The 57,671-nt window shown below is 37.2% G+C and carries 51 protein-coding genes, 2 pseudogenes and 1 other annotated feature (2 of these 54 cut by a window edge); of the genes and pseudogenes, 5 read left to right on the plus strand and 48 right to left on the minus strand.

Annotation, left to right across the window (positions count from 1 at the left end; genetic code table 11):
* From tuf to rpmG, 13 genes are all read right to left on the minus strand, one after another.
* Positions 1 to 833, minus strand: the 5' portion of a protein-coding gene (gene tuf, locus WMO37_RS04950) for an elongation factor Tu (protein ID WP_227090503.1). Its footprint begins 361 nt before the window's first position; the window shows 833 of its 1,194 coding nt (coding positions 1-833); its start codon is at positions 831 to 833; the stop codon falls past the left edge of the window.
* A gap of 104 nt (positions 834 to 937) precedes the next feature.
* The gene (gene fusA, locus WMO37_RS04955; protein WP_227090502.1) at positions 938 to 3,100 is read right to left on the minus strand and encodes an elongation factor G; all 2,163 of its coding nucleotides are present in this window, start codon (positions 3,098 to 3,100) and stop codon (positions 938 to 940) included.
* A gap of 20 nt (positions 3,101 to 3,120) precedes the next feature.
* Positions 3,121 to 3,591, minus strand: a complete 471-nt coding sequence (rpsG, locus tag WMO37_RS04960; RefSeq protein WP_022432529.1) for a 30S ribosomal protein S7 — start codon at positions 3,589 to 3,591, stop codon at positions 3,121 to 3,123.
* 270 nt (positions 3,592 to 3,861) lie between these two features.
* Positions 3,862 to 4,281 carry a 30S ribosomal protein S12 gene (rpsL, locus tag WMO37_RS04965; RefSeq protein WP_022432528.1) on the minus strand — a complete coding sequence of 140 codons (420 nt, stop codon included), beginning with the start codon at positions 4,279 to 4,281 and terminating at the stop codon, positions 3,862 to 3,864.
* Between the two features lie 260 nt (positions 4,282 to 4,541).
* Positions 4,542 to 8,222 carry a DNA-directed RNA polymerase subunit beta' gene (gene rpoC / locus WMO37_RS04970; protein ID WP_227090500.1) on the minus strand — a complete coding sequence of 1,227 codons (3,681 nt, stop codon included), beginning with the start codon at positions 8,220 to 8,222 and terminating at the stop codon, positions 4,542 to 4,544.
* Positions 8,223 to 8,239: 17 nt separating this feature from the next.
* Positions 8,240 to 12,211 carry a DNA-directed RNA polymerase subunit beta gene (rpoB, locus tag WMO37_RS04975; protein ID WP_349154432.1) on the minus strand — a complete coding sequence of 1,324 codons (3,972 nt, stop codon included), beginning with the start codon at positions 12,209 to 12,211 and terminating at the stop codon, positions 8,240 to 8,242.
* 330 nt (positions 12,212 to 12,541) lie between these two features.
* A complete protein-coding gene (gene rplL, locus WMO37_RS04980; RefSeq protein ID WP_022432525.1) occupies positions 12,542 to 12,907 on the minus strand; it encodes a 50S ribosomal protein L7/L12 in 366 nt (121 codons plus the stop codon).
* 111 nt (positions 12,908 to 13,018) lie between these two features.
* The gene (gene rplJ, locus WMO37_RS04985) at positions 13,019 to 13,513 is read right to left on the minus strand and encodes a 50S ribosomal protein L10 (protein ID WP_227090498.1); all 495 of its coding nucleotides are present in this window, start codon (positions 13,511 to 13,513) and stop codon (positions 13,019 to 13,021) included.
* 53 nt (positions 13,514 to 13,566) lie between these two features.
* Positions 13,567 to 13,731: a sequence feature (ribosomal protein L10 leader region), on the minus strand.
* Positions 13,732 to 13,798: 67 nt separating this feature from the next.
* Positions 13,799 to 14,494: a 50S ribosomal protein L1 gene (rplA, locus tag WMO37_RS04990; protein ID WP_022432523.1), complete on the minus strand. Its 696-nt coding sequence runs from the start codon at positions 14,492 to 14,494 to the stop codon at positions 13,799 to 13,801.
* Between the two features lie 76 nt (positions 14,495 to 14,570).
* Complete coding sequence (gene rplK / locus WMO37_RS04995; protein ID WP_022432522.1) at positions 14,571 to 14,996, minus strand: 50S ribosomal protein L11; 426 nt, start codon at positions 14,994 to 14,996, stop codon at positions 14,571 to 14,573.
* Between the two features lie 127 nt (positions 14,997 to 15,123).
* Entirely contained in the window at positions 15,124 to 15,660 is a 537-nt protein-coding gene (nusG, locus tag WMO37_RS05000; protein WP_022432521.1) for a transcription termination/antitermination protein NusG, read from the minus strand.
* 15 nt (positions 15,661 to 15,675) lie between these two features.
* Positions 15,676 to 15,879, minus strand: coding sequence for a preprotein translocase subunit SecE (gene secE / locus WMO37_RS05005; RefSeq protein WP_022432520.1), 204 nt, complete (start codon positions 15,877 to 15,879; stop codon positions 15,676 to 15,678).
* Between the two features lie 23 nt (positions 15,880 to 15,902).
* Positions 15,903 to 16,052 (minus strand): 50S ribosomal protein L33, encoded by a 150-nt coding sequence (gene rpmG, locus WMO37_RS05010; protein WP_227090497.1) that lies wholly within the window; start codon positions 16,050 to 16,052, stop codon positions 15,903 to 15,905.
* A gap of 405 nt (positions 16,053 to 16,457) precedes the next feature.
* Between rpmG and WMO37_RS05015 the strand changes: the two genes are divergently transcribed.
* Positions 16,458 to 17,753, plus strand: a complete 1,296-nt coding sequence (locus WMO37_RS05015; protein ID WP_349154433.1) for a hypothetical protein — start codon at positions 16,458 to 16,460, stop codon at positions 17,751 to 17,753.
* A gap of 148 nt (positions 17,754 to 17,901) precedes the next feature.
* Here WMO37_RS05015 and WMO37_RS05020 read toward each other — a convergent pair whose 3' ends face one another.
* The 18 genes from WMO37_RS05020 to WMO37_RS05105 all read right to left on the minus strand — a co-directional run bounded on the left by WMO37_RS05020 (position 17,902) and on the right by WMO37_RS05105 (position 37,693).
* Entirely contained in the window at positions 17,902 to 19,293 is a 1,392-nt protein-coding gene (locus WMO37_RS05020; protein WP_349154434.1) for a class I adenylate-forming enzyme family protein, read from the minus strand.
* A gap of 153 nt (positions 19,294 to 19,446) precedes the next feature.
* Positions 19,447 to 20,727, minus strand: a complete 1,281-nt coding sequence (locus WMO37_RS05025) for a glycosyltransferase (protein ID WP_349154435.1) — start codon at positions 20,725 to 20,727, stop codon at positions 19,447 to 19,449.
* The gene (locus tag WMO37_RS05030) at positions 20,705 to 22,084 is read right to left on the minus strand and encodes a site-specific integrase (RefSeq protein ID WP_349154436.1); all 1,380 of its coding nucleotides are present in this window, start codon (positions 22,082 to 22,084) and stop codon (positions 20,705 to 20,707) included. The genes WMO37_RS05025 and WMO37_RS05030 overlap by 23 nt, the downstream gene beginning before the upstream one ends.
* 106 nt (positions 22,085 to 22,190) lie before the next feature.
* On the minus strand, positions 22,191 to 22,763 hold the full coding sequence (locus tag WMO37_RS05035; RefSeq protein WP_349154437.1) for a type III toxin-antitoxin system ToxN/AbiQ family toxin: 573 nt from the start codon (positions 22,761 to 22,763) through the stop codon (positions 22,191 to 22,193).
* A 237-nt stretch (positions 22,764 to 23,000) separates the two neighbouring features.
* Positions 23,001 to 25,508 carry a LicD family protein gene (locus tag WMO37_RS05040; protein ID WP_349154438.1) on the minus strand — a complete coding sequence of 836 codons (2,508 nt, stop codon included), beginning with the start codon at positions 25,506 to 25,508 and terminating at the stop codon, positions 23,001 to 23,003.
* 69 nt (positions 25,509 to 25,577) lie between these two features.
* The gene (locus WMO37_RS05045; RefSeq protein ID WP_349154527.1) at positions 25,578 to 26,627 is read right to left on the minus strand and encodes a galactitol-1-phosphate 5-dehydrogenase; all 1,050 of its coding nucleotides are present in this window, start codon (positions 26,625 to 26,627) and stop codon (positions 25,578 to 25,580) included.
* 18 nt (positions 26,628 to 26,645) lie between these two features.
* A complete protein-coding gene (locus tag WMO37_RS05050; RefSeq protein WP_349154439.1) occupies positions 26,646 to 27,347 on the minus strand; it encodes an IspD/TarI family cytidylyltransferase in 702 nt (233 codons plus the stop codon).
* A complete protein-coding gene (locus WMO37_RS05055; protein ID WP_349154440.1) occupies positions 27,344 to 28,006 on the minus strand; it encodes a ribulose-phosphate 3-epimerase in 663 nt (220 codons plus the stop codon). Before WMO37_RS05055 ends, WMO37_RS05050 begins: the two co-directional genes overlap by 4 nt.
* Before the next feature lie 70 nt (positions 28,007 to 28,076).
* On the minus strand, positions 28,077 to 30,125 hold the full coding sequence (locus tag WMO37_RS05060; RefSeq protein WP_349154441.1) for an HAD-IA family hydrolase: 2,049 nt from the start codon (positions 30,123 to 30,125) through the stop codon (positions 28,077 to 28,079).
* Positions 30,126 to 30,136: 11 nt separating this feature from the next.
* On the minus strand, positions 30,137 to 31,534 hold the full coding sequence (locus WMO37_RS05065) for a glycosyltransferase family 4 protein (protein ID WP_349154442.1): 1,398 nt from the start codon (positions 31,532 to 31,534) through the stop codon (positions 30,137 to 30,139).
* 12 nt (positions 31,535 to 31,546) lie between these two features.
* A complete protein-coding gene (locus WMO37_RS05070; RefSeq protein WP_349154443.1) occupies positions 31,547 to 32,605 on the minus strand; it encodes an FkbM family methyltransferase in 1,059 nt (352 codons plus the stop codon).
* A gap of 297 nt (positions 32,606 to 32,902) precedes the next feature.
* Complete coding sequence (gene tnpA, locus WMO37_RS05075; protein WP_349154444.1) at positions 32,903 to 33,124, minus strand: IS66 family insertion sequence element accessory protein TnpA; 222 nt, start codon at positions 33,122 to 33,124, stop codon at positions 32,903 to 32,905.
* A gap of 286 nt (positions 33,125 to 33,410) precedes the next feature.
* A complete protein-coding gene (locus WMO37_RS05080; RefSeq protein WP_349154445.1) occupies positions 33,411 to 34,559 on the minus strand; it encodes a glycosyltransferase in 1,149 nt (382 codons plus the stop codon).
* Between the two features lie 16 nt (positions 34,560 to 34,575).
* Positions 34,576 to 35,343: a radical SAM protein gene (locus tag WMO37_RS05085; protein WP_349154528.1), complete on the minus strand. Its 768-nt coding sequence runs from the start codon at positions 35,341 to 35,343 to the stop codon at positions 34,576 to 34,578.
* The gene (locus WMO37_RS05090; RefSeq protein ID WP_349154446.1) at positions 35,330 to 35,584 is read right to left on the minus strand and encodes a hypothetical protein; all 255 of its coding nucleotides are present in this window, start codon (positions 35,582 to 35,584) and stop codon (positions 35,330 to 35,332) included. The genes WMO37_RS05085 and WMO37_RS05090 overlap by 14 nt, the downstream gene beginning before the upstream one ends.
* 2 nt (positions 35,585 to 35,586) lie before the next feature.
* Positions 35,587 to 36,813: a glycosyltransferase family 2 protein gene (locus tag WMO37_RS05095; protein ID WP_349154447.1), complete on the minus strand. Its 1,227-nt coding sequence runs from the start codon at positions 36,811 to 36,813 to the stop codon at positions 35,587 to 35,589.
* A gap of 230 nt (positions 36,814 to 37,043) precedes the next feature.
* On the minus strand, positions 37,044 to 37,340 hold the full coding sequence (locus tag WMO37_RS05100; protein ID WP_349154448.1) for a hypothetical protein: 297 nt from the start codon (positions 37,338 to 37,340) through the stop codon (positions 37,044 to 37,046).
* Positions 37,341 to 37,396: 56 nt separating this feature from the next.
* Positions 37,397 to 37,693, minus strand: coding sequence for a hypothetical protein (locus WMO37_RS05105; protein ID WP_436970258.1), 297 nt, complete (start codon positions 37,691 to 37,693; stop codon positions 37,397 to 37,399).
* A gap of 343 nt (positions 37,694 to 38,036) precedes the next feature.
* On the opposite strand from WMO37_RS05105, the pseudogene istA reads away from it, so the two are divergent.
* Positions 38,037 to 39,575, plus strand: a pseudogene (gene istA / locus WMO37_RS05110) (IS21 family transposase).
* A gap of 6 nt (positions 39,576 to 39,581) precedes the next feature.
* Positions 39,582 to 40,097: pseudogene (locus WMO37_RS05115) on the plus strand (ATP-binding protein); the annotation flags it as partial.
* 105 nt (positions 40,098 to 40,202) lie between these two features.
* On the opposite strand, the gene WMO37_RS05120 reads toward WMO37_RS05115, so the two are convergent.
* From WMO37_RS05120 to WMO37_RS05145, 6 genes are all read right to left on the minus strand, one after another.
* Entirely contained in the window at positions 40,203 to 40,847 is a 645-nt protein-coding gene (locus WMO37_RS05120) for a transposase (RefSeq protein WP_349154450.1), read from the minus strand.
* Between the two features lie 159 nt (positions 40,848 to 41,006).
* Entirely contained in the window at positions 41,007 to 42,107 is a 1,101-nt protein-coding gene (locus tag WMO37_RS05125; RefSeq protein ID WP_349154451.1) for a glycosyltransferase, read from the minus strand.
* A 2-nt stretch (positions 42,108 to 42,109) separates the two neighbouring features.
* Positions 42,110 to 43,213, minus strand: coding sequence for a non-hydrolyzing UDP-N-acetylglucosamine 2-epimerase (wecB, locus tag WMO37_RS05130; RefSeq protein ID WP_349154452.1), 1,104 nt, complete (start codon positions 43,211 to 43,213; stop codon positions 42,110 to 42,112).
* Positions 43,214 to 43,302: 89 nt separating this feature from the next.
* Complete coding sequence (locus tag WMO37_RS05135; protein ID WP_349154453.1) at positions 43,303 to 44,343, minus strand: hypothetical protein; 1,041 nt, start codon at positions 44,341 to 44,343, stop codon at positions 43,303 to 43,305.
* 29 nt (positions 44,344 to 44,372) lie between these two features.
* The gene (locus WMO37_RS05140; RefSeq protein ID WP_349154454.1) at positions 44,373 to 45,305 is read right to left on the minus strand and encodes a 4Fe-4S cluster-binding domain-containing protein; all 933 of its coding nucleotides are present in this window, start codon (positions 45,303 to 45,305) and stop codon (positions 44,373 to 44,375) included.
* Positions 45,306 to 45,319: 14 nt separating this feature from the next.
* Positions 45,320 to 46,312: a polysaccharide pyruvyl transferase family protein gene (locus WMO37_RS05145; RefSeq protein WP_349154455.1), complete on the minus strand. Its 993-nt coding sequence runs from the start codon at positions 46,310 to 46,312 to the stop codon at positions 45,320 to 45,322.
* Between the two features lie 340 nt (positions 46,313 to 46,652).
* Here WMO37_RS05145 and WMO37_RS05150 point away from each other — a divergent pair, with 340 nt between their 5' ends.
* Positions 46,653 to 47,720, plus strand: coding sequence for an FkbM family methyltransferase (locus tag WMO37_RS05150; RefSeq protein ID WP_349154456.1), 1,068 nt, complete (start codon positions 46,653 to 46,655; stop codon positions 47,718 to 47,720).
* A gap of 257 nt (positions 47,721 to 47,977) precedes the next feature.
* Here WMO37_RS05150 and WMO37_RS05155 read toward each other — a convergent pair whose 3' ends face one another.
* The 8 genes from WMO37_RS05155 to WMO37_RS05190 form a co-directional block, all read right to left on the minus strand.
* Complete coding sequence (locus tag WMO37_RS05155) at positions 47,978 to 49,195, minus strand: IS256 family transposase (protein WP_349154529.1); 1,218 nt, start codon at positions 49,193 to 49,195, stop codon at positions 47,978 to 47,980.
* Between the two features lie 236 nt (positions 49,196 to 49,431).
* Entirely contained in the window at positions 49,432 to 50,145 is a 714-nt protein-coding gene (locus WMO37_RS05160; RefSeq protein ID WP_349154457.1) for a hypothetical protein, read from the minus strand.
* Positions 50,146 to 50,241: 96 nt separating this feature from the next.
* Positions 50,242 to 50,430: an RluB protein gene (locus WMO37_RS05165; protein WP_349154458.1), complete on the minus strand. Its 189-nt coding sequence runs from the start codon at positions 50,428 to 50,430 to the stop codon at positions 50,242 to 50,244.
* 45 nt (positions 50,431 to 50,475) lie between these two features.
* A complete protein-coding gene (locus WMO37_RS05170) occupies positions 50,476 to 50,670 on the minus strand; it encodes a hypothetical protein (protein WP_349154459.1) in 195 nt (64 codons plus the stop codon).
* Between the two features lie 90 nt (positions 50,671 to 50,760).
* The gene (locus tag WMO37_RS05175) at positions 50,761 to 51,063 is read right to left on the minus strand and encodes a DUF3990 domain-containing protein (RefSeq protein WP_349154460.1); all 303 of its coding nucleotides are present in this window, start codon (positions 51,061 to 51,063) and stop codon (positions 50,761 to 50,763) included.
* Entirely contained in the window at positions 51,060 to 51,278 is a 219-nt protein-coding gene (locus WMO37_RS05180; RefSeq protein ID WP_081019526.1) for a DUF3791 domain-containing protein, read from the minus strand. Before WMO37_RS05180 ends, WMO37_RS05175 begins: the two co-directional genes overlap by 4 nt.
* Positions 51,279 to 51,794: 516 nt before the next feature.
* Positions 51,795 to 52,208 carry a type II toxin-antitoxin system VapC family toxin gene (locus WMO37_RS05185; RefSeq protein WP_349154461.1) on the minus strand — a complete coding sequence of 138 codons (414 nt, stop codon included), beginning with the start codon at positions 52,206 to 52,208 and terminating at the stop codon, positions 51,795 to 51,797.
* The gene (locus WMO37_RS05190; protein WP_186900407.1) at positions 52,198 to 52,422 is read right to left on the minus strand and encodes a UDP-N-acetylenolpyruvoylglucosamine reductase; all 225 of its coding nucleotides are present in this window, start codon (positions 52,420 to 52,422) and stop codon (positions 52,198 to 52,200) included. Before WMO37_RS05190 ends, WMO37_RS05185 begins: the two co-directional genes overlap by 11 nt.
* A gap of 477 nt (positions 52,423 to 52,899) precedes the next feature.
* Here WMO37_RS05190 and WMO37_RS05195 point away from each other — a divergent pair, with 477 nt between their 5' ends.
* The gene (locus WMO37_RS05195; RefSeq protein WP_349154462.1) at positions 52,900 to 54,081 is read left to right on the plus strand and encodes a CgeB family protein; all 1,182 of its coding nucleotides are present in this window, start codon (positions 52,900 to 52,902) and stop codon (positions 54,079 to 54,081) included.
* A 59-nt stretch (positions 54,082 to 54,140) separates the two neighbouring features.
* Here the strand turns inward: WMO37_RS05195 and WMO37_RS05200 are convergent, their stop codons facing one another.
* The 3 genes in view from WMO37_RS05200 to pseG are tightly spaced (at most 37 nt apart) and all read right to left on the minus strand, a layout consistent with a single transcriptional unit that may run on beyond the window.
* Positions 54,141 to 56,186 carry a sulfatase-like hydrolase/transferase gene (locus tag WMO37_RS05200; protein ID WP_349154463.1) on the minus strand — a complete coding sequence of 682 codons (2,046 nt, stop codon included), beginning with the start codon at positions 56,184 to 56,186 and terminating at the stop codon, positions 54,141 to 54,143.
* Between the two features lie 31 nt (positions 56,187 to 56,217).
* Positions 56,218 to 57,393 carry a CgeB family protein gene (locus WMO37_RS05205; protein WP_349154464.1) on the minus strand — a complete coding sequence of 392 codons (1,176 nt, stop codon included), beginning with the start codon at positions 57,391 to 57,393 and terminating at the stop codon, positions 56,218 to 56,220.
* 37 nt (positions 57,394 to 57,430) lie between these two features.
* Positions 57,431 to 57,671: the final stretch of a UDP-2,4-diacetamido-2,4,6-trideoxy-beta-L-altropyranose hydrolase gene (gene pseG, locus WMO37_RS05210; protein WP_349154465.1), read on the minus strand. The gene runs 776 nt beyond the window's last position; the window shows 241 of its 1,017 coding nt (coding positions 777-1,017); the start codon falls outside the window, past its right edge; the stop codon is at positions 57,431 to 57,433.

Raw genomic sequence — 57,671 nt, forward strand, 5'->3', positions numbered from 1 at the left:
ATGTTATCACCTGGCTGTGCTTCATCAAGAAGCTTTCTGAACATTTCGATACCAGTTACAACAACCTTACGAATGTCATCATGGATACCAACGATTTCAACTTCTTCATTTATATGAAGAACACCACGTTCTACTCTACCTGTAGCAACAGTACCACGACCTGTGATAGAGAATACGTCTTCTACTGGCATAAGGAATGGCTTATCTGTATCTCTTTCTGGATCTGGAACATATTCATCGATTGTGTGCATAAGTTCAAGAATCTTATCGCCCCATTCGCTGTTCGGATCTTCAAGAGCCTTAAGAGCTGAACCCTGGATGATTGGTGTGTCATCGCCTGGGAAGCCATACTCGTTAAGGAGTTCTCTGATTTCCATATCTACTAATTCAAGAAGTTCCGGATCATCAACCATATCACACTTGTTCATGAATACAACGATGTAAGGAACACCTACCTGACGAGCAAGAAGGATATGTTCTCTTGTCTGAGCCATAACACCATCTGTAGCAGCTACTACGAGGATACCAGCATCCATCTGAGCAGCACCAGTGATCATGTTCTTAACGTAATCGGCATGACCTGGGCAGTCAACGTGAGCGTAATGTCTCTTTTCTGTTTCATATTCAACGTGAGCTGTAGAGATTGTGATACCTCTTTCTCTTTCTTCTGGAGCCTTATCGATATTTTCGAATGCAACAGCTTCACCTGTACCAAGTCTCTCATGAAGAGTCTTTGTGATAGCAGCTGTAAGTGTAGTCTTACCATGATCTACGTGTCCAATTGTACCAATGTTACAATGTGGTTTAGTTCTTTCAAATTTAGCCTTTGCCATTGTTTAAAATCCTCCTTAAAATGATTCATACCCTTTATGGGGTTTCATAGCTAAAATCTATTATATTGCATTTTTAAATATTTTGCAACTATATTTTTATTAGATTATTTTGCTCTTGAAGCAATAACCTTATCCTGAACGGACTTTGGAGCCTGTTCATACTTATCAAAGAACATAGAGTAGTTACCACGACCCTGTGTCTTAGAACGAAGGTCTGTAGCATATCCGAACATCTCTGAAAGCGGAACGAATGCTTTAATCATCTTACCACCTGAGATATCTTCCATACCTTCGATACGTCCTCTACGAGAGTTGATATCACCGATAACATCACCCATGTATTCTTCCGGCATTGTAACTTCAACCTTCATGATTGGCTCAAGAAGTGCCGGAGCTGCCTTAGCCATAGCATCCTTAAATGCCATAGAACCGGCAATGTGGAATGCCATTTCTGATGAATCGACTTCATGGTAAGATCCATCATAGATATCTGCTCTAAGTCCGAGAACCGGGAATCCAGCTAAAATACCTGAGTTAGCGGCTTCACGGATACCATCTGCAACTGAAGGGATGTATTCCTTAGGAATAGCACCACCAACTACTGATGATTCACAGAAAAGTACCGGAGGCTCATTGATTAATACTGTATTCTTTGTTTCAACATCGAACTTATCAACGTTTGCTTCAAGTGGTGAGAAACGTACTTTACAGTGACCATACTGACCACGACCACCTGACTGCTTAGCATACTTACTATCAACATCAACTGCCTTTGTAAAGCATTCTCTGTAAGCAACCTGTGGAGCACCTACGTTTGCTTCTACCTTGAATTCACGAAGAAGTCTGTCTACGATGATATCAAGATGAAGTTCACCCATACCTGCGATAATTGTCTGACCGGTTTCCTGATCTGTGTGGGCACGGAATGTCGGATCTTCTTCAGCAAGCTTTGCTAAAGCTTCACCCATCTTACCCTGGTCATTCTTAGTCTTTGGTTCGATAGCAAGTTCGATAACCGGCTCTGGGAATTCCATTGACTCTAAGATAACCGGATGCTGTTCGTCACAGATTGTATCACCTGTTACAGTGAACTTCAGACCTACAGCAGCTGCGATATCTCCAGAATAAACCTTATCAATTTCTTTTCTGTTGTTAGCATGCATCTGAAGGATACGGCCAACTCTTTCCTTCTTGTTCTTGTTTGCATTTAATACATATGAACCACCGTTCAATGTACCAGAGTAAACTCTGAAGAATGCCAGCTTACCAACGAATGGGTCTGTCATAATCTTGAATGCAAGAGCTGAGAATGGTTCTTCATCAGATGACTTTCTTGTAACTTCGTTACCGTCTTCATCAACACCTGTGATATCCGGGATATCTGTTGGTGCAGGCATGTATTCGATAACTGCATCAAGAAGCTTCTGAACACCCTTGTTCTTATAAGCTGTACCGCAAAGACAAGGAATTGCTGTACCTTCGATAGTACCCTTTCTTAAAGCTGCCTTTAATTCAGGAATTGTAAGTTCTTCATCATTAAAGAACTTTTCCATAAGGTCTTCATCAAGTTCAGCACACTGTTCAATGAGCTTGTCATGATATTCCTGAGCCTGATCCTTTAAATCATCAGGAATTTCACCTACGGAAATATCATCACCCTTATCTCCGTTAAAGACATAAGCCTTCATTTCAAATAAGTCGATGATACCCTTAAATTCATCTTCCTTACCAATCGGAATCTGTACAAGTACAGGATTCTTACCAAGCTTTGTTATAAGCTGGTTGCATGATCCAAAGAAATCTGCACCCATCTTATCCATCTTGTTCATGAAAGCCATACGTGGTACATTGTATTTATCAGCCTGACGCCATACGTTCTCTGACTGCGGTTCTACACCGTTCTGAGCATCGAACACACCTACAGCACCATCAAGAACTCTAAGTGAACGTTCAACTTCTACTGTGAAGTCAACGTGACCCGGAGTATCAATGATGTTGATACGGTATTCTGGCTGTGTCTTATCTGGCTTACCTTCTTTTTCCGGTGTCCAGTGACATGTTGTAGCAGCTGAAGTAATTGTGATACCTCTTTCCTGCTCCTGGGCCATCCAGTCCATGGTAGCAGTACCTTCATGAGTATCACCAATTTTGTGGTTTACACCAGTATAATAAAGGATACGCTCTGTTAATGTAGTCTTACCTGCATCGATATGAGCCATGATACCAATATTTCTGGTTCTCTCCAATGGATATTCTCTTCCAGCCATCGGTAAATCCTCCTATATTATTAGAATCTGTAATGAGCAAAAGCCTTGTTTGCTTCTGCCATCTTGTGCATATCTTCTTTCTTCTTTACAGAAGATCCTGTATTGTTTGCAGCATCGAGGATTTCATTTGCAAGTCTTTCTTCCATTGTCTTCTCGCCTCTTGCACGAGAATAAGCTGTCATCCAACGAAGAGCTAAAGCCTGTCTTCTGTCCGGCTTAACTTCGATCGGTACCTGATAAGTAGCACCACCGATACGTCTAGCCTTAACTTCAAGAACTGGCATGATATTGTTCATAGCTTCTTCGAAAACTTCGATAGCAGGTCTTTCAGTCTTTGCTGCGACTCTGTCAAATGCTCCGTATACAATCTTCTGGGCAACTCCTCTCTTACCATCAAGCATAATGTTGTTGATAAGCTTTGTCACGACCTTATTATTGTAAATAGGATCTGCTAATACATCTCTTTTCTGAGTATGTCCTTTACGTGGCACGGTTCTTCCCTCCTTAACAATATTCATTAATTCATCGGTACTCACAAATATATATGACCTTTTTCCACCTGCGACATCCAATAAAGGCTGCCGCCATCGGGATAATCGGCTGTGTACGTGCGCGGTATATCTTAAACCTGCAACCTTCGGATTAATCTAACTCCGGCACTTGTTATAAATCATATTGTGAATAAATGCGGACCATTTCCGCGTTTTACTGCATGGTTTTTAGAAAATCTGCCAACCTGCAATTTGCCTTTACGATACTAATTATTTAGCATCCTTAGGTCTCTTGGCACCGTATTTAGAACGTGCCTGTCTTCTCTTAGCGACACCTGCTGTATCAAGTACACCACGAACGATGTGATATCTTGTACCTGGTAAATCCTTAACACGTCCACCTCTGATCAGAACAACGCTGTGTTCCTGAAGATTGTGTCCTTCACCTGGGATATAAGATGTTACTTCAATACCGTTTGAAAGACGAACTCTGGCAATCTTTCTAAGGGCTGAGTTAGGCTTCTTAGGTGTTGCAGTCTTAACAGCTGTACAAACGCCTCTCTTCTGTGGAGCAGCTACGTCTGTTGCTTTCTTCTGAAGTGAGTTGTATCCCTTCTGAAGAGCTGGTGCTGTAGACTTCTTTACTGTTGTTTTTCTTCCCTGTCTTACTAACTGGTTAAATGTAGGCATTCCTTTTTCACCTCCCGGAATTAGAATAATTCATGGTTGCATATTCAGTTCATTTCTGAATAATGTGGCATAGCAGGGCTTTCCTGTTATCACACACTTGTTTAGTATATATTTTATATTTTTATATGTCAAGCACTTTTTAAAATTTTTAGCTCAAAGATATATCTGCTCAAACTTTTTCTGTAAAAACCAAAAATTCCGGTACAGTGCATTACCACTATACCGGAACTTTTTATCCTATGCCTGAAACGGCTTTAGTTTTATTCTGTTACTGTAACTTCTTCTTCCGTCAGTTCCAGTGTTTCGTCATCAGAAATGTCAGATGCAGCTTCCTCTTTTGCTCTTTCGGCTGCTTCTTCTTCAATTTCTTTGCGGACCCTTTCATTAGAATCCAGTTCAACGTTCTGATAACGCTTCATACCTGTACCGGCAGGAATCAGTTTACCAATGATAACGTTTTCCTTCAGACCAATCAGCGGATCGACCTTGCCGTTAATAGCGGCATCTGTCAGAACCTTTGTTGTTTCCTGGAAGGAAGCAGCTGACAGGAATGAATTTGTTGCAAGAGAAGCCTTTGTAATACCCAGAATAATTGAAGTACCTGTTGCAGGAGTCTTGCCTTCCTCTTCCAGCTTTTCGTTTACTTCCGTAAATTCAATTGTATCTACCTGAGAACCTGTCAGGAATTCTGAATCTCCAGGAGATTCAATAACAATCTTCTTTAACATCTGGCGTACAATCAATTCGATATGCTTATCGTTGATTTCTACACCCTGGATACGGTAAACCTTCTGAACTTCACGCAGTACGTAATCCTGTACGGCACGTACGCCGAGGATTCTTACGATATCATGAGGATTTTCAGAACCTTCTGTGATTTCTTCACCCTTTACAACAATCTGACCTTCCTGAACCTTGACTCTTGTATCTCTAGATACAGGATAAGCCTTTGAGTTACCATCATCGTCTGTAATAACAATATCTGTCTTCTTTTCTGTCTTTGCAAAGCTTACGACACCGCCAAACTCTGCCAGTACAGCAAGTGCCTTTGGCTTTCTTGCTTCAAAAAGTTCTTCGACACGAGGAAGACCCTGTGTAATATTATCACCGGCAACACCACCTGTATGGAAAGTACGCATAGTAAGCTGTGTACCCGGTTCACCGATAGACTGGGCAGCGATAATACCAACAGCTTCACCAACCTGTACGGTCTGACCTGTCGCCATGTTAGAACCGTAGCACTTTGCACATACACCAATGTGTGAACGGCAGGTAAGAATTGTTCTGATTTTAACCTTTTCAACACCTGTTGCAACAATCTGTGCTGCTCTCTTTGGTGTTACAAGGTGGTTTGCAGCTAAAATCACTTCACCGGTAGACGGATCAATGATGTCTTCTGCAAGATATCTGCCTGTAATACGTTCTTCTAATGATTCAAGGATATCTGCCTTTGCATCACTGCTTGCAGTTGCCTTATCATTTACGAATTCAGATACATACATACCCGGAATTGCCTTACCGGCGCTGCAGTCTGTTTCTCTGATAATCAAATCCTGTGATACGTCTACAAGACGTCTTGTAAGGTATCCTGAATCGGCTGTACGAAGCGCTGTATCGGACAGACCCTTACGCGCACCATGCGCTGAAATGAAGTATTCCAGTACATCAAGACCTTCACGGAAGTTGGACTTGATTGGGAGTTCGATTGTATTACCGGATGTATCTGCCATCAAACCACGCATACCTGCAAGCTGCTTAATCTGCTGGTTAGAACCACGGGCACCTGAATCGGCCATCATGAAGATGTTGTTGTATTTATCAAGACCTTCAATCAGGGCATCCTTTAATGCCTCATCCGTTTCCTGCCATACGCGGATAACATTCTTATGTCTTTCTTCATCTGTTGAACGACCTCTGTTGTAGTTTACAGTAATCTGTTCAACCTTCTTTTCTGCATCGGAAATCAGTTTCTTCTTAATCGGCGGCACAGTCATTTCTGAAATAGAAACGGTCATGGCTGCTCTTGTAGAATACTTATAACCCATTGCCTTAATATCATCAAGTACTTCGGCTGTTGTCGTTGTACCGTGGGTATTAATAACGTGCTGTAAAATATCCTTTAACTGCTTCTTTCCTACATGGAAATCAACCTCCAGAAGCATCTGGTTTTCTTCCTTGCTTCTGTCTACATATCCTAAATCCTGTGGGAGAATTTCATTGAAAATGAATCTTCCCAGTGTAGATTCTACATTACCTGAAACGGTATTGCCTTCTGCATCGGTCTTTGTCATATGAACTAAAATCTTAGAGTGTAATGTAATAACTCCGTTTTCATATGCAAGAAGTGCTTCGTTTACATTCTTAAAGAACTTACCTTCACCCTTTGCCCCCGGTCTTTCCTGTGTCAGATAGTAAATACCAAGAACCATATCCTGTGAAGGAACAGCTACAGGGCCACCATCAGACGGCTTTAACAGGTTGTTTGGTGAAAGCAGCATGAAGCGGCATTCTGCCTGTGCTTCTACTGAAAGTGGCAGATGGACGGCCATCTGGTCACCATCGAAATCGGCGTTGAACGCTGTACAAACAAGCGGATGCAGCTTAATTGCCTTACCTTCTACAAGGATTGGCTCGAATGCCTGAATACCAAGTCTGTGCAGTGTAGGAGCACGGTTTAACATAACCGGATGCTCTTTGATAACATCTTCCAGCACATCCCATACGCTGTTTTCAAGATGTTCTACGCTCTTTTTCGCTTTCTTAATATTGTCAGCCAGTCCACGTCTTACCAGTTCTCTCATAACAAACGGCTTAAACAGCTCAATTGCCATTTCCTTTGGAAGACCACACTGATAAATCTTTAATTCAGGACCTACAACGATAACAGAACGACCTGAATAGTCAACTCGCTTACCAAGGAGGTTCTGACGGAAACGTCCCTGCTTACCCTTTAACAGGTCTGAAAGTGACTTTAACGCTCTGTTACCAGGACCTGTTACCGGACGTCCGTTTCTACGTCCGTTATCAATCAGGGCATCAACAGCTTCCTGAAGCATTCTCTTTTCATTACGGATAATGATTTCCGGAGCGCCCAGCTCAATCAGACGTGCAAGTCTGTTGTTTCTGTTGATGATTCTTCTATATAAGTCATTTAAATCGGATGTTGCAAAACGTCCACCGTCTAACTGTACCATTGGTCTTAAATCCGGTGGGATTACCGGAATTTCAGTTAAGATCATCCATTCCGGTCTTGTTCCGGCTGTTAAAAACGCTTCCATGACTTCAATTCTCTTAATGAGTCTTGCTGCCTTCTGGGAAGTTGTATTTTCAAGTTCTTCCTTTAACTTTGCAACTTCTGATTCCAAATCTACATTTTTAAGCAGTTCATAAATGGCTTCCGCACCCATGCCGACACGGAATGTATTGCCGTACTGATCGTAGAGTTCACGGTATTCCTGTTCTGTTAAAATCTTCTTGAACGGAATTTCTGTCGTACCCGGATCAATTACAATATAAGCTGCAAAATATAATACTTTTTCAAGGTTCTTCGGTCCGATGTCCAGAATCAGATCCATACGGCTAGGAATTCCCTTAAAATACCAGATATGGGAAACAGGAGCCGCTAAATGGATATGTCCCATACGATCTCTACGGACACTGGCCTTTGTTACTTCGACACCACACTTATCGCAGATAATACCCTTATCTTTGATTTTCTTATATTTACCGCAGTGACACTCCCAGTCCTTACTCGGTCCAAAGATTCTTTCACAATACAAACCATCTTTTTCCGGTTTTAAAGTTCTGTAGTTGATTGTCTCCGGCTTTGTAACCTCACCGTGAGACCACTCTAAAATATCCTCCGGAGAAGCCAGTTTAATCTGAATCTTATCAAACTTCATAGACTGACTGGTCAAATCTCTTTTTGATTCTTCTGCCATGATCGTGCTCCCTTCTATTAATCCATCATATCTGAATTGCCATCGCCATAATCATCTGCATCATCAAATGCATCATCGCCGGCATACTCTACATCCTCTGCATCTTCAAAGCCGTCTTCACCGACTGTCTGAATGGTTGAACCATTCTTAGCATATTCTGCTTCCTCTTCTCTGCTGTCACGTCTGTATCTGCCATCATCAAGAACTTTCTTGAAGTCAGTTACTTCGTATTCAGAGCTTTCAAGCAGTTTCACTTCATTGTTATCCTTATCAAGCACTCTTACGTCTAATGCCAGGGACTGGAGTTCCTTTAAAAGTACCTTGAAGGATTCCGGAATACCCGGTTCAGGGATATTTTCACCCTTGATAATTGCTTCGTAAGTACGAACTCGTCCTACAACATCATCGGACTTCACAGTCAGGATTTCCTGTAATGTATATGATGCACCGTAAGCTTCCAGTGCCCAAACTTCCATTTCACCGAAACGCTGTCCACCGAACTGTGCTTTACCACCGAGCGGCTGCTGTGTTACAAGTGAGTAAGGACCTGTTGAACGTGCATGAATCTTATCATCAACCAGATGATGGAGCTTTAAGTAGTGCATGAAACCGATTGTTACAGGGCTGTCAAAATATTCACCTGTACGTCCGTCACGCAGTCTTACCTTACCGTCACGTCCGATTGGAACACCCTTCCATTCTTCTCTGTGTGCTCTGTTGTCACTCAGATACTGGAATACGTCAGGATTCAGCAGTTCTTTATATTTATCTGTAAATGTTACCATATCTTCCGGATAATCTTCGCCATTTTCCTGTGCAGCTGCCTTTTCACGCTGTAATTCTTCATCATCAAAAGGTGTATTTGCATAGTCATTTGCCATATCCAGTGTATCCATAATATCATTTTCGTCTGCACCGTCGAATACCGGTGTAGAAATGTTAAAGCCAAGCACCTTTGCTGCAAGACTTAAATGGATTTCAAGCACCTGTCCGATATTCATTCGTGAAGGCACACCCAGAGGGTTTAAGACGATATCAAGCGGACGTCCGTTTGGAAGGAATGGCATATCTTCCACAGGGAGAACTCTGGAAACGACACCCTTGTTACCATGACGGCCGGCCATCTTATCACCTACAGAAATCTTTCTCTTCTGTGCAATATAGATGCGGACAGACTTGCTGACACCCGGTGCCAGTTCATCGCTGTTTTCTCTTGTAAATGTCTTCACTGCCACAACGATACCATATTCACCATGAGGTACCTTTAATGAAGTATCTCTTACTTCTCTTGCCTTTTCACCAAAGATTGCACGAAGCAGTCTTTCTTCGGCTGTCAGTTCTGTTTCACCCTTTGGTGTTACTTTACCAACCAGAATATCTCCGGCACGTACTTCTGCACCGATGCGGATCACACCGTTTTCATCCAGATCCTTGATAGAATCACTGCTTGCGGAAGGAATATCTCTTGTGATTTCTTCCGGTCCTAACTTTGTATCACGGGCTTCGATTTCATATTCTTCAATATGGATAGAAGTGTATACATCATCACGCACCAGACGTTCACTTAATAATACAGCATCTTCGTAGTTGTAACCTTCCCATGTCATGAAACCGATTAACGGGTTCTTACCTAATGCAATTTCACCATTCTGTGTAGAAGGACCATCTGCGATAACATCGCCTTCCTTCACCTTGTCACCTTTAAATACGATTGGACGCTGGTTATAGCAGTTGCTCTGGTTACTTCTTGAGAACTTTGTCAGCTTATACTCATGTACCTTGCCGTCATCTTCTCTTACAATAATTTTATCAGATTCAGACAAAAGAACTTCACCGTCTGCTTCTGCTACAACGCAGACACCTGAGTCTCTTGCTGTCTTATTTTCAATACCTGTACCAATAACCGGTGCTTCTGTCATCAGAAGCGGTACGGCCTGACGCTGCATGTTGGAACCCATCAGCGCTCGTGTACAGTCATCGTTCTGAAGGAACGGAATCATGGATGTCGCAACAGAGAATACCATCTTTGGCGATACGTCCATTAATTCAATCTGTGTCTTGTCAAATTCAGAAGTTTCTTCTCTGTAACGGCCGGATACAGTATTCTTAACGAAATGTCCTTCTTCGTCAATTTCCGCATTCGCCTGTGCTACATGATAATCATCTTCTTCATCAGCCGTAAAGTACTGTACTTCATCGGTAACACGCGGATTCTTTGGATCGGTTCTGTCTACCAGACGGTACGGTGCCTCTACAAAACCATATTCGTTAATTCTTGCATAAGATGCAAGTGAGTTAATCAGACCGATGTTCGGACCTTCAGGTGTTTCAATAGGACACATTCTTCCGTAATGTGTATAGTGAACATCTCGAACCTCGAAACCGGCACGATCTCTTGACAGACCACCCGGTCCTAATGCAGAAAGACGTCTTTTATGCGTAATTTCTGACAACGGGTTATTCTGATCCATGAACTGTGACAGCTGGGAACTTCCAAAGAATTCCTTAATCGCTGCCGTAACCGGTTTAATGTTAATCAGTGACTGCGGAGAAATACCGCTTAAGTCCTGTGTGGACATTCTTTCCCTGACAACTCTTTCCATTCTGGAAATACCGATTCTGAACTGGTTCTGTAACAGTTCGCCGACCGCTCTGATACGTCTGTTACCAAGGTGATCAATATCATCCTTTGTACCAACGCCGTATTCAAGGTGCATATTATAATTAATAGAAGCAATAATATCTTCTACAGTAATGTGCTTTGGAATCAGATCGGCAATGTTCTTGCAGATTGCTTCTTTGATTTCTTCAAGTGATTCATTTTCAGCTAAAATCTGGCTGAGTACAGGGAAGAATACAGCTTCTGTAACACCGAGTTCTCTTGCTTCTTCCTTTGAAATATCAACCCATTTTGTAATATCAACTGCCATGTTAGACAGCACTTTTACTCTCTTTGTTGTAATTGTACCGTCACTGTTTCTTAAATCTACATTTAAGAAGACTGCCGGAACCGCTGCATCCTGAATTGCCTGTGCTGTTTCTCTGTCAAGCTTATCGCCTGCCTGTGCAATGACATTGCCCTGTGTATCCACAACATCATCTGCAAGGATATGTCCTGAAAGTCTGCTCTTGAAAGAAAGCTTCTTATTAAACTTATATCTTCCCACCTTTGCAAGGTCATATCTTCTCGGATCAAAGAACATACCTGAAATCAGCGCTTCCGCACTATCTACAGATAACGGTTCACCCGGTCTTAACTTCTTATAAAGCTCTAAAATACCTTCCTGATAGTTTGTAGAAGTATCCTTCTCCATTGTAGCAAGAAGCTTTGGTTCTTCGCCGAAAATATCAATAATTTCAGCATTTGTTCCGAAACCGAGTGCACGAATCAGCACGGTTACAGGAACCTTTTTATTTCTATCTACTTTAACATAGAACACATCGTTGGCATCTGTTTCATACTCTAACCATGCACCACGGTTTGGGATAACCTGTGAGCTGTAAAGGAAAATCTTACCGTACTTATCCTTCTGGATATCGTAATAGATACCTGGTGAACGTACCAGCTGGCTGACGATAACTCGTTCTGCTCCGTTGATAACGAATGTTCCCGTCTTTGTCATAAGTGGAAGGTCGCCCATGAAAATTTCATGTTCGCTGATATCTTCACTTTCCTTATTGTGGAGTCTTACTCTTACCTTCAGAGGTGCTGCATATGTAGCATCTCTTTCCTTACATTCTTCAATAGAATACTTGACATCATCTTCGCATAAAGCAAAGTCAACAAATTCCAGACTCAATCTGCCATTGTAGTCTGCTATTGGAGAGATATCATCAAAAACTTCTTTTAACCCTTCATCCAGGAACCACTGATAAGAGTCCTTCTGAACTTCAATAAGGTTCGGCATTTCAAGAACTTCTTTCTGTCTTGAATAGCTCATTCTCATGCTCTTGCCTGCCTTGACCGGACGCATTCTGTTTTTCTCCATTGACGTTTCACCCCTTGTGTTTATTTTTATATAAAATCTGATATTTTTAATATGCAATGCAATAAAAAAGCATAAGCATACACAATAGTGCATTGTCCATAATAGCATACAGTCACTTGTCTGTCAAGCACTATACATGATAATTTTTACCAGTTTTCCTTTTTATTACATTTGCGCGCATAATTATGAATATTATAACATTTTCAGAATTGAAAGTAAATTCATTTTCACGAATTACACCGCTGCCGTACAGTATTTCTATAACGTAAAAAACCGGACTCCCGCAGGAATCCGGTTCTTAATTTTATATTGATACTGTTGTGGGTAAAATTACTTAAGAGTAACCTTAGCGCCTTCAGCTTCAAGCTTCTTCTGAATTTCTTCAGCTTCTTCCTTAGAAGCGCCTTCCTTAACAACCTTAGGTGCGCCATCAACAACTTCCTTAGCTTCCTTTAAGCCAAGACCTGTGATTTCACGAACAACCTTGATAACCTTAACCTTGTTAGCGCCAGCTTCTGTAAGTTCTACGTCGAATTCTGTCTTTTCTTCACCTGCTGCTGCGCCAGCACCTGCTGCTGCAACAACAACGCCTGCTGCTGCAGATACGCCGAATTCTTCTTCGCAAGCCTTAACTAAATCGTTTAATTCTAATACTGATAATCCCTTAATAACTTCAATGATTTCCTGTGTAGTCATTTATTTACTCTCCTTTTATATTATTGGGCTGCTGCCCGGACCGTCCATACGGTATCCGTACAGACTCTGTTCAACATTTCCATGGATACGTTTTGTATCCGGACACGGAAATTAAGCAACTTCTTCGTTCTTTTCAGCGATCTGCTTAATAACACGTGCAAAGTTTGTAATAGGTGACTGGATGCTTCCAAGGAACTTGCTGAGAAGTTCGTCTCTTGACGGAATAGAAGCAATTGTCTGAATGCCAGCTGCATCGTAGTATGTTCCTTCAACAACACCGCACTTTAATTCAAGAGCTTCGGCTGTCTTAGCGAAGTTGCTAAGGATTCTAGCCGGAGCTGTTGCATCTGTAGTGCAGATAGCAATTGCTGTAGGTCCTTCAAGCATATCTGTCATTGGCTCGAATTCTGTACCTGCGATAGCTCTCTTTACTAAAGTATTCTTATATACCTTGTAAACGACACCGGCTTCTCTTAACTGCTTACGAAGCTGTGTATCCTGCTCTACAGTTAAGCCACGGTAGTCAACTAAAACAACGCCCTGCGCGCCATTTAAGTGTCCTGAAATTTCGTCTACGATAGGTGCTTTAAGTTCTACCTTTGCCATGAATTTGTTACCTCCTGTTAGATTTGTATCCCACCAGAGGGATAAATTCTGCCCAATTCATAAAAAAGTCCTCCAAAGCACAAGACTTCAGAGGACGTAGATTCATGTCTTAATATACCGCAGACTGTCTGTCTGCCGCATTTCATAATCCTCGGTAGGCGAATAACCTTTAACCCCGGATGGGGACCTGCTGTCTTAGGCAAAATATTGCATTGTGTGATGTATCACACAAACAAATGATAGTATACTATCTTCATATATAGGTTGTCAACCGTTTTTTACAAATTAGCCAACATATTTTGCTGTGCTGACCTTAACACCAGGACCCATTGTAGAAGTAAGTACAACACTTCTTAAATACTGACCCTTTAATGTTGAAGGCTTTGCCTTAACGATTGCATCCATAATAGCCTGGAAGTTGTCCGCTAACTGGTCTTCAGTAAATGAAGCCTTACCAATTGGCACGTGAATGATATTTGTCTTATCAAGTCTGTATTCAATCTTACCAGCCTTGATATCATTAACAGCTTTTGTTACATCCATTGTAACTGTACCAGCCTTCGGGTTTGGCATTAAGCCCTTAGGACCGAGTACACGTCCCAGACGACCAACAACGCCCATCATGTCAGGTGTTGCAACAACAACATCAAAATCGAACCAGTTATCATTCTGAATCTTAGGAATCAGTTCCTCACCGCCTACGAAATCAGCGCCTGCTGCTTCAGCTTCTTCAGCCTTAGCACCCTTAGCGAAAACTAAAACCTTAACAGTCTTACCTGTTCCGTGTGGAAGAACAACTGCACCTCTGATCTGCTGATCAGCATGACGTCCATCACAACCTGTTCTGATATGAGCTTCAATTGTTTCGTCAAATTTTGCTACTGCAGACTTCTTTACAAGAGCAACTGCATCTGTAGCTTCATATAATGTTGCGCGGTCGATTAACTTAGCCGCTTCAACGTATTTCTTTCCTCTTTTCATTATCAAAAAACCTCCTAGTGGTAATATCGGAAGGGACTTGCTTTCCTCCCACATATATCAAATTAATATGAATCAATTAATCTTCTACAACGATTCCCATACTCTTTGCTGTTCCTTCTATCATAGACATAGCAGTCTCGATAGATGCAGCATTTAAGTCTGGCATCTTTAATTCAGCAATCTTCTTGATTTCTTCCTTAGAAATCTTTGCAACCTTTGTCTTGTTTGGTGTACCAGAACCTGACTTAATGTTGCAAGCCTTCTTTAAAAGAACTGCTGCCGGCGGAGTCTTTGTAATAAAGCTGAAACTTCTATCAGCATATACTGTGATAACAACCGGGATAATTAAATCTCCCTGATCTGCTGTCTTTGCATTGAACTGCTTTGTAAACTCTACAATGTTTACACCATGCTGACCAAGAGCTGGACCAACTGGTGGAGCCGGTGTAGCTTTGCCGGCAGGAATCTGTAATTTGATATAACCTGTTACTTTCTTTGCCATTTTAGGCACCTCCTAAATATTATGTGGTAATTGGCGAAAGATACGGCTGATTTAAATCTGCCGCTTCAATCTCCCACGCTTATGCCTCACTGCCTATATGCCCATAAGCAGCTGCTTAAGCTTTCTGTTACATAAGTTTTACGTCTGTAAAACCAATCTCAACCGGTGTTTCACGGCCGAACATTTCTACATTAATGGTCAGGCACTGCTTGCCGTCATTAATTGCTGTAATTTCCCCAACTGTATTCTCCCATGCTCCTGAAAGAATCATTACCTGGTCACCAACTTTACCAGCAAACTGGACAACCGGCTTTGGAGCCTCAGTTCCCGGAAGGGTAATTCCAAGTGATTTAATTTCAGCCGGAGTGAGCGGTACCGGTTTGGATCCCGGACCTACAAATCCTGTAACGCCTCGGGTGTTGCGGACAACATACCAGCTGTCATCGTTCATCACCATGTTAATGAGTACGTATCCAGGGAACATCTTCTTCTGGGCAGACTTTGTTGCACCGTTCTTTACTTCAACAACCGTTTCAAGCGGAACGATGACTTCGAGAACCTGGTCCTGAAGATTTCTGTTTTCAACTGTTTTTTCGATGTTTGCCTTTACCTTATTCTCATAACCGGAATAAGTGTGGACAACATACCATTTTGCTTCGTCCATCTAATCACCTTTTCCTTACTTCACCAAGAATTCGATACCAAAGCGGGCAATCAAGTCCACTACTGAAATGATTACACCGACTACAACGGATACAATCACAACCGCAGCAGTTTCCTTTGTAAGTGACTTCTGGTCAGGCCAGACAATTTTCTTGAACTCAGCCTTTAAACCTTTGAACCAGCTTTTTTTCTGTTTTTTTGTTTTAACAGTTTCACCCATAGCTTTTACCTCACTGCTCCAAATTACTTGGTTTCCTTGTGTAATGTGTGTGATTTACAGAACTTACAGTACTTCTTTGTTTCCATTCTGTCCGGATGAGTTTTCTTATCCTTCGTAGTGTTGTAATTACGCTGTTTACACTCTGTACATGCCAATGTTATCTTAACGCGCACAACTTCCACCTCCAATTTTCGTTAAATTTTTGTAGGTGTATGAGATTCTACACCAATTGGTTCTTTTTTAGGCATAAAAAAAAGACCGCTTCCATAGCCGTTCTAGTTTATCATAGTAAACAGGCACTCGTCAATATCTTTTTTGACAAATTTTTTAATCCAAATCTTTAAATTTTCCTTAAAGAAACTGCGTGACATTCCGAATATATTAGTATATAATATTATCCAACCATTTTAGATAATTGCTTTTTTTACAAATGCCCCACATGGAAAACGGATTTTCTAACGGGACATTCAGCTTTTTTACGTAAAGCTGTCTATTATAGTTTTTGTAACTTCACAGCTTACCACTAATAACCACAATACACGAGATATAGATTATTGCAGACAAGGAGGTTCGTGACGATGATCAATTCGGTTTATAACTACTATGCCGCCCAGTACGGTCACAGAGAGTATTCTAAATATGATACCCATTCAAAGGCCCAGCTCAAAAGCACCTTTGGCAGATTACAAAAAATCAACAGTCAGACTCCTTCTTATAAGATTGATTTTTCTGACGCGGCATTAAAATATGCTATTGATTTAAAAGAAAATGCACGGGAATTAAGCCAGATTGCAGATGAGCTTTCCGATGAATCCACAGATTCCATTACATACAAACGTTCTGCAACATCCAGTTCGCCGCAGGTCATCGATGCCGAATATATCGGAGATTCTTGTGTGCAGGATTATGAACCGCTTGAAGTTACCGTTTCACAGCTTGCCTGTCCACAGACAAACACCGGCAACTTCTTACAGCCAAATTCTAAGCCGTTTGCAGCAGGTGAGTACTCATTTGATCTGCAGGTGCAGGATTTGACATATCAGTTTGAGTTCGGCGTAAACGCTACTGACACCGTAACCGATACCCAGCAAAAGATTGCACGTCTGATTAACCAGGCTGATATCGGGTTAAACGCACAGCTTTTAACGGATGGTCTTGGCAACTCTGCTATTTCCATCACATCCGATGCAACAGGCATCAGGGGAATTTCTCCGACGATTTTCCATATCCAGTCCCAGAATTCCTCAGATGCTTCTGATTCCAATACCGAACTGGTATCTACACTGGGTCTGGACCGCGTGACACAGTATCCGGCAAATGCTGTATATTCTGTAAACGGAACAACTGCCACCTCTGTTTCAAATGAGGTGACAATTGATAATAATTATGTACTGACCTTTTTTGATACAACCGGCAAAGCGCCTGTCACCATCAGCATGAATACCGACACCGATGCAATTGCCGACAGTATCGGCGAATTAATCGGCGGCTATAACAACTTGATTTCGGTAACAGCCAATGATGCCAACGAACATTTTGAAGGAAATGAAAAGTTAAAAAAGGATTTTGCAGGCATTGCAAAATCTTACAACCACCTTTTAAATGAAAACGGGTTAAGCGTTACCGATAATGGTACGATTGCCGTTGACCGTGATGCCATTATTTCTGCCGCAGATAACGGCACATTAGGCGACATTTTTTCAGGTCTGAATGCCTTTAAACAGGCTGTTCAGAAAAAAGCGGAAGACATTTCACTCAATCCTATGGATTATGTCAACAATAAGATTATCGCCTATAAAAACCCGCTCCGCCCGACAAATGACCCCTATAATTTATCCGCCTATACCGGCATGATTTTTGATGGTTATCTGTAACCCCGTTACTATCAATTAATGCAGAGGCATAAAGAATAAATTTATTATCATTGTACGGCTTCAATCCGGTATGGTTGATACACCAAAAGGGACAGAAAAGTAAGCTTGTGTCATGTGACCTGCTAATCTTTTCTGTCCCTTTTTATCATTAATATTGTCCCGTTTCTAACATTTCCTGAATTGCTTCACCGTCCACCTGACCATTTTCAAGCTTTGGCAGATTCTGCTTTAATACAATGACTTTCTGGATTTCCCAGCGATATCCTTTCTTTTCATTGTATTTGTCAATCTTTTTCTTCATACGGTCTGCTGTCATCTCTTTATCAATCGGTACGATTACAATGGTGAGCTTGTCCCCGTCCATTGTCAGATAGCTTTCCGCAACACCGTGAATTGCCGTAATTTCCTCATTAATTACCCGGCGGCAGATTTTTTCACCGGTTGGCAGCTGCAGTACGCCCGGATTTCTCTTTGTAATTACCAGTCTGCCATGGCAGTTCATCCTGCCGTAATCACCGGTATGGAACATACCATCTTTTAAAACTTCTTTTGTCGTCTGTTCATCTTTGTCGTACTCTTTCATGACACAGTGCCCGCCGACTAAAATTTCTCCGTCTGCACCTAACTGTACTGCCTCATCATCATATAATTCATATGAGCCGTCCATTTCACGGTTCACCGCAATGCCACCGCTGCACTCTGCCATGCCATATATTGTATACACGTTGTAATTCCGGTCTTTTAAATTTTCAAATAACTTATAGCTGCTCGGTGCGCCGCCGATTACAATGGTACGCAGTTCCGGATTAAATGCCTTGATTCTCTTTAAATATTCAATCATCGACGGTGTACCCGGCAGAATCGTTGTCTTGTAATAATAGGTTTCAGCATCAATATGACGCAGTCCACGTCCGACACATACACACGCGCCGTTTGCCAGCGGCCACAACAGACTGTAAACCAGTCCGAAAATATGAAACAGCATAGTCTGTGCCAGCACTCTGTCATGCTCGCTGCAATAGCAGTGATGATTCATTGCATTCACCGTATACATCAGATTCTGTGTGGTCAGCACAACCGCTTTATCAGATTCTTTATCTGTTGCCGTAAATACCAATACGTTTCCTTCCGGTGTCTGCGGATTATATTCTCCCTCGACATCATCTTTTTCTGCCCCCGGTATCATGATGGCATGACTGTCTGCAAGGATGTACTGATTGGTAGAAGATAAAATGTAATCCACCCCTACTTTTTCCAGCAGGCTTTCCCGTTCCTTATGCGGCAGAAAGGAGTCCACCAGCACAACATCTTTTCCCGCCAGAATAATACCAAATAAATTGACAATCCACCGGTATGATGACGGTCCGTAAAGTGCAACCCGCTTCCCCTCAAAATGCTGCAAATGAATTGCCTTATTGGTCACATCCCGAAACAGCTTTTCATAGCTTCCTGCAAATGTATCATATAAAACGGCTGTTTTCCCGGCATATTTTTCTGCGCTTTCTTTTAACAGCCCGTAAATCGAATTCGTATCCTGCATAATCCGTCCTCCGACAATGTATTTTTATCACATACCTTTATGTGATGTTGGGGGCATAAACCCAAAACTATGAGCAAGCTCATGTGGATTTAGACTTTTTGACCCTGATATCATTTGTGTTTTATTATAACACTTATTAAAGGTTCTTGTAAATTATTCTGTCAAAAGCTTTACAAATCGTTCCGCTACTTTATTCCATGTAAATTCTTTCTGATACATTTCATACGCTTTATCCACAAGGTCTTTACGCCTGCCACGGTTTATCAACAATTCTTCTGCCATATCACATGCCTGTTGTGGATTTGCCGGTGAATACAAAACAACCGGGCAGTCCCTATCAAGGATATGCTGTCCTGTTCCGAAGACTTTTTTTCTGTAAGGACTTTCATCGGTCAGAACTGCTGTGTGATTTGCCATGCCCGCAAACACACGGTCATGGATTCCCATTTTAAAAAACGGGGACGAATCCGCTATCACGGCACTTCCCGCAATTTTATCAAATGAACGGTCAAATGCAACCGGCTGCTCCAATTGCAGATTCGGCGCAGCGGCATATGCGTACCGCTCCCACCAGTCACCTACAATTCTTACCGGAATTTTTGCACGGACGAGTGCCGTCACCAGCTGTTCCCTGTCATAATTGCGCAGATACATTTCCACCGGATAGTATGTATTCATCAGCAATGCAAAATCTTCTTCTGAAATTTTTCTATCCTGTTCTTCCAAAACAGCTCTTAATGCGCGCTCCACGGATAAATCCGGCTCTGCCTGAATCCGCTCAATCATTTGCAGCATTTCTTTCTGCGCCTGTGTATCCTGACTACGAATCTGCTCCAGATATATTTCCGGGCTGCGGTATGTCCCCATAAATAATACATTTTCCTGCTTCTGCTCAAATGCCTTTCCGATAACCGCTTCATTGGCACCAAGCGACAGCATATGCGCACCCTGAATATGCGGATAATGCTTCCGTACATAGGCGGCGTGTTCTTCATCGACCAAAAGCACATGATACCGCTGTAACGGACATTGCAGTGTTGCATGGTGATACAGTGGATTGTCTAAAATGTAGTTAAAAAACGGTGCCTGAATGGTGTCCAGATAATAGGTGTCATCATCGCACATCAGCCGCGGCAGCTTGGAATTAAAGTCAATGACCGCCGCGTATTCCTTTCCGATATAACGCTCCAGCACGGCTGCTGCCTGCGGCGAAATCTCCCCCGCCGTATCTTTTGCCGGTACTGCCTGCTCACGCATTTCTCCCGCGATGCCATCTTCCGGGATTTCGCACATTTCGCAAATATATCCCGCTTTTTCAAGTGCATCTGCCAGCTGCGCCGCAAAAAATCCGGCGCTGTGGTAGCATAACTGTCGGGTTGTAAAAAGTAGGATTTTGTTAGAATTCAATCCATTATAATAATTTTTCAACATCATTCATAAAATCCTCAAGCAGATATTTTTTCCCCTTTGAAAGTTTGTCTGTAGTAAATTCTATCATTTCTTCATCACTGATATAATTAGAAATGTTGCTAATTGGTATATTCATTAGTACTAACACATCCTGTAACGGATTTTCTTTAAGTAAAAATCTAAAAAGCCATTTTCGTATATTCCCCGGCGAAAATTTTTTATAGAACTCATCTTGTGTATCAATATTTTTGATAAATTCCAAAACCCCATTGATTCCACTTTCCGGCAGCGGTTTTTGCCAATTTGTTCTGGAATTGCCAAAGACATATGTTGCATCATCATTTTTCCCTTGTTTTAATTTCTTAAAACTTTGCTGCAATATATGCGGCATTACCATTTCATACTTTCCCATTTTTATCTTTTCACATTTTTTATCTATATCGTCCCACGTTAATGCACATATCTTTCTTCTTTCCATTCCAAAACATAGCAAAATTAGAAATATCGTTTTGTTTCTTTTGCCATTTCTTTGATTTTCTATACATTTTATAATTCCTGCTATTTTTTTTATATCTGTTTCATCTACATTTCCCGCTGGCTTATTCAAAATATTTTTACATCTGCTTATTATTTCATTACTGCTTATATCAAATTCCTTATTATAAGTCTGACTTAATACAAAAGATTTTATATAAAAGAATTGATTTTTTGCTGTATTAGGTGTTTTTATGGTTCTATTGTCTTTTATGTAGGCTTCATAATCAGATAATTTTATATTTCTATAACATTTATCAATATCCTCAATATAATGCCCCTTTTCTGAAATATAATAATCCATAAATCTTTTAATACAGCTGAAATAGGCATTCCAGCTGTCTGATTTAACAGATGAAAATTTTGTATTTTTATATGTAATGACATCCCTAAAAAAATATATATCTTTGTCATACCCAAGCAAATATTCGTGATTAAAATATTTAAAATATTTAGAATCTGTTTTATTTGTAAATAAGATTTTAAATACCGTCCTTTGGGAACTAAATTGTGTATTCGAAACTTTTATATCTCTATTAAGCAGCCAAATCCCTTTATTATGAAATAATATTCCCCATTCATATGTCTTATTTTCCGAATCCATATCTTCTGCCAATAATGATAACGCTTTTGAATAACTTTTATTTTTATAACATCTCATCAAAATCTTTTCTGGTATATAATAATCATATTTTGTTTTTTCAAAATTGTTATATAATTGTTGTATGTCATAGTCAAAAGTATTCTCACAAAATATATTCATAACAGCAATATACTCATCTTCTGTTATCGCGGTATTATCTTTTAAAATTTTCCCTATACGCGCTATCACTTCTTTACTTTCCATTTAATAATCGTCCTTCTTGTTATAAACAAAACTAATATTTTGTAAGTTTCATTCGTAAAATCTTCTTTAAATATAATGCCTATCCGTTGACAGACAGGCTTCCACTTCATTTATAATGATCTGCTACTTTTTCTAATTTTTTAAAATCACAACAGAATTTAGCAATCTTTCCACGCTCCTTTTGTTTATCATAAAGTTTATTTGCTTTATCAATTATTTCATCGATTATTTTTAATATAAAAACGTATTCTTTGTTTAATAAATCCTTATATTTTCTTATCTCGTCTGTATCACTATTATCATCATTAATATTCACTCTGCTATATAAGCCGTCCACTATAGGAATCATCTTCTTAATATCTATAACAGATAATATGTGTTTCACATTATCCGGCTCTGTTTCCACCCAGATTTCATTTTCCCCCATGCAGGATTTTTTTACATACTCATAAATCAAATAACATTCTTTATTAACATTTTTCCATGTTTTATGTTTTTCTTTGGCGGACGATAACGGAATAACATATTTTCTGTCTTCTTTATTTATAAGAATTCCTATATACGGTTTATTTTCATATCCTCTAGGCTTATAATATACTTCTGTACATACGTCATGCAGTCTTTTTAAATAATCCTGGTCAATATTAATAAATGTCAGATTCCCCTCCAGCACAAACATTATAATACTCCTTTGTATTTTAGTAAAAAATATGGGAAGACTATGCTTCCCATTCTTTAATGTTCATCTCTTTACGGACTGATTACCGAAGGTTAATGGAGACCCTCTTTAACGTTCATCTCTTTTATAATTTAAAACTATAAGGTTAATGGAGACCTTTCTATAATTATAATATAACAGTTATTTTATCTATGTCAATTAGATTTCACTATTTTTAATGAAGCAAATCTGCTCTAACTACTGCTCCTCCGACACCATCGCAGGTTTATGCTGCTGTACAAACCGGCAGATGAGCGGGGATGGACTGCCGTAATAAGCTGTCATATCATCTATATCGTTTATATTAAAAACATTTTTTGTTAACAACTCAATTCCTTTATTCTTCTGGTATTCCTTTAATACCTGTACAAGCATATCTTTTTCCTGCCCTGTGCAGATATCCCACGCTGCAATATCATACGGATACAGGCAGACTGCAACTTTTAAAGATTCCGGATATTGTGTCATAACATTCAGACGTTCTTTTACTTTATTGATTGCCATATCCGCATTTTCATAAAATTCATTTTCACCAATGCAGTATAACAGCTTTTTTTTCGGCGGTGTCTGACCGCACTGACCGTTTTGAACAGGCTGTCCGGTCTGCGCACTCTCACCTGAAAATGCAGCAATAGTCATCACTTTATCAGCCCAAACCTCTTTTGTATCTTCGCCCGCAAATGCTGTCAGATGATTTACAAACAGTGCTTTCATCGCAGGCGATTCTATTAAAATCCGGTCAGCATACATTGCCCCAGGCATCATCAGACTGTATTTCAGCCCGTAAACGTCCGTGATATCATTTTCCGTAAAATCATTGACCCCCTGCGGCATCATATAAATCAGACAGTCTGTATACTGCTGAAGCTGTTTTGCATAATACGCCGGCGGAACCGTCAAATACGGATTCTCGGCATCATACGGATTCTGAATCACTATCGCCGCAAATTCATACGACTGCATCTGGACTGTATGCCACGCAATGATATTCAAATCAGCCGGGTATTCGCCCCTCTTATCATTCTTATCGTATTCGTCCTGCCCTGCCACAATCTCTCCATATAGATTTTTGGCAAACAGCGGCAGTGGAATTACGCAGACTTCTGTATTTTCCTGCTGTCTGTAATAATCATATAGCGCCTGCATTTCTTTCCAGCGTTTTGGGTTGTCCGGCAAAAATGCAACCAGCTTTTTATGGATAATTTCATTTTCAACCGTCTGCTTCATCTGAACAAATGCCTGCTGTAATGCTTCGCAGCCATACAAATCTGATTCTGACTGAATCTTGTCTGTCCAAACCGCCTGCGATGTTCCTGCCTGCGTTCCATTATCAATCTGTGGATTTTCTTCCGGCTGCTCATTAATCAAGGACAACTTATTATAAGCATTGAAAATTTTCTCGCAGTATTTCTCCAATGCCGCAACACACACCTTTGCTGACGGATGCTGCTCACCTTTCATCTGCTCAATAAAATTGCCCAAATCAATCGCAACACCCTGACACTGCGCCAGAATATCCAACAGCTGTGCCGTACTGTCTGCTGACAATTTACCCGTTCTCTGCCCTGCATTATCAGTCCATGCTTCACTTCTGCTTTGCTCTGTATCGTCCGCTTCTTCACTGCCTGCAACAACACTTCCTGTTTTCCCCTGCATTTCCGCCATAAACGCTTTATACAGTTTTTCAATATTTAGCAGTGCTTCTGCGGCGATGTTCTGCATGGTATCGGAATTTTTCATTTCTTTGGTGTTTTGGCGCAGCATTGCCTTATCAAATGTAAATTCCGGCAGTTTAAAGTCCGCAACCGCCTGCAGATTTTTTCGCTGTCCTTCAAAATACGGATAATCATGTCCGCTCCAGACCTTGTGGATTTTAAAATAATCATGGTATTTACCGCTTAAAATCCTGTGATAATCGGCAGGCACCGGCATTGTCGTATTTTCAAACGGAAGGCGCACAAATTTCTCATAATACTCTCTATCCTGTCCGCGGTTTCCTAATAAGCCCCACGGAAAAATCTGTGCCATGCGGTCAGATTCTTCTTTTGGCACACGTGCCATCTGTTCCTCTGCCAGACGGTACAATTCAATTCCTATATGACGGTTGTCCAGTTTTCTGTTGAAAGTTTTATGATATTTTTCTTCCAGCTGAATCAGATTGGCTTCTTTTACCGGCTGTGCAATCTCTCCCGCAATAATGCTGTCCGCAACCGCGATAATGTGTTTGACTTCCTCACAGCGCTGTTTTTCCTGCTGTTCATCCTTGTACAGGTAATCCAGTACAAAAATATCAATCCCGGCTATGTACGGAAAGTTGTGAAACTGTTTCATATGCTCTGGCTCAAAATTGATATGGACGCTGTTGGCAACGCGCGACAAAAACAGCCAATGGTCTTCCTGATGTTCATAATCATGAATCCGGAAATCCTTTGGCAGTTCTGTCTTTGCGGCTTCTTTAAACCGCGTGTAATCCTCTCTTTTCATGCAGATATCCATATCATCGTCCCACGGCACATAGCCGCCGTGGCGCACGGTTCCAAGAATCGTCCCCCAGTCCGCAAAATACGTGATGTCATGCTTTCTGCAAATTGTTTCAATTACATCCAACACCTGTAACTGCGCCGCCCACGCCTGTTTTACCGCTGTCGGAATAAAAAATCCGTTTCTTACCTCATCCCTGAAAAAATCCATTGAAATTTCTTTCATCTGCTCTGCCTCTTTCGCCCAATCCGTTTTTACTGTCCGCCTGAAATGTTTCAAATCCACTTTAGCCGCTTATTCCGTAACCGCCATAATTTTAATATAATCTTCTGATTTATCCCGCATGATTTCAAAGCCCCGGTCTAATTCTTCCAGTGTGTAACGGTGTGAAATAAACTGCGCCGGGTCAATCTTTTTTTCTTTTAACAAATGCACGATCATATGCCAGTCATCAGTTACTTCGCCTGTAAAGGAGGAATTCCACGTTCCTGTTACCGTCAGCTGATTTCTTAAAATCTTCCAATAAACCTGCTTATCAAGCAGCATGTCCGAATACGGATTTCCTACTAAGCAGACCTTTCCGCCGGGTGCCGCATGATTTATTACAAGCGAACAGGTTTCATTTTTACCTACACATTCAAAAAAGACGTCCGCTCCGATTCCACCAGTCTTCTTATCCAGCCATACTTCTACATTTTCGCATTTACTGTCACAATACTGTTCTTCTTTGATACCAAGCTTTAAAATTTTTTCTTTTTGAAATGCTTTGTTGCCGATTACCAACAGATTTTTCACATTCCGTTCCAATAAAAGCATGACAATAAACATTCCAATTGTTCCCAGTCCGCACACTGCAACTGTATCGCTTGATGATGCTTTCACCCGGCGCAGTGCGTGGCATGCCACCGCCATGGGTTCAAGCATTGCCGCTTCCTCATATAAAACATTTTCCGGCAGTTCAATGAGGTTGCGCTCCGGTACTGCAACATACTCCGCAAATCCGCCGTCCCGTCTGGAACCGAGATAACTGTAATTCCTGCACAGCTCATACTGCCCTTTTATGCAGGCAATACATTTCCGGCATGGAATTAACGGAAAAATACCCACCCGCTTATTCTGCCATTTTACATCGGCATTCTCACCGGTCTGTACCACCTGACCTGAAAATTCGTGTCCCGGAATCAGCGGCATTTGGTGTGCGCCGGTCTGATAAATCCGCGGAATGTCCGAACCGCAGATACCTGCCGCCTTCACTTGCACTAAAACCTCATTTTCCGATATCTGCGGCTTTAATACTTCTTTATATTTTATATTTCCGATATCTTCAAGCACCCATGCCTTCATTTTCAATGATTCCTCCAATTATAGCCTCTTTTGCGAAATATATTCCCTGAAACGTTCCAAATCCACCTTTGTCGTGATTTTATAATTGCCCTCATCGCCCGGTATCATCGCAATATCCATTCCTGCAAGCACCGCCGGTTCAGTCGAACCGTTGACCTGCAAAATTTTTTGCGGAAGCAGCTGTTCATTGGCTTCATAGTATTTTCCTAAAACAAACAGTTCCGGTGCCTGTCCTGCAAAAATCTCCTGTCTGTTGAGCAAAGACGACACGCATTTTCCGTCACGGCTTAAATAAACCGTATCCTTCATCGGCAGCACCGGAAGTACGCCGTCATGTTCTTCCAATGCGCCAATACATGCCGTAACCAGTGCTTCTGACAGGCACGGACGCGCCGCATCGTGAATCAGCACGGTATCCTGCGCTTTGGCATAAGTTAAAATATCCCGCAGTCCGTTATAAATAGAGAGCTGGCGGTTTTCGCCCGGACTTGAAAAGCCTTTAAATTTTTTGTTTACATCATAAGATTTTAAGCAGTCTGCAATCGGTCCGCGCCATGCTTCCTGTGCCACAATCTGAATTGCATCAATCTGCGGGTGTAAGGACAGGCGTTCCACGCAATATGATAAAATCATTCTGTTTCCAACTTTGATATACTGCTTTGGCATATCCGCGCCGAGCCTGCTGCCGACCCCGCCGGATAAAATCAGTGCTGTGTTCATAGCCGCAAATCCCGGATATCCCGCAAAATTTCACCGTAAGGTCTGTCCTTTCCAAACAGCAGCGTTGTTCCCAGCACAAACCCTTTCATGCCCTTTGGCGCAAATTCTAAGATACGCTCGGCACTGCAGGCACCGTCCCAGTACATTTCAAAATCCATGTCCTCTTTTAATGCCAGAAGCTTTGTAATCTTTTTTCCGACATATGGCAAGTACATCTGTCCGGCATTTCCGGGATTTACAGACATCACCAAAACCTTTTTTACAATACGCAGCATTTCCAATACCGTTTCTACAGACGTCCCCGGATTAATCGCAATGCCCGGCACCATGCCTGCATCAATAATCGTCTGCAAGGTCGTTGACGGGTGATACTCAGCCTCCGGGTGAATATAGACCGTATCACCTTTTCTTAAATTTTTCAAAAATAAATTAATGTGGTTGTTTGGATGTTCAATCATCAAATGCACATCCAACGGTTTTGTTGCCGCACCGGCAATATAGCGCATATCATTTAGCGACATCGCAAAATTCGGAACGTATCTTCCGTCCATAATATCTATATGAAACGAATCAATTCCGCCTTCCTCTAATGCCCTCACTTCCTGCTCAAGATTGCCATAATTGGCACACATCATTGAGGCTGTTAATTCAAAATGCATTGTGCAGTCCTCCCATATCGTATATCATACTTTTATCTTTCCAGAATATCAATATTGATTCCATTCTAAACTAAATCAGACTTGGCATTTCCGTCATTCTATTAAAAAAAGAATCCTCTACTTTCAAATTCAAGAATGTTTTATCTTCTATGCCAACTCTATGAATCAATGCCAGCAAAACTTCGTCTAATTTCTTATTCTCAATCAACTGACTATCCGGACAGATTTTTAAATAAGTTTTAAAATAATCCAAAATACCATTTTGTGCCTTTTGAAAGCACTCAATATCTGCTTTGCTGCGTGTTTCTTCTGCATAAACCGGACTACCATTCTCATCAAAATATATAACCGATGGCTTTGGCGAAGTCAGCATCGTTTCCAGAATATAGTAATCGTCAAATATTACGCTGTTTTCCTTTTCACTGTTTTCATAAAATGAAACAATGTCCAAGTTTTTATCATGCATCTGTTCTTCTTCTAAACGCAAAAAATAAAATCCCTTTAAATGTGCATCAACCATGCGGCTCATAAACATCTGACACGTTCCCTTTGCAACAAAATCGAAAAAAGCAATCTCTCCATTATTCGTCTGAAATTGTGCAATATATTTTTGATATCCATCTCTGCAAACCATGGCATGATTGAATATCTCTTGTTCATAACTTATCAGGTTTTCTTTTTCTTCTTTTACCGTTATTCCTAACCGTTTTTGCAATTGTTCTTTTACCGTTCCGCTAAATCGCATTTCTTCAATATACCCAATATCCTGCCTGCTTTGTATCCCCGCCCGAATCGCTGCTGTACGTGATGTTAGAAAATAAATACTTTGATTTTCCCGTACAAATATATCATACATTTTTTTAATTAAATATCCATCTCTGGCGCAAAACCAAATATTTTTAATATTGTACTTTTGAATCTGCTTTTTGAACCATATCACAAAATCACTAATCATTGGTGCGAAGCAAAGATATCCCAGCCAATATGCATCTTTAATCATGATTTTCTTTTCTTCTGTTTCAAATTGAAATGGTGAATTTAATAATTGTGAAACGAACACACCCACTTTAATTCTATCTGCTAATTTCTTCATAAATTCCGACAATCCCAGATATCCCGCTTTTTCTAACAAATCCAGTCCACTATATATTTTATATGCGGATATTCCTGCACGCTCTGCCGACTGAATATCTGATATATCATCATCTCCGATATGCATACAGGATTTCCCCTGCAATTTTTGTTTTAATATTTTAAAAAGTCTTTGTGTTTTTCCGGTATGATATTCACAGGAAGCTATAACTGCTGTATATTGTGTTATTTTACATTTATCCAACAACCGAACCAGCTGTTGCTGTGTATAATACGTATCTGAAACAATATACACCTCTTTTCCACTGTTATATACGCCCGAAACCCACTGACAGACTTCATTACGTGGAATTACCAGCTCATAATCCACCTGCCACTCAAGCTGTGACAATTCCTGTGCAGTCACTCCAGTTACAGCATACTTTTCAAGCATATATGCATATATCTGCTCTAATACCGGTGCTGTCTGCTGTGATAAATACTTTTCACTTTCCAGCCTTCGACTAAAAAAATTCTCAATATGAATTCCACGTTCTTTTAATTTACATTCAACTATTTCAATAACATCCGTAGGATATAGCGTCTTGCGCATAATTAGTGTATCAAATAAATCAATACTTAAAACATCTTTACCTTTCATCTGCTGAACAAGTTCTGCCTTTGTAATTCCAGTTACATTTTTAAAGTCGTATACAACACTTTTTTTCTCGTATAAATCATTTCCTCTGACATCATATACAGCAATTTCATTTTCTTTACAAAATGCCTCAATTTTTCTTGCAATTGCTTTACAGGAACCCGGTCTTGCCACAACCAGAATCAATTTTACATTTTTTTGAACTGTTTCTATTAAAGGAATGATAGACTTACCGTAAAGTTCTCCCTTATCCCGAAAGCTATCTAACAAACCCACAATATGATACTGCGCATCTAATTCATTCAGCACTTTCTCAGTTTCATTACCCAGACCATATATAGCAATATTGGTTTGTTGATATTGTTGTAATATTTGTTCCAGCTTTGACATTTTACCACCCACTATAATAAATCATTTACTGTACCTATCAGCGCTTCTTCAAAAACTCTCATTGAAAAAATTTTTTCATACACGTTTCTCGCCTTTTTCCCCATTTCGCCCAGTCGCTCCGGCTGTCTGATACACATTTCCAGCTGATGTGACAATCCTTTTATATCTTCGTTTCGGAAAACCATTCCATTTTTACCGTCTGTTAAATAAGCTGCCGTTCCCGTCGCATCTGATATAAGACACGGAACCGAATTCATCATTGCTTCTGCTGCAACTGTCGGCATTGGGTCTTGTCTTGACGGACATACCAGCACATCTGCCTTGTTTAAAATTTCATCTATCTGTCTGCGATTGACCGTACCCGTGATAATGACCTCTGGTATTGTCTGAATTTTGTGTTTTATTTGCTGTGCCATAACCGACGAATCCTGACCCACAAAATAAAATACCGCTTTTTTCCTTATTTCTTCCGGTAATAGCAATATTGCCTGCAATAATAAATCCTGCCCTTTTCTTGATTCAATATATCCTATTGTTACAAAGCAGACTCTATCATCATATTTTATCAGATTCTTATGGACGTCCGCTGTATCTTCTACACCATAGACCAGCCAATTCACTGACAAATCCGGTACAATTGTGTGTATAGCCTGTTCTGGCACCGAACCTACAGATAAAACTGTAAGATTCGTTTTATCCATCTGCCTCAGGCACTGCTTATCCACTCCATCATAAAAGAATAAAGAATCATGCAGCCACCAGACTGCCGGTATTGTGCAATCCCTCTCCGATAAAAACACATAGAAATTAATAGTACTGCAAAAAATAAGTGAAAAATGGTTTATCCATTCATTCTCTTTCATGGTTTCAAGCTGAAGGTTCACATCCACCACTACAGAAATCCCTCTGTCCAATAAAATTTTCTTTAACGGACCATCTAACATTGAACCAAATACAACCTGATAGCCATGCTGTATTAAAATCTCAGCCGCATGATAAAGTGCTATTGCCGGCCCCCCAAGTGTCATATCCTGTGATAAAAGCAGGATTTTTTTCTTTGTTATATCCGGTGCAAATATGATCTGTTTTGCATCACCATAGTACTGTACCGGCTTTTTTAATCGATGAATATCCAATATCTTATGCAAGTCATAGAAATGATATATTTTATTTTCTTCTACTCCAAGTTCCAGCAGTTGCTGTTTCATGGGCTTCACATAAAAGCTCAGAATAATAATCACATCATATTCCAGTTTCACACCTTCCTGCGGTGATAGTACCCGGATATTGTCTAATACTGTGTTTTGTTTTTCAACTGCATTATCCAGTAATGCCACAACATCTGCTGATTCAAACCATTTTTTATATCGGTTGTAGTAATCTCCCGTGCCAAAAAGCAAGTATTTCATATTCGTTCACCTTTATATTACAGCATATAAAACCATTTCATTATCTGCATTGCTATAACTTCTAAGATAAAATTTATATTCCGGTACTAATTCTTTGATATAAACAGGCAACGTTATAACATCTTCAGGCTTATGATAAATACATATTGCCATCTTTGGTTTATCTCTTTGAATAATCTTTTTTGCCCCCTTTAAAGATTCAAGTTCTGCCCCTTCTACATCCATTTTAATAAATGTAATTTTATCATTTTTATCTACAATATCATCAATTGCAGCTGTCTTGATAATCGTTTTACCATTTCCGATATGAGAACAGCCATCCGCCGTTGAATCAAAGCAAAGTTCTGTTGCGCTACTCCATGTTCCATATGGCAATACTACGGTTTTGGGAAGTTTCTCTTTTTCCTTTTCCGATTTTATCAGACACTTCTGATAATTGCTTGCATCGGGTTCAAATGCATATGCTTTTGTCAGCCCTATACATTTTTTCTTAAATTCAATTGTCGTTCCCAAATCAAAACTTCCGGCATCTATAAATATTTCTCTCTCTGAATAATTCAAAAACTCTTCATTAAAATATTCATCACCAGTTCCACATTTAAAATAAGACCTAATATCAATTATTTCATCTTTTCTTATTCCATTATCTAATAAATATTTTTCAACTTCTTGAACATATTTCGTTGTACATATAACAACAGCTTTATCATCACACATATCTATCAGATTTTGCGGGCTAATTACACTGTAACCAAAAAACCCCTCTTGTTGTCTTTCACTATTCATGTCACAAAACACAAAATTTAAAGACGATTCCGCCAAATATGGTAACAGCCTTTCTGCAAAAGTACCCGCTCCATAAAAAACTATTTTCCTATCTCTTGGCAAAATATCAAGGAACTCCTTTTCATCTCTGCTATTCCAAACAGGAAATTCCGGATGCGAAAGTTCTACAATTTTTTCAATATACTCGTGCTTACCTGTCATCAACCAGTTTACACGAAGTCTATAAAGTTCCTTTGACAATTCATCTGAAAACATATTATATATCTGGTTTAATTTATTAATCATACGTTCCTCTTTTCAATACATTTTGAAGTTAATATCACACATATCTTCATTTGACTTCTTAGATAATCATTATATAACTTTATTCCTTTTTCTATACTAATTGGAGTTTTCAGCCATAGTTGTTGTATTCTTTTATTGTTCAGAATTATACTTTTAGTATCAGCCTTTCTTCCTTATATATTATCCGTGGAGTATACCCCATCGATTTTACAATATTAATAATTTGATTTTGTGAAATTCCTCTACCAGAACTCACATTAAAAGTATCCTGCTTTCCTGAATATTGCATTATACATTCTAGCATTTCACATACATCATCTCCACAAATGTAGCTACCTGTCTTTCAAAAGTATCAATACATGTTTCTTTAAGCTTTTTCTGCCAGTAGTAATACTGGTCTTTTGATATGTTGTTTATCTCAAGCCACTGAAGTATCTTCATGCCGCTTGAACGGCATTCTTTTATTATGGCTGCCCACTTTTTAAGATTGTGCTGTGTTTCCAGCTCTTTAGCATTCAATAATTATAACCTCCTGAAAAATTTGTGATAGTTGTACGAATTGTACAATTCGTTAAAATCGTACAACTTGTGCAACTGGATTATTACTGTTATAACAAATTTTTCAGGGTATTTACAGGTACATGGGTTAGAGTGTTTACATTCAAACCATTTTTTATATCGGTTGTAGTAATCTCCTGTGCCAAAAAGCAAGTATTTCATATTCTCATATTCGTTCACCTTTATATTACAGCATATAAAACCATTTCATTGTCTGCATTACTATGTATTTTATAAATATATTTTGTTACAAAAGAACTATCTTATCATTATCTACTCCCCAATTACATAAATCATTTTTAACATTTTCTGATGTTTGTTTTGAATCTATTGCTACAATTACCGCATCATAATCCAAATCTTCTATGTATTCAGGACTATGTATCTTATATTTATCATAAATCTGAGGATTTTTATCAATCCATCCCACGACCTTACAATAGTCCAATTTTTGCAACTGCCTATAAAATGTCTGTCCTACCCTGCCTGCACCATATAATATAATATTGCTTCCCTGTGGTACTCTATTAAAAGGAAACATATAATCTTCTTCAAATGCAAGATCACCATACCTTATTTTACCTAATCGCACAGAAGCAATATAAAAATAATCTAATTGTTTAATAAGTTGTTCCTTATACTGCGATATACTAAAAACATCTCTAAGATATGAATATAACTTATAGACTTTATCATAATAATAACAATCGGAAATATACCCCGGTAAAACATTATTCTTGCGTTGTCTGTGAAAATAGTAGCATCTTCCAATAATAGCAATATTTTGTGCATTCAACACCATTGGATATATCACAGCCGCATCTTCACCATAATGAATCTTTAAATCTTTTATAGCTTTTATCTGTGCAATAAATAATTCTCTTTTAATTATTTTGGAACATATACTTGGATCAAGACCATACGATGATTTATACCATAACATCTTAGGAATTATCTCTTTAATCATCTTATTTTTTTCATATAATCCTGCTTTAAATATCCCATTATCATTACGCATATCATTTTCACTATGATATCTAATAATTCCAAAATCAATAATATCTGCCTTCCCCAGATATCCTGATTTTACAATATCACTATAAAGTTCAGTTTTAATCCAGTCATCACCATCAACAAACGAAATATACTGTGTCCTTAATGCATTTGCTCCATTTAACCTTGCTACTATTGGGCCCTGATTGCTTTGATGTATCACTTTTACTCTTTTATCATACTTTGCAATCCGATCACATATCTCAGGACTGTTATCTGTTGAACCATCATCCACAATAACAATATCCAAATTATCATACTCCTGATTCAGAATACTATTTACACACTCCTCAACATAATCTTGAAGATTGTATACTGTAACAACCACTCCGATCGTATGCATATTATCCTCTTTTCCTTTATAAACTCAGTTGCTCTGCTACCGGAATAATATATTTACGAGCATCTGCCCCATGACAATACTTACACATATCCAAATAACCTTTTTCAGAATATCCATATGTATACTCTAAAATCTGTCTTTTATAATCCTTTTCACTCAGGCTATCAAAGTCAAGATAATCATCTTTTCCGACATTTTTATGTAAATTATCTGCTACTGAACGTGCCATAACACAATAATATAATTTACTGCCTCGTATTTCCCTGCAAGGTGTTTTACAATTATCAAATATACTTATCAACTGTTCTGGATTATCGCCATTATCCACATATTCAAAACCATAAACCATCCAATGCCCGTGTTCTGGTGTGATATCGTATTCCACACCAAAATCCTCAAGTGTTTTAATTAGAACTTCATATTGTTTTTTTAATCTTTTTATTTGTTCAGAATAATTCGATATTCTTATCAAAACATGATATTTTTTACACATTTCCAACACATCACGCTTTGGTGTTATTGTTCCATTTGTTGTTATACTAAAAATATTGATTTGATTTCTGTATTTTTTCCCAATATATTCGATTATATCCGGTAACTTCTTATATAAAAAAGGTTCCCCTCCTATCAATACAAACTCATTGATTAAATCGACTTTTTCAAAAAAACTATCTGCACTTTTATATGCCATTTCTATACTCATATCTTCAAGCATATTATCCGCAGCATAACATGCATGTGCACATTTTTTACATCTTAGTGTACATCTTTCAGTTAGAACAATTTGACATAACTTTCAGATATTCTTTAAATGTTATAACTTTCTGACTGCAAAATCCATCTCTTTGTTTTCTATTATCATTATCTATAAATGCCGAAAACTGATTCTTACATTTAAGTTTTTCATAAAGCAATTTTCCAAGTTTTCCAGCTCCATAAATATAAAATTTACTTCTTCCATTAAACTCTAATAGTAATTTATTTGCTATCTCATCTAATTCATGTTCCTTATTTATTAACTTCATTTTCAACCTCTTTTCTGACATATTGAAGGCTTTATAATATTTTTATATCCTCTATTTCGCAATTCTATTTCTATTTCAGATTGAAATTTTGTATCTGTTCCAATTATAAATATGGCATCATTATTTTCATTGAGTTCATTTATCTCATCAACTCTTATACCTGCTAACGTTTGATGATTTCTTTTTTTATTTGTAACAACAATATTATGAATTTTCACATTATTCTGATGTAAATAATCATATAAAATAGTTGCCATTTTACCAGCCCCATATATAATATTTTTTTCATTATATCGCAATTTATCTATAATGTCTTTTGATAGATAAATAACTTCATCACATTTACCTAAGAAAATTTTTTGTATTATTTTTTCTTTACGATTGCCAAACATATTGCATTCATTTATTTCATTTTCATAATGTTCATACTGTTTGTATATATCATATATTCTTTTGATATATTTCCCTATTATTTCATTTTCATCATCCGAAAAACTCTCATCATTTAGCCAGTAAGCACACATATTCATAATACATACTTTTAACGAACCCGATGTCTTATCTCTTTGTGACCACATAATTGAATCTTCTCTCTGTCGATATATATATAGTGAAGTGTTAATATCTATCACTGTATTCGCTTTCATCGCAGCAAGAAAATAAAACAAGACATCCTCATGAATAATTCCTTCATGAAATTGTAAATGATTATTTATAACAAATTCTCTCTTTATAAACTGTCTTACCGATTCCGTTTTATGATTATTGTTTTTTTCATATAAACAAAACAACTGTCTTCCAGTATATTGACCAACATAATCAATATTACTTTCTTCATGTCTTATTAAGAATTTATCCGTATCATTTAGGAATTCCATATTAAAATATACAATATCTGCATCACTTTTTTTTGCATTATTATACAACTTCTTACATGCACCTTTTACAAGCATATCATCGGAATCTACAAATTGTAAATACTCTCCCCTTGCTGCTTTTATTCCAGAATTTCTTGCTGCTGATAACCCCTTATTAGTAGTATGCCTTATAATCTTTATATTGCTATATTTTCGTGCATACTCTTTTAGTATACTCATAGAATTATCCTCAGAACAATCTTCAATACATATAATTTCATAATCAGACATATCCTGTGAAACTAAACTTTCCAAACACTCTGCCAAATATTGTTCCACATTGTATACTGGTACTATAATCGAAATTTTCATATACACAATTTCCTTATTTTATCTCATTAATATCTCTCTATTAAACCACAGTGGATAAATAATCTTTTTATATTTTTTCCCTGCCAAACTAGAAAGTATTTCTTGTTCTTTAAGTTGACTTATCCAAACAATTATAATAGTCTTTTCTTATTTATATGGATATTCAGATAATGTAATTACTCCCCTGTGATTTTCGTCTTTCTTTGTAATAACTTTAAAATACTCAGCATCTAGTTTTTTAACATCTTTTCAATACAAAAAAAATATTTCCCTGTTCCTAAAATAACAATATTAAATTTTTTTGCACTATCATATAAAAGATTTTTCACTTCTTCACATTCTCCACACATACTTCGATATACCCGAATTATCTCAGTTCCTAAATATCCATAACTTTCGACATATTTCAATACTTCGTTTCTTTTATTTATATCAAGTTCCATAATATTTTCTATTATACTATATAGATACATTTTATGCCACACCAAGTTTTCAAATTTTCTACTTGAGGGAATTTCATAATTCATTTTCAATCCTTGTGGATAACTGAATTATGACACCTCCATTTCATATGGTATTTTATTTATGCTACGTTGGATTTTTCCTTGCTGGCTGCATCTGATAATCTTGATGCAATAAGGGCAATACAAGATAAATCCATAAAGACTTTTGCCCTTGCCATTTTTGCAACCCAGATGTTATCAAGGTTGTAATTATTTTTTAAATCTCCGAACATACGCTCTACACTGGTCCGTTGATTGTATAGTTTTTCAAATGCTTTTGTTTCTCTGAATGGTACAGTGATAAACCTTGGATTATCTTTGATTTTTACTTTACCAACATATCCGCTTGATGAAGAACTACACCACGAGGAACCCATCGGGCAATCACACTTCCCACATGCATGTGGACATAGAATTTTGATTGTTCCATTATCATTGCCGCCATAAACATAGGCATAATTCATGGGACAGACTAACTGACCATTCCAGTTGATTCCTTCTGGTGGAATCTTAGTATTTCTCCAGTTTATAGGGATAATCGTCTGACCATGATACTGAATAATCCGAGGTGAAATCCATCACCTGTCCGGTGTATGGAAATCGCAGTTCCACTTTATCGGAAATCGCGATTCCGTTAAAAAGGAAATCATTTTGTTCCCAAATCCTTATAATGAAGATATGCACCCTATGGTGTAAATTCATTACAAGGAGGTCACGATTATGACCAAATACCGAGAAATCATCCGGCTTACCGGATTGGGCTTCTCTCAGCGTAACATCATGGCAAGCTGTGGTGTTGCTCAGAAAACTGTAGTCAAAGTTCAAAAACGTGCCAGAGAATTAAATATTTCTTGGCCACTTGATGAATCTATGACGGATACTGGACTTCAAAACCTCATGTTTTCTAAAGAAAGTTCAGTATCGCAAAACAAGCGTATGCCAGACTACGACTACATCCACAAGGAGCTGCTCCGTAACGGAGTCAGTAAAAAGCTCCTGTGGACTGAATACATGGAGGACTGCCGTGCCAACGGCGATGAACCGCTCATGTATTCTCAATTCTGCTATCATATCCAGCAGGATGAGCAGAAACGACGTGCTACCATGCACATCAATCGCAAACCCGGTGAGCAGGTTGAAGTTGACTGGGCAGGGGATCCTGCAACAATCATCGACCCGGATACCAGTGAAATCTTAAAGGCTTACATATTCGTAGGTGTAATGACTTACAGCCAGTATGCGTATGTAGAAGCCTTTCTGGATATGAAGCAGAAATCATGGATCACTGCTCATGTCCATATGTACGAGTTCTTTGGCGGTGTTGCCAGAATCCTTGTACCAGATAACTGCAAGACAGCAGTTGTTCACAATGGTGGTTGGAAAGATCAGCAGATCAATGAAACTTATCAGGAAATGGCTGAACACTATGGCACAGCTATCATCCCTGCCCGTGTCAGGACACCAAAGGATAAGCCGAATGCTGAAGGAACAGTAGGAAATATTTCTACCTGGATAACAGCAGCACTCCGAAAGGAACAGTTCTTTTCTCTTGCCGAATTAAACCGTGCAATCAGAGAAAAACTGGAACAATTCAATCGAAGACTCTTTCAAAAGAAAGAGGGCAGCCGGTTGGACTTATTCCTTGAAGATGAAAAGCCGTTACTTTCGCCATTACCTGCTACCCGCTTTGAACTGAGTGACTGAAAGACAGCCACCGTCCAGTTCAATTATCACATATCTGTGGATGGAATGCTATACTCAGTTCCATATGAATACATCAAAAAGAAAGTTGATGTAAAGGTAACAGATACCACCATTGAAATTTTTTACAACCATAACCGCATTGCTTCCCACCGCCGTCTGAAAGGACGCCCCGGGCAGTACAGCACCATTACGGAACATATGCCGGAAGACCACCGGAAATATCTGGAGTGGAATGGCGACCGCTTCCGCAAATGGGCTGAGCGGATTGGCATAAATACGTACACAGTGGTCAATGCAATACTGACCTCCAAACGTGTGGAACAACAAACTTATCGGAGCTGCATGGGACTTTTGAAGCTTACTGATAAATACTCAGAAGCTTCGCTTGAAGCCGCTTGTAAAAAAACATTATCCTATACAGCTTCGCCCAGTTACAAGAGTATCAAAAACATCCTTGTAACTGGTTCTGTAAAAACGGAGCCAGAATCATCTGGATCCAAGACCACACATAAAGCACACGGCATCACAAGAGGTGCCGACTACTATCGGAGGTAATCACATATGACAAATCAGAGTACAATAGATAAACTTATTGAAATGCGCCTTACCACAATGGCAGATGCATTCCGTAACCAGCTTGACGATCCGAAATTCAAGGAAGTTCCTTTTGAAGACCGCTTTGGAATGCTGGTAGATATCGAATACAGCAACCGCAAGAATAACCGCCAGAAGCGTCTTATCCGCAGCGCCGGATTCGATCAGCCGGAAGCAAGTATCATGGATATCAACTATACTTCCGGGCGCAAGCTGAACAAGGATCTGATAAACAGACTTGCCACCTGCGAATATATATCTGAACACCGGAATCTTTTTATTACCGGTGCAACAGGCTGTGGTAAAACATACATGGCATGTGCATTCGGCATGGAAGCCTGCAAGCAGTATTACAACACCAGGTATGTCCGTATGCCAGACTTACTCATGGATCTGGATATTGCACGAACTGAAGGAAACTACCGTAAAGTTATGGCAAAATATTCCAATCCGGTACTTCTCATTCTGGATGAATGGATGCTTCAGATACTTATGATAAACACTGGAATATAGCTTAGGTTTATCATAACCGGCATCCATCATGTAATATTTTGGAGTAAGTCCATTTTTATAGTCATCCATCATCTTTTAAATCAGCTTTTCAGCAACATCCACATCTGCAATGTTTGCAGGAGTGATGATATAAGAGATTGGAAGACCGCTGTAAGTGTCAACCAGAGCATGCATTTTCCATCCAAACCATTTGATAAAGTTTCCATTTGTATCAAGTTTGCCACCCCAGTTGGGGAATGTCGAATCATCAATTGGAATCTTTGATTTGGGAACAGCATGTTCATAGGATGTAAGCTTACTGGCATCAATTGCAACATTAGTGCCATCTATAAGTCCAAGTTTTCTGGCTTTGCAGACCATCCTGCGGAATGTACGCTCTAAGATATCTGTACCAGATAACAATGTGATAAAACGGTTTAAAGTAGCAGAACTTGGTGTATTTTCGATATAATCGTAACCAAGACTGCGTCTTAGAACCGGGTCAGATTTAAGACGCATAACTAATGCCTTTATATCTGATAATTGCTCTATTTGCATAGCAATTAGAGTATTAAACAATTGCTTTTTGGAATAACCCTTTGGACCTCTTTTATGGGAATCATAAGGGAATACTTCTTCAAAAAGCAAGTAATCAATAAAACTTAAAATAGATTCAAGTTTAGTAAGAGGTTTAATTTCATAAAATTGGTCTAAAGTAATTAGTGATTGTTGACGATACATAATTTGCAATTTATCTCCTTTCGATGTGGATCTTTTTGTCAAAATATATATCGTATCTGGGTAAGTTGTTTTTTATATGCCTTGAAATATCAGTAAAATCAAGGGCTATAAATTATGAAATTCTCTCAAATATTTTATTATGTTAAAGCACTATATATATTATAGTAAAACATTATTTTCAAATACAATCACAGTACACTTTTTTATATCATTTAAAATTAATGTTTTCAAAAAAGAATATACATTTTTCGGACTAGATGCAACTAATATCTGATGTGTGTGTGTTAGTTCTGTTAATTGAGATATCGAAAAAATTTTTTTATCATGCAAATATAAACCATACTTATTCTGATCCACATAGTAATCTATTATATTTGAATATTTCTGATATACTTTCTCCCCATAATTACCAGCGCCATATACAACTGCTCTTTTATCATTAAGCATACCACAATCTATTTTCAATTCTGGAACAACACTATAAAACAATGCTATAATGTCATTATTTAACATATCTCCTTCTTTAAATTCATAAAACAATTCACACAGCAAATCTTTTCTTTGTTTTAACTTTTCAATTATTTGTAATAAATGCTCTTTTCTTAATTCAAGCAACTTTTTATGAATATCCTGTTTTCGTTGCATTGTCAGACTTGCTTCGTGAGTTCTGTAATAATATAAAATATTCTCTATATATCCTATCTCACCATACTTAAATAGAACCCTTAACCAATAATCATAATCTTCCACCAAAAATTTGGACTCACTATAATTTCCAACCGTTTCTAAAACACATTTTTTATATAAAAAGCAGGCCCCTACACAATTATTTACATACATCATATCCTTATCATATTTACCAGCATTATATAAAAATTCACCATTTTCATTAATAATACTATACCTGGCGCATACCATAACTTTATCTGAATTATCATTTAGATACTGTTCCATGTTATATAATGCATCTGGTAAATACATATTATCATCTGATGTCCATGTCAAATACATGCCTTTTGCATATTTAAATCCAATATTTAATGATGCTGGTAATTTTTTATTGACATCATTATGAATAACTTTTATCCTTAAATCTTGCTTTTCGTATTTACGAATAATGTCGAGTGTATTATCTGATGAGCAATCATCTACTATAATAAGTTCCCAGTCTTGAAATGTCTGTTCAATAATACTTTCAATAGCTTCTCCTATATACTGTTGTCCATTATACGTTGGTAATATAATTGATATTTTTGGCATATTTATTTCCCTTTTAAATATTCTTTTATAATCTCTACAATTCTTTTGGAAGCATATCCATCTCCATACGGATTTGTTGCATGACTCATACGAGAATATTCCTCTTTATCTGTCAATAATCTTTCTATTTCACAATATACTTGTTCCGTCCTTGTTCCAACAACCTTAAGTGTCCCTGCCATTACTCCTTCTTGTCTTTCCGTAGAATCTCTTAGAACTAAAACGGGTTTTCCTAGTGATGGTGCCTCTTCTTGTATTCCTCCACTATCAGTAAGTATAAAATAACTTTTGTTCATTAAATTATGAAAATCATATACATCTAAAGGTTCTATTAATCTTACTTTGCTATTATTACCAAAATATTTTTGAGCAATTTGCCTAACTTTTGGATTTTTATGTACTGGATATATCACCCTCACGTCTGAATATTTGTCCAAAATTTTATTGACTGCTTCAAATATTCTTTCCATGGGAACACCTATATTTTCACGTCTATGTGCTGTTAATAAAATCATTTTATGATTTTCACACCACTCTATGTTTGTATTATAATAGCTTGTTTCCACAGTAATATTTAACGCATCAATGGCAGTATTACCTGTCACAAAAATTTGAGATTGTTTTTTATGTTCATTCAATAACTGTTCTTTAGCATACTCTGTCGGAGCAAAAAATAAATCAGTAATCATATCAACACATTGTCTATTAAATTCCTCTGGATATGGAGATTGTACATTATATGTTCTTAAACCAGCTTCTACATGTCCTACTGGAATATGGTGATAAAATGCTGATAATGCTGCTGCAAAGGAAGTTGATGTATCACCATGAACAAGCACCATATCAGGTTTTTCATTTTCTAGGACTTGTCCCAATTGCATTAATACATTACACGTTATATCTGTTAATGATTGATTTTTTTTCATAATGCGCAAATTATAATTTACTTTTATTTTAAACCGTTCTATTACCTGATTTAGCATTTCTTCATGCTGTCCTGTAAGACAAACAATACTTTCTATTTCCGTTTGTTTCTCAAGTTCTTTTATAACCGGACACATCTTTATTGCCTCTGGTCTTGTCCCGAAAACTGATAATAATTTCATCTTATTAATTTCAAATGATAATTAAAAATTTAATTATCATCCACCCCTTTCTTTTAGCATTGCCTTTCGATATAATTTAAATCAGTTGTCTAATTACACAATACACATTTCAAAAAGCAATCTAAATTTAACACTTTCCCTTCATCTAAAACATCAAATCCAGATTCTTTCAAATCCGTATTTTGGGCAATATCTAATCTAATTTTTTCCAATTCTTTATCATAATCACATTCTAATAATATAATTCCATCCTTTATAGAATATAAAGTATTATTGAAAATAAAATACAAACTTGATTGATACTCAAACGCAAATTGAATAATATACTGCTCTTTACTATTTTCATTTTGAAATACGTCCGTATTAATAATATTATGATTATCTAAATACAATATTTGTAATTTTTCTCCCATTTTATTATTACCCACTATGTATTGATCCGTTTGCCACGAATTCAATTTCATAGGATAAAATATATTTTGGGGCTGCAAATTTTCTGCCTTAATATTCCATGTATAAATCATGCTATTTTTTTGATTAATGACATACACTAATTCCTTTTTTCCACCAATTATCTGAAATTCATCCGTATTCTTACTTAAATAAAAATAATTCATTTTCAAATTATCAAAATCCAATTGGCACAATATATTGGATTTATATTGAATTAAATATATCATATTTTTATATTTATAATATCCATGGCAATATCCTCTTTTGCTCATTTCATTATTTATAGGTACTTTCTCAAAAACATTATTAACTGTATTATACCTATAAGTATCCGATTTTCTTGTTGAAAACATATAGATATAATCGCCATATATAACTCCTCTCGTCAAACCACAGCTGTTTTGCGCAATACAATACGATTCAAAAGTATTATTTTTCAAATTATATATATTCATATATCTACTTTCAAGTGGGAGAAAATATATTTTACTTCCAACTTTAAGAGCCTCACCATAGTGCATTCTTCTCTTTAATCCATTTTCATTTGGGAACTCTCCTATATACTCTATTTTTTTTGATTTTAAACTCATTTTGAATAAGCCATTAAAATCACTTGCAGAAAACCAAACATCATCATCTGATACACAGCCACTCTCAAATATTAATGGGAATCTCATTTTTTATATTTTCTCCTGTAATCTAATTTTTAAAACTCAAAATCTATATACTTCTGTTCTATTGTTTTCCTATATTTTTCGTTTCTTTCAACATATCTTAAAAGACTATTTATACTTGAATAATCGTTATCGCATCTAAAAGGATATGATACTAAAGACGGACAGCATTTAGAGCAGTACGAATATTCATTATCTGGTTTTAATTCTCCACGAAAGATATTTCCATATGACCTATCTGATATACAACTTGAAAAATTGCCATTAAAATCGACCGTAAACATTTTTTGTCCTGCTGTACACAGTCTTTCTTCTTTATGTTGGTTTCTTAACCACTCCCATTCTTCTGGCGATACAAATTGAAGAATAAATTTTTTATATTCCTCATACTTTTCATATTTAGGATTATTTGCATACGCAAAGTCACCCGCTACATTAACAAACACTCCTATTTCAGCAAACTTATCAATTAAATCTTTTACCGTCATTCCGTAATCATTTTTAAGATGTTCAATATTGTATTTACTTGCTACAAAATTAACCATACCTACCATATCTAACTTTTTCAGAATTTTAACCTTATTAAATTCTTGCTCTAACGTATGATATTGCATATGATAAGAACAATTAAGTTTAATCTTGTCACTTGCACATCGTTCAGCAATTTTCTCTGCAAAAAAAACATTTGTGTCTATTCTAAAACCTGATATAATATTATCTACTTCTGTACATTTTTTTATAAAATCATATGTTTCCTCAATACAAAATGGTTCTCCTCCCCATAAGTACAATTCTATATCATATTTATTAAATTGTTTTATGGCCTGAACCCACTCGTCTACTGAATACCTATCAAACATTGTTGCACTATTCTTTTTCAAGCTATTATCTTCAAAACAATATTCACATCTAAAATTACATCTCATTGTCGGTACAAATCTAAACATTACGGTTTCTCTTTTCATTTTAATTATACTCCTTACGCATTATTAATTGTTTCTAATATCTTTTCTAACATTTTTTTTGCCTGTTTCTTCATTTTTCTAGTATTAGCATAAAGTTGTTCTTGCTCAACTAGTAAATTTTTTCTTAACAGTTCTATTTTTGCGGGTAACAAATCAATTTCGTTCGTATTCAATACATACTTTTCTAATCCTAATTGACTACTTAATTCTTTAATTTTATTACAATAAGCAATTGGAATTGCAGGAATGCCATTGGCTGCTGCAACTAGTATAACATGATATCTCATAGCTACTAAAAATTCACACTTTACTATCTGATCAAATACTTTTTGTTCTTCATAAAAGCATTTTTCTAGCCCTTTAAGTTCTATTCCTGACTCATCCGGAATAAAACACGATATCCTTTCTTTTTTGCATATACATTCTAACTTTTTCCAATCTATATCTGTTTGTATATCCAAATATGGTACATCTCTCACATTTATGCCAATTTTTTTTTCCATTTTAATTTTATTAAAATATATTCTTTCATTTGCCCACACAACATCTGTACTACCAACCACAATTTTTTTTCCACAAATTGAATTTAAACGTTTAGCAGAATATGCATCTCTTGTAAAAAAAAATTTTGCATTTTCTACCCAAAATGCAATTTCACCACTATATCTACTATAATCAAATCTTCCTACACTTAGTCCTATAACTCCATATGGAACCTTTAACATATCAAAATCTTCTTTAAAATACCTTATAACATTAGGTACATATCGTTCTATTATCCCTCCTCCCGCAAATAACAAAAAATCATACTTATTTGCTTTTTGCATAATCTCACTACATGGTCTTCCCACATCAATAAAATCACATAAAATATTGCTATTATTACAATACTCGCTTACAGTTTTATAAATAAGAACATCTCCAAAATTGCCGCCAACTGTATACCATAGCAATAAAACCTTTTTCATTTGTCTATTCTTTTCAATTTTTGTTTGAATATTTTCCATACTGAACTTGCTATTCCAATCTAGATTTTCATAAATTTTTCTTTATATTATTAAAAAGCCACCCGTATCTCATTATCCGGATGGCTATATACCTTTTCTATATTTTTTTCATGCCTCCATGCACAATCAAGACTCATCCTAAATCCTGTTCTAATTATATAGATTATATCGGACGAAATCAGAAAAAATTAACCCTTGTGGGAATTTCATCGGCACAATTGCATAATTTTATATTTATCCTTATCCCAATTGAATTTATTATTTCTTTATATTATAATCAACCTATATATTATTTTATTATTAGTTACATATCTCAACAACTCTAAAGGAGAACAACCAAATGACTCATTTTTTTGACACTACACGAAATATATATCAGGCACTAAATGATGAAATTTCAAAAGAACTATTTACTGCCCGGCTGAATTATTCTGCAACCGGTGACGTAGGATATGTAAGGGATTTGCCCGCCTGTTATAAGAATTTAAATGCCGATATTCAGGCTTTTGCCAAAAAATTATATAATTCCGGGACCGCCCATCTTGTCATCTTTGGAGCTGGTGCCAATGGCAGGGATTTAGCCGGTACATTTGAAAATCTTCCGTGGTTTTGCTTTATCGATAATTATAGCCAGAATACACGTGATGAAAGAACAAACCTTCCTATTTATTCATTGGAAACATATCAAAATCAATTTGGATTAAACGGAACAAAATATGTTATTGCTGTTTATAAAAAAAGCGCCGTCCAATCCATTTACAAGCAGCTGCTGGATAGCGGTGTATCAGAGGAAAATATTTTAACCATTTCTGACTGGAGAAATAACAGTTCGCAGTATTTTGATGTATTTACACCAAATGAACATGAATCATTTGTAGACTGTGGCTGCTATGACGGCAGCACCGCTTTCCGCTTTGCCGGCTGGTGTGCTGAAGGTGGCATGACCTACGATAAAATATGGAGTTTTGAGCCCGACCCTGCCTCGTTTAAAAAATGTGATAATACACTAAGCAATCTTAAAAATTGTGAATTGCTTCCGTATGGTATATCCAATAAGCACGGTCATGTTTCTTTTATGGCCAACGGCTATGAAAATGCTAAAATTGTAAATGCAGGCAGCAATACAGACAATTTGCAGACTATTGAAGTGATTCGTTTAGATGAATTTTTAAAAGGTGAACGTGTCACATTAATTAAAATGGATATTGAAGGCGCTGAATATGATGCATTAAAGGGCGCTGAATATATTATAAAAACCCAAAAGCCCCGCCTTGCTATATCTATCTACCATGACAAAAACCACATTGTTGACATACCCGCATTACTGCTTTCATTCCGAAGCGATTATAAATTTTATATCCGACATTACAGCTTACTCAGTAATGAAACGGTATTATATGCAGAATAATAGTTCCCATAACCAGAGCTGCCGCTTTAGCAAATATATTTCATAAAGTGGCAGCTTTTCTCAGCCTGGAATGTCCGGACAGACGGTTTCCTCGATTTTGTAGAGACCGTTTCAAGTTTTGTGTAAACGTTAAAAACTGATATAAGATTTGTGAATAGTTACAAATGGGCAGAGCCGATTTTCCGGATTCTGCCCATATCTGCATTATACACGAGTTTTTTGGCATGTCAATAAAACCTGCCTAAAACAAGCTGTTTTTACAGGTTGTGTCCGATTAGACGTTCTTCAAAATAGATTTCCAGCTGGGAATGGATCTGCCCCCAGTCCTGCCTGTGTCCGGTCCATTTTTTCGTGATATCCATAGTTGCCAGATACAGCATTTTTAAAAGGCTATCATCTGACGGAAAAACTGTCTTGCTTTTGGTCACTTTCCGAAGCTGACGGTTGAATCCTTCAATGGCATTTGTGGTATAAATCAAACGTCTTACAGCTTCTGGATACTTGAAATAAGTGGACAGTGTTGCCCAGTTATCATGCCAGGATTTATAGATTTTCGGGTACTTGGAATCCCATTTATCTTTGAACAATTCTAACTCATTTAAAGCTGTTTCTTCCGTTGGAGCCGCATATACAAGCTTCAGATCAGCCATCAGTTTTTTGATATCTTTGTAGGAGACAAACTTCGTTGAATTGCGGATCTGGTGAATGATACACTGCTGAATCTCTGTTTTTGGATAAACCGCCTCGATTGCCTGTGGAAATCCATTTAAACCATCAACGCATGCAATCAGGATATCCTCAACACCTCTGTTTTTTAATCCATTCATGATAGAAAGCCAGAACTTTGCACTTTCGTTTTCCCCAACATACATTCCAAGGACATCTTTTTTTCCATTCATGTCGATACCAAGAGCAATGTAAACCGCACGTTTTACAATACGTCCTTCACTGCGGACATGATAATGGATTGCATCCATAAATACTACAGCATACACTTCTTCCAGAGGGCGTTCCTGCCATTCTTTTACAATCGGCAGGATTTTATCTGTGATCCTGCTGATTGTACTGTCAGAAATATCAATATCGTATAATTCACGCATGTGGGATTCAATGTCTCCGGTTGTCATTCCCTTGGCATACATGGAAAGTATTTTTTCTTCCATGTCCTGAGTTACGGTATTTTGATATTTTTTAATCAGCTGTGGTTCATAATCACCGTTACGATCCCTTGGAATCGCCACATCCATATCTCCATAACTGGTGTGCATGGTTTTGCTGGAATGACCGTTTCTGCTGTTGTCTGTTTCTTTGTTACGATAATCATACTTGGAATATCCTAATTCCTCATCCAGTTCTTCATCCAAAGCACCTTCCAAAAGGACAGACATCATGTCACGCATGATGCTATTTACATCGGTACCATCTTTGATGCTGATATCATTATTTTTCAGATAGTCACGCATCATTTCTCTCATTGCTGCTTTTTGTGGGCTGTCTTTTCTTCTTGCCATAAAAATAACCTCCAAACTGAGTAATTTTATCTTACATCAGTTTGGAGGTTTACACAAACTTTGGGATACTCCCATTTTGTACGTTTCTTCCCATTCCTTAAAACCTTTTTCTACACCGGGATAGGCACGGAGATTTTTTCAGGATAAACACAAATCATTCCGAACAGGAAGAGGTTGTACATGGATTATCTATTCTGGCATTAAGGCTCTTCCACCTCCATTTTTTTCATCCAATATATTTTGATTTTAATCATAATAATACTTGCTGTTGTAATTCCAATAATGGGAAGCATTATCATAAATACACTGTCTAATCTTTCTAAAAGCATTGCTTTAAAAAATTTTATTGCCATATCATCCCCTCTTTCTAATGCTTGTTCAAATATAGAGTCATCTTGAAAATATAATGCACGTTCGTTTACCGATGGCAAACTTTTTGATAATATGCTTGTAATGTATGTACCTATTGTAAAAATTGCTGCTGTTCCTCCTGATATAGTTTCATTAATCAACACCGCTACTTCACTATTTGAAATTAATGACAAAAATATCCACATAAACAAATAAATTATTGTAAATAGTACAGCCACATTTGCATGAAAACAATACTCATTCATTATTACTGCTAAGACAACGGAATAAATTAAATTATATAAAATACCTGCTATTAACCACTTTAGTACCGAATTTCTCCAACCTACTATACTTTGAAATATTGAAAGCATTACTACCAGTATTATAACAGTTATTCCCAATGCTGTATATTTAAATACCATAAAACCCACTGCAATTGCTATAAGTACAGCATATACTTTTGGTAAATATTTCTGTTTTCCCTCATACCAATTTTCAAACTTGCTAATATGCTTTTGTATAAATATAATTCCCTTAAAAAACGAATTAATTATTTTCATCCAATGTTCTCCTCATATAATATCTTTTAGATTAGGCGTTTGCGAAATACTACAATCTGCGATATGCTTTCGGTTACAAATTATATTGATTTGTCTTTACAAGTACTTTTTTAACTTGAACTCCGTCTGCTCCCCAATCTTCTCACTCACAAGCTCAAATAAATTATCACTTGTTGCAAATAAATTTTTAGAATTTCTACCTATAATCAAATATTGATTCTTATCTTCAAGTGAAATATACTTTCTTGTATCATCATTCAACAATATATCAGCATTATCAATCACGATCAGTTTTCCTGTTGTATCAGCAATAAGTTTCTTAATATCTTTTTAATAATCCTGATAATTAATGCAAACGACATCTGGATTCACCGCCATACATTCTCTCATAAATGAAAAAGAAGCAGTTTTTCCAGTTGCCGATGAACCCGTAAGAATCGTAATATTATTTGTAAAGTCAAAATTAATCACATACGAGGTATGAACCATTGAAAAATGATTCATCACAATTGGCTTACTCTTCATTATTCCACCACTCCTTCAATTCTTCATAATCCGAAATTACTCTCATTCCTCTTTCATCGGATACATTAACCACATTCATCTCAAAGGGTATCACTGCATAATGTCATATTCTTTATTTAATGGCTGTCCTTTTCTACATGCACACACAAAATCAAGCCATTTCTCATTCTCTTTTTCAAAAGATAATACCTTAAAATCATCCCATACTTCAGATAATTCATAAACATTAACTATTGCATTCTTTTCCTGTCTCATACCCTTTCGAACCGCCCATTTCTTTGCCTGATTTTCGAAAGTTGTAATATAAAATCCTCGACCAAAATCCAGATACTTTTTCGAATGTACTACGTCCGGATTTTCTATAATTTCTGTTGTTCCACGATATACAATCATACATTAACTCCTTTTTCTCTCACATAATCGGTAATATCTTCTACCAAATATTCCTTTCCCTGTGTATGAAGAACATCGTAACATTTAATAATATAGTTATCCAAAATTCCAGTTGAATTTAATATTTTATACACTTTGGCTGGAGACATCTTCCACTTATCCGCAAGACTATACAACATGAATATTGAAAAGCTCAATTCTTTTTTCTCACACATAATCACTACCAACCTTCCTGTCATATTTATATTTAGATTATAACAAGTATTTTATGTTCATACACTATATTTTTCAATTATTATCAAAAAAGTAGACGATGAAAAGTCACAAAACCTCTTCATCCACCCACTTTTCACCTATACTCTCACCACTTCCACAACATCTGGATGTTCAACCACCCACATACCACAAAATACCACCTGTTTTATGAGCCATCTGTTAGTTCTGTATTCATCCACATATGCCGGAATACTCCTTCGCGTGTAATATAGTCTATCTCTTTCCCCTTGCTTCCGGGCTAGGTAAATCCTGCACTTTGCGGTTATATGTTCCGTGATATTTTTCTGTGATACAGTGGCACTTTGGACACTTGTAATTGCTGGATATCGACTTTATCCACAAACGCTGGCAGACAATAGAATTAGAAAAAGCTGTTGATAAAATTCATAACAAGCAGCAGGATTAAAATAAGCACCTTCAGAAAGATATGCTTCTTTCCGTTGGTGCTTTGTTTATTATAGTCCTAAGTATTCACTTGGCAGAATTGCCTTTATGTCTGATACTGAATAATCCGATACATTTCTTGTCACAATATATTCTGCTCCATAACTTTTTGCACATTCCATTTGTAAGCAATCCTCAAAATCAGAGAACTCCTCATTTGCAAGACCAGATAATAATTTTGCTTTGTCTATGCCCTCTACATCAAAAATCGTGCATAGGTTTGATAATATTTCTCTTCTTTCCTTTGCAGTATAATCTTTCCTTAATATAAAGAACATATTAGAAATAGAATGCGCTGCAATGCAACCTTTTGTATTTTCCTCGGTACATGACGAGATTACTTTCTTTGCATCCTCAAAGAATGGTTCTCTTTCAAGAAGATAATCAAGTAATACATTGGTATCAATCAGAATTTTACCTACCATATTTATCTTCCCTGTAAGATGCTAATTCTGCATCATCATCGGTAACAGTCCCCTTTTTGCGTAACTGCTCTAATCTTGCAAAAGCATCTTTCCTTTCCTTATTAGAATCATTATATAATCCATTTACACCCTGCATAATCTGAATTACAAAGGATAGCTTATCTTCTGGTATTTTTTCCAGTTCCATTATTGCACTCTGTCTTAATGCTGTCATAGGTCATACCTCCTTTAAATTTTCGGATGAAATCGTCGTTTCTTTATATGCTATTATTTTGCATTTTTGTAGCGATTTTCATAAGATAACTCTAGGTTTAACTCTACTTCCCAATCAATTATGTCCTGTGGCTGGCATTGTAAAAGCTGGCATATATCCTTTTTGCCTTATAACACAAGTTGTTATACCTTTATCATCCAACTTCTTCATCAATTTATTATAATTTATCATTAACATTCTTCGTTCAAATAATATACATTATCTTCTGTGTATATTATAACACTTCTTTCACTAATTTTCAATCAGCATTAGAAGAAGTTGCTGCACCTCAACCAATGCTGGTTACAGTTCACACCCCTTCATAAGCCATTATAAAAGTGCCAAAAATGAAAACTCATCTTCCCCACTCCCCTCTTGCAAATCCCCGCCCCTTCCCTTACAATAAAATTATATTTTATAAAAGAAACGGAGATTTTCATGAATTTACTGATTTTTGAGTATGAACATATGGCAATTGAAGATTTGCGCGAAGCGCTGACAAATCTCGGACATACATATACTGTTATTACAGACGAAAATATTTATAGCCATGTCGATGAAGCTTTTGATGCACGCTTTGACAAGCTGATTGAAAGTGCTTCTTATGATGCTGTTTTTACATTTAATTACTTTCCGGTCATTTCTAACTGCTGTAAAAAGCACAATATACCTTATATAGCCTTCGTATATGATTCACCGCTGGTTTCGCTGTATTCATATACCATTATCAATCCCTGCAATTACGTATTTTTATTTGACCAGCAGACTTATCTGGAGCTTAAAAAAGAAAATATCCAAACTGTTTATTATATGCCGCTTGCCGTCAATACCAGCCGGCTGGATAAGATGACCGCTTCTGCTGTTTCTGCTTCCCGGCACCCGCTGGATTTTTACCAGAGCGATATTTCTTTTGTCGGTACTATGTATAATGAAGTCCACAACCTGTTTGACCGCATGGAGCATTTATCTGATTACACAAAAGGCTATTTACAGGGGATTATGCAGGCGCAGATGAAAGTGTACGGATATTATTTTATTGAAGAACTCTTATCCAAAGAAATTATTGAAGATATGCAGCACTCCCTGCCGCTGCAACCGGGAAATGACAGCGTTGAATCTACAGAATGGCTCTTTGCCCATTATGTAATTGCCCGTAAAATTGCGAACTTAGAGCGTACTGCACTTTTAAAAGCTGTTTCTGAACATTTCAATACAAAGCTTTATACCCCAAATCCTACACCGGAGCTTCCACAGATTCACAATATGGGTTCTGTGGATTACCAGCGCCAGATGCCGTATGTTTTTAAAAATTCGGCTATCAACTTAAACATTTCCCTGCGCAGTATCCGAAGCGGTATTCCGCTCCGATGTTTCGACATTATGGGATGTGGCGGATTTTTACTTTCCAATTATCAGGGGGATTTTTATGAACATTTTGTTCCCGGCGAAGACCTTGTACTTTTTGAATCTCAAGAAGATTTCTTAAATAAATGCAATTACTATTTAAAGCATGACAATGAGCGCCGCCAGATTGCTGCCAACGGTTATGGAAAAGTAAAAGAATTCCATACGTATGAAATACGGCTGAAAGAAATTTTTGAGGTTGTGTTTTCCAAATAAACTTACACAAAAGGACTCGTCTAAACGATATAAATCATTCTACGAGTCCTTTTGTATTATTATTCGTAAATTATATGTTCAGCGATTCTCTCTAAAAAGATATTCTCATACCGTTTCAAAAGCTCTGCATCTGTAATCGGTGTATTTTCTGCATCCTTATAAAATCCAAATACTTTATAATCTCCAAGTAAGAACCGGCCTTCCTCATCTGTCTTTTCAGAATTTTCAAAGTAAATTTCATAATCCCTGGCATTTGCAACTGCATAATATCTATCTTTTGGATGCAGAGATTCTGTAATCGTATACTCTCTTTCTTCCAAACCGCCAAATGTCTTCGGCAATTTACCATCAATGCTGGCTGCATCATATTGAATATCTGCAAGCCTGCACATAATTGGGAGATAATCCGCTGTTGATATAATCTCATCTGTTACCTGCTGTTTTACATTTGCACCTCTGAACATAAATGCGACCTTTGTTCTTTCCTTAGAAAGAAACGGTTTACCTGTTGGTATCAGATATCCCTGTCCATGATCAGCAAATAAACTGATTAAAATTTCATCATCTGTATAATTGTTTTCAATATAAGTATAAAGAAAACCAAACAGCATATCAAAATACTGAATTGTTTTTTTATACATTGCCGTCTTTTTTGCACTATAATTCTGCTTCACTGACGTCACACCCAATTCGTCAAGTTCCCGTTCTTCCAGTGTAAGATTTTTCTGTACGGCATCTGATAAATCCAGCCCGTCCGCTACATCATGCAGGTCACCTACTGCCATCCAAAGATATTGATCTGTTTCCTTAAATGTTTCTAAATGCTCAATAACATCCATAATTTCCTGTTCAGCTCTAGCCCCCATAGACTGATGCTGATACACATATTGATCCAATCCCCTTGCATATCCGTAAGATGGTATACTTCTCCATTCACCATCCATCTTGCTTGTATAATATCCTTTTCCCTTAAAGTACTCAATTAAAGTTGGACTGTTTTTCGGCAGTTCACCGTCCAGTTTGTCATGAAACATCATATGATGCAATGTATCCAAACCACTCACGCAAGTTGCAAGACTTGGATATGTCCACTCGGAACAGCTATGTGCCTGTGTGCAGATTGTTCCTTTGCTGAAAAATTTATAGGTATTTGGCATCAGCTTTTCAAAATCATCACCATTAATAACTTCCTGTGCCAGTCCGTCTACAAAAAAGCTCAAAACAAGCTTCCGCCTTCCCTGCTTGTGTTCCAATGGAATCGGATAACCATAATATGCCTGTTTCATTGATTCAATCTGTATACCATTTTTTACTCTGTAGTAGTTAAAATGTTGTGGAAAAAGCTGCGTAACTTTATATTCTTTATCCTCCGACTTAAATGTATGGATATTATTAGCTTCAGCACTTGCTACCGGAAGCAAATATTCATCCGTTGAGCCTTTTACATAATTGTAGTTTCCCTTTTTCTTAAACTTCAGAAATTCTGCCTTGGTTCTTGGCAAACTCAGGTTATCTGTACCTATAAATTGTGGTAATGGTGCCCTGTATATTCCAATATACCTTAAATCATCGTCTGTAACCCAGTATTCTTTACCTACAGAATGATTGATAGTAGACCTTGCAATCTTTTCATCTTTTCCCCATAATGTATCCTTGCGGTTCAAAAAAGATAACATCTTAATAATATTTGCAGCTTTATTTTCAGCAACATATTCATCAGATAACTTTTCAAACTGATCCTCTAGATTTTCAATTTGCATCTTTATATCTTCCATTACACTATTATTTGCATAATCTGTATATGTATTCAAGCCATATGCTATATGATAACTTCTTAATGCCTCAACCACCATTTTTCTCGCCTGATACACACATGCCTGATAATAATATGCCTCATAACTGGTTGGAAATTTATGTACACATTTGTCTGCTATTTTCTGTGCTTTTTCCAATTCTCCAACTGTCAGTGCGAGAATACATTCATAAAACCATAAATCTCTGTCGTTAGGACATTTTTGTTTATATTGCTGTAATATCAAAATCACTTTTTTTATTTCATTATTATTAAAATTTTGTTCTATTTCCTGTTTTAATTCTTTCTTCACATTTAAAGTCCTCAATTCTAATCTTTTCGCTCTATATTCTACTAAACACAATATCAAACATCTGCTGTAATCGAACTTCATATGTATGATATTCTTTTACTTTATTGTAACCATTAATGGCAATTTGCTTTCTTTCCGACTCGTGTCTTAAATAATATGCGCACTTTTTTAATAAATCATCTACTGATTCATATAATATTAAATCCTCTCTCGGTATAAAATGTTCATAAAAATCTGCCTGATAATTCGACAACAAAAAACCTCCTGCCCCCATTATATCTAAACATCGAAGTGGTATACCCGTTTTTATACTTCTTAATGATATATTCAGATTAATAGATGATAACCTAAATACATACGGCATCATATTATAATAATCGACCGGACCCATATTCTGTATATCTGGCAATTCCGGTGTCTGATTTCTCGTAAAAAGCTTCGTTTGAAAAGATTCTGATACCTGTTTTAGAATAGAAGTTCTTTCCATATTTGCCATTTTTCGAGCTATGACATAATAAGCAAACAACCATTCTTCTGTTTCAACTCCATTTCTACTTGATTGAAACGGCAGCGATTTTTTCATATCAGCTAAAATATCCGGCTTTAACAGCTGTTCTATAAAATAATCTCCATAGACCTGACTCTGAGCCTGCATTATGCCTTCAAGATACCCTTTAGTATAAGGCGAAATATTTTTCATACGTTCGTAAAAATTGTGCTTTTCATTGTACATAGAACCAACAAACGAAACATCTGATGAATAAAATTTCTTTTCTTCCGTCCCTATATCCTTCATCATCGAATCTAAACGGAAAACATTCACTGCAAGTGGCATATAATATACTGTATTAATATTTTCCTTCTTAAATTCCAGATAAACCGATTTATCAAACAAAAACACATAATTGCATGGATTGATAATTGTATAAGAATATAAAGCCACTAACGGGCTATCATATACGTGTGAAATATATGGTATATGATGACGATTGCAGCAATTTGATATAATTGGCAGATAATTAAATGTAAACACACAATCATACTTTGCCAATTCAATTTCTTTATCAAACAAATCATCAAATTCTTTATTAAAGGAATCACCAATTGCCTTATGCGTAATACACTTAAATGAATGTCCTAAATTTTTTAATGCTTCGCAAATATCTTCTATACCTATATTTTTATATTCAAAAATAAGTACGTTCATAATACCTTCTTCTATATTTTATCATACTTTTATTTCATTATTTGGAACACAAAACCTCGACAATCCGTTCACACCCTTTTCCATCTACCAGTTCTAACATACGTCTGGCATATTCTGCTTCTAACTTTTTATTCTCTAAAAATCTATGCAGACACTGGCAAATGTCAATTTCTATTTTATCATTGTAACGGGCATCTCCAGCATAAAACATTATTTCATGTTCTCCGATTTCTTTTGAAAATTTCATCTGATTTTCTGCAAACGAAAAACACACCGTT

It is taken from the genome of Lachnospira intestinalis (assembly GCF_040095895.1).
In the GTDB taxonomy this organism is placed as follows: Bacteria; Bacillota; Clostridia; order Lachnospirales; family Lachnospiraceae; genus Lachnospira; species Lachnospira intestinalis.

Excerpts from the sequence above, each read along its gene's own strand:
- fusA (WP_227090502.1), bottom strand. The coding sequence starts at position 3,100 with ATGGCTGGAAGAGAATATCCATTGGAGAGAACCAGAAATATTGGTATC.
- rpsL (WP_022432528.1), bottom strand. The coding sequence starts at position 4,281 with ATGCCTACATTTAACCAGTTAGTAAGACAGGGAAGAAAAACAACAGTA.
- rpoC (WP_227090500.1), bottom strand. The coding sequence starts at position 8,222 with ATGGCAGAAGAATCAAAAAGAGATTTGACCAGTCAGTCTATGAAGTTT.
- rpoB (WP_349154432.1), bottom strand. The coding sequence starts at position 12,211 with ATGGAGAAAAACAGAATGCGTCCGGTCAAGGCAGGCAAGAGCATGAGA.
- rplL (WP_022432525.1), bottom strand. The coding sequence starts at position 12,907 with ATGACTACACAGGAAATCATTGAAGTTATTAAGGGATTATCAGTATTA.
- rplJ (WP_227090498.1), bottom strand. The coding sequence starts at position 13,513 with ATGGCAAAGGTAGAACTTAAAGCACCTATCGTAGACGAAATTTCAGGA.
- rplA (WP_022432523.1), bottom strand. The coding sequence starts at position 14,494 with ATGAAAAGAGGAAAGAAATACGTTGAAGCGGCTAAGTTAATCGACCGC.
- rplK (WP_022432522.1), bottom strand. The coding sequence starts at position 14,996 with ATGGCAAAGAAAGTAACAGGTTATATCAAATTACAGATTCCTGCCGGC.
- nusG (WP_022432521.1), bottom strand. The coding sequence starts at position 15,660 with ATGGACGAAGCAAAATGGTATGTTGTCCACACTTATTCCGGTTATGAG.
- secE (WP_022432520.1), bottom strand. The coding sequence starts at position 15,879 with ATGGGTGAAACTGTTAAAACAAAAAAACAGAAAAAAAGCTGGTTCAAA.
- WMO37_RS05015 (WP_349154433.1), top strand. The coding sequence starts at position 16,458 with ATGATCAATTCGGTTTATAACTACTATGCCGCCCAGTACGGTCACAGA.
- WMO37_RS05020 (WP_349154434.1), bottom strand. The coding sequence starts at position 19,293 with ATGCAGGATACGAATTCGATTTACGGGCTGTTAAAAGAAAGCGCAGAA.
- WMO37_RS05025 (WP_349154435.1), bottom strand. The coding sequence starts at position 20,727 with ATGATGTTGAAAAATTATTATAATGGATTGAATTCTAACAAAATCCTA.
- WMO37_RS05030 (WP_349154436.1), bottom strand. The coding sequence starts at position 22,084 with ATGGAAAGTAAAGAAGTGATAGCGCGTATAGGGAAAATTTTAAAAGAT.
- WMO37_RS05035 (WP_349154437.1), bottom strand. The coding sequence starts at position 22,763 with ATGTTTGTGCTGGAGGGGAATCTGACATTTATTAATATTGACCAGGAT.
- WMO37_RS05040 (WP_349154438.1), bottom strand. The coding sequence starts at position 25,508 with ATGAAAGAAATTTCAATGGATTTTTTCAGGGATGAGGTAAGAAACGGA.
- WMO37_RS05045 (WP_349154527.1), bottom strand. The coding sequence starts at position 26,627 with ATGAAGGCATGGGTGCTTGAAGATATCGGAAATATAAAATATAAAGAA.
- WMO37_RS05050 (WP_349154439.1), bottom strand. The coding sequence starts at position 27,347 with ATGAACACAGCACTGATTTTATCCGGCGGGGTCGGCAGCAGGCTCGGC.
- WMO37_RS05055 (WP_349154440.1), bottom strand. The coding sequence starts at position 28,006 with ATGCATTTTGAATTAACAGCCTCAATGATGTGTGCCAATTATGGCAAT.
- WMO37_RS05060 (WP_349154441.1), bottom strand. The coding sequence starts at position 30,125 with ATGTCAAAGCTGGAACAAATATTACAACAATATCAACAAACCAATATT.
- WMO37_RS05065 (WP_349154442.1), bottom strand. The coding sequence starts at position 31,534 with ATGAAATACTTGCTTTTTGGCACGGGAGATTACTACAACCGATATAAA.
- WMO37_RS05070 (WP_349154443.1), bottom strand. The coding sequence starts at position 32,605 with ATGATTAATAAATTAAACCAGATATATAATATGTTTTCAGATGAATTG.
- WMO37_RS05080 (WP_349154445.1), bottom strand. The coding sequence starts at position 34,559 with ATGCATACGATCGGAGTGGTTGTTACAGTATACAATCTTCAAGATTAT.
- WMO37_RS05090 (WP_349154446.1), bottom strand. The coding sequence starts at position 35,584 with ATGAAGTTAATAAATAAGGAACATGAATTAGATGAGATAGCAAATAAA.
- WMO37_RS05095 (WP_349154447.1), bottom strand. The coding sequence starts at position 36,813 with ATGAAAATTTCGATTATAGTACCAGTATACAATGTGGAACAATATTTG.
- WMO37_RS05100 (WP_349154448.1), bottom strand. The coding sequence starts at position 37,340 with ATGAATTATGAAATTCCCTCAAGTAGAAAATTTGAAAACTTGGTGTGG.
- WMO37_RS05105 (WP_436970258.1), bottom strand. The coding sequence starts at position 37,693 with ATGGGTTCCTCGTGGTGTAGTTCTTCATCAAGCGGATATGTTGGTAAA.
- WMO37_RS05120 (WP_349154450.1), bottom strand. The coding sequence starts at position 40,847 with ATGTATCGTCAACAATCACTAATTACTTTAGACCAATTTTATGAAATT.
- WMO37_RS05125 (WP_349154451.1), bottom strand. The coding sequence starts at position 42,107 with ATGCCAAAAATATCAATTATATTACCAACGTATAATGGACAACAGTAT.
- wecB (WP_349154452.1), bottom strand. The coding sequence starts at position 43,213 with ATGAAATTATTATCAGTTTTCGGGACAAGACCAGAGGCAATAAAGATG.
- WMO37_RS05135 (WP_349154453.1), bottom strand. The coding sequence starts at position 44,343 with ATGAGATTCCCATTAATATTTGAGAGTGGCTGTGTATCAGATGATGAT.
- WMO37_RS05140 (WP_349154454.1), bottom strand. The coding sequence starts at position 45,305 with ATGAAAAGAGAAACCGTAATGTTTAGATTTGTACCGACAATGAGATGT.
- WMO37_RS05145 (WP_349154455.1), bottom strand. The coding sequence starts at position 46,312 with ATGGAAAATATTCAAACAAAAATTGAAAAGAATAGACAAATGAAAAAG.
- WMO37_RS05150 (WP_349154456.1), top strand. The coding sequence starts at position 46,653 with ATGACTCATTTTTTTGACACTACACGAAATATATATCAGGCACTAAAT.
- WMO37_RS05155 (WP_349154529.1), bottom strand. The coding sequence starts at position 49,195 with ATGAGAGAAATGATGCGTGACTATCTGAAAAATAATGATATCAGCATC.
- WMO37_RS05160 (WP_349154457.1), bottom strand. The coding sequence starts at position 50,145 with ATGAAAATAATTAATTCGTTTTTTAAGGGAATTATATTTATACAAAAG.
- WMO37_RS05170 (WP_349154459.1), bottom strand. The coding sequence starts at position 50,670 with ATGAAGAGTAAGCCAATTGTGATGAATCATTTTTCAATGGTTCATACC.
- WMO37_RS05175 (WP_349154460.1), bottom strand. The coding sequence starts at position 51,063 with ATGATTGTATATCGTGGAACAACAGAAATTATAGAAAATCCGGACGTA.
- WMO37_RS05180 (WP_081019526.1), bottom strand. The coding sequence starts at position 51,278 with ATGTGTGAGAAAAAAGAATTGAGCTTTTCAATATTCATGTTGTATAGT.
- WMO37_RS05185 (WP_349154461.1), bottom strand. The coding sequence starts at position 52,208 with ATGGTAGGTAAAATTCTGATTGATACCAATGTATTACTTGATTATCTT.
- WMO37_RS05190 (WP_186900407.1), bottom strand. The coding sequence starts at position 52,422 with ATGACAGCATTAAGACAGAGTGCAATAATGGAACTGGAAAAAATACCA.
- WMO37_RS05195 (WP_349154462.1), top strand. The coding sequence starts at position 52,900 with ATGAATTTACTGATTTTTGAGTATGAACATATGGCAATTGAAGATTTG.
- WMO37_RS05205 (WP_349154464.1), bottom strand. The coding sequence starts at position 57,393 with ATGAACGTACTTATTTTTGAATATAAAAATATAGGTATAGAAGATATT.